This window comes from Yersinia rohdei ATCC 43380 (assembly GCF_000173775.1).
GTDB lineage: Bacteria > Pseudomonadota > Gammaproteobacteria > Enterobacterales > Enterobacteriaceae > Yersinia > Yersinia rohdei.
In genome coordinates this window covers 1-57,671 of sequence record NZ_ACCD01000015.1, presented here as the reverse complement: position 1 = coordinate 57,671, position 57,671 = coordinate 1, and the positions used below count along the sequence as shown (strand labels likewise).

The following is a 57,671-nucleotide window of genomic DNA, read 5'->3' as shown; positions in this document are numbered from 1 at the left end:
TGCCTTCATCAGGGTGATATATCCCAATCAAGCACTTCATTAGTGTTGATTTCCCTGCTCCATTCTCTCCCATTAATGCATGGACACTGCCGGGTTTTATTTTAATGCCCACTTTATTCAGTGCTTTGACACCTGGAAATTGCTTGCTGATGCCTTCCGCCTCGAGAATGTAAGGATACATATTATTATCTCCATCTTCTCAACACCTTCACTTTGGGAATGCCGAATTTATTAAATTAATAATAAACTCGGCACTTTACATAAATTAAAATAGAGCTAAATATATTTTATTGCGTGTGATTTTTTGAAAGACATTACTCTAATCCAAACAATCCATTAGCTAATTGCTCATAAGGAATGGTTTCGACCTTATTTTTTGTTTTTATTCGCGAAGTCTTGATAATTGTCTTTTGTGATTAGCTGATAAGGGATCATTACGCTACTTTCTACTTTCTGACCTGAGGCTAGCTTAATGGCAGTATCTACTGCGCCTTCTCCTTGTCCCTTAGCATCTTGGAAAATACTGGCGTTAAGATCCCCTTTCTTAATAAATTCAAGCGCATCCGGTGTCCCATCAATACCCCCTATCACCACACCTTTTTTCTTCGCTTGCTTTAAAGCCAGAATAGCACCAATGGCCATTTCATCATTATTTGAAGCAATCGCGTCTATTTGCTGGCCAGACAGTATCCAATCGGTAGTAACATCAACAGCCTCTTTGCGGAAAAATTTTGCCGTTTGTTTATCAATAATATGAATATCTGGGTACTGAGCCGCAACTTTCTCTACCCCTCTGGTTCTATCCCGGGTTGCCTCACTGGAGAGTTCCCCCATAAGAATCATAACATTGCCTTTGCCTCCCATCAGTTTTGCCAGTTCTTCCATTTGTAGCCGCCCTGCAAGTTCAGAGTCAGAACCTACATACGCCATACCCGCAGGTAAGGTAATTTCAGGCCGGCGATTCACAAAAACTAATGGGATTTTGGCCTGTTCCGCTAACTTAATCATTGGCTTCACGCCTTGCGTATCCACCGGGTTCAGAATAATGGCATCAACTCCCTGACTAACAAAATTTTCTACCTGCTGAATTTGTTGAGCAATATCTCCTTTCGCATCTTCGAATTGCCCTGAAACATTGCCTTCTTCTTTCATTTTATTTTGCATGGCCTGACGCAATATCGTCAGGAAATTATCATCGAAGTAAGCCATGGAAACGCCAATTTTAAGGTCTTTAGCATAAGCGCCCAATGGCAACATACAGATAGCGAGTGAGGTAATAATGATTTTTTTCAGCTTCATTGATCTATGCCCTTCAATAGTGGAATGCTTTAACATGTTGAGGCCTATGTAATGAAAGTAATTTTTTACAACTGCTTAACTCCGCGCATTGTAAATATCGCTATCTTAGGCTTCTCAATGCGCGTCCCGTGAATGCAATCGCCCCATCCTCGGTTTATGATTTACAAAATAATATTTAAAAACAATTAGTTAATCACAACTCCATTTTATCTAAAATTTCACACCCTCTTTTTAAATATTTATTTCATAATTAAGATTATTGAAATTTTTGATACCAAACAACCGAAATGTGTGTTTTGTATCGAGCAAATAACAAAACTATGACAGGGATCTAACAAATGAGTTAAATTTAAGCATGAGCAATTGAAGGAATGCAGATTTTACTAACAGAAATGTTGGCTGTAGAGGAGCTATGTCTGGGAGGAAAAGAATGAAACAGAATAATAGCCAGATTACTCAGACGGTTATTTCCATAATAATCATATCAAATAAGCTATATAAATTAATAGATTACGATAATTCTCTCAAGGTATAGGGCTGTTGGTTACTCACGCGAACCCAACTTCTCGCGTTATCACAGAGCTTTAATCAAATGAGCCTCATCCTTGAAACTCAGCTAATATCTAAGCAACAGATACATTTCAAATGGGTTGTCACCACGATTCGAAATATATTGGATATATTGCCAAACTCTGAGATGAAAATTCTCAAAGTGATGCGTATTTATCTCTCAGGAAACAAATCAACCCACAACAAACAACTATCGCTAGCCAGTGGTTGTAATTGCCCGACCTTGATTGCAGGTAGCCACCAACATCCTTGTGAAGCGGTTATTTCATGTGTTTCTGTGTGATTAATTAGCCATTTTCCCTTCACTACATAAACCAACCCACCATGAGAAACAGGCAGTTCTTGCGCAGCACTAATCGGCGTAACTGAAGCCTGCCAACAACCTCTTCGGGTCATAATATTAAAATCTTGGCTGCTCCCCCCCAGTAATTGCGCATGAATAGGAATATCACCAGGGAAAGCAAAGGGTTGTAGTGGCTGCGAAAGTGTATGTGCTTCCCAATTGGGGCTAGTGAGTACCACTCCATCGCCGGAAAGCAAGGTAATGGAGCGGTCAATATCAGGGAATACTGAGAACCGGCCATCTTGTTCAATCGTCGCTATACTGGCACGCCAGGCAAAATCATCGCCCCCTACTGGCCAACATGCGATTTCGCGTGTTTCACCACCGCCATTTCGCCAGCGGCTAACGGGTAAGCTGGCAAAATCGAAAAGAGTAAAGCTCATCAGACCTCCTGTTGACAGGCTTTCAGTACAGCCAGAAAATCCTGTGCGGATTGCTGTTGCATGGGGTGATATCTATCCACTATTACCGCTTTTCCCGCCACATAAACATCCCGAATTTGCGATTTATCCCCCGCAAATAGCCACCGATTCAGTAAAGATGACGATTCTGTGCCAGCAATATAAGGATCCTCGCCATCCAAGACTAACCAATCCGCACGATAACCTTCAGCCAAGTGACCAATTTTGCTGGCACAGGCTTGCCGCCCCCCTGCTAAAGCTTGGCTATAAAGCAAATCTGCCACTGCAGAATGTTTCTCATTGGTCAGTCGATTACGACGCTGGTCACGCAGGCGTTGCCCATATTCCAACCAACGTAACTCTTCAACTACATCTAAAGAAACATGGCTATCAGACCCTATTCCCCATCTTCCGTGGTGTTGTAAATAATCTACAGCAGGGAAAATACCATCGCCTAAATTAGCTTCTGTTGTGGGGCATAATCCAGCCACAGCCTGACTCTTAGCCAAACGTATAAGTTCCGATTCATCCAAGTGCGTGGCATGAATAAGACACCAGCGGCTATCAACGGGCAAATTTTCATATAGCCAAGTAACCGGCCGCTGACCGCACCAGGCCAGGCAGTCATTCACTTCTTTTTGCTGTTCCGCAATATGGATATGCACCGGTAACTGTTTATCTGAAGCATGCAAAATCGTTTGCATCTGGTCGAGCTCTACGGCACGCAACGAATGGAAGCATAACCCTTGATTTTGCAAAGGTTTATTTGCTAATTGCTGACGGATAACTTGCTGCTGTTTGAGATAACTTTCGGTATCTTGTATAAAACGACGCTGCCCCTGCTGAGCAGGTTGTCCACCAAATCCCGCATAACTGTATAAGACAGGTAATAAGGTCAACCCTATTCCAGCCTCTTGCGCCGCCTGACTTAGTTGTGACGTCATCTCACCGGGGTCACTATAAGGGATGCCGTCAGGGCCATGATGCAAGTAATGAAACTCTGCGACTTGGGTATAGCCACCTTTTAGCATTTCGATATACAACTGGCGGGCAATTACCCCGACCTGGTCAGGAGTTAACTGCTGTACTAACCGATACATTAGGTCTCGCCAAGTCCAAAAACTGTCTTGTGGATTGCCTGCCACCTCCGCTAACCCTGACATCATGCGCTGGAAAGCATGAGAGTGAAGATTCGGCATTCCTGGCACTATTGGCCCAGGTAAAATCTGACAACCAACATCACTGCCGCCGATAACAATGCGCTGAATACTCCCCTGTTCATCGACAGTAATCTGTACGTCAGCTGCCCATCCATCGGGTAAAAAAGCACGTTTGGTAAAATAGACTGGCATAGCGATATCCCAATATTTTGTTCAGAGTCAAACGCGCTGAACCGCAGCAGCGTCAATTAATTAAACTACTTACTTGTATATACATATACACTGGCTAACTTCAACCGTAGAATTAGCATCATAACTTTCCTATTTGATGAGGCTAACGCCGTGGCGGAACAACCAACGGTTTTACAATTGAGTGCCGCAATGGACGATACTCCAGCACCCATTTACCAACGGGTAAAATTGGCCATCATCCGCCAAATCAAGACCGGAGTCTGGCAACCCCATCAGCGAGTTCCTTCAGAAAGTGAGCTGGTTGCGGAATTGGGGGTCAGTCGCATGACCATCAACCGAGCGCTACGCGAGCTTACTAATGAAGGTTTCCTCATTCGCATGCAAGGTGTCGGTACTTTTGTTGCTGAAGCCAAAGCACACAGTGCCTTACTTGAAGTCCATAATATTGCTGACGAAATCACCGCCCGCGGTCATCGGCACAGCAGTAAAATACTGCAACTAGAAGCACGGTCAGCCAGCCCTGAAGAAGCCATTGCTTTAGGTATTCAGCCCGGTCAACAACTGTTCTTCTCCCAAATTGTTCATTATGAAAATGACGTTCCTATTCAAGTCGAGAACCGTTGTGTCAATCCAAGTACCGCTCCTGACTATATGAAACAGGATTTCAACCAGATTACGCCTTACAGCTATCTCACCCAGGCAGCCCCACTTACTGAAGGTGAACATATTGTTGAAGCCGTGATCCCAAATCCAATCGAGCGCCAATTGTTGCAACTCAGTGAACATGAACCTTGCTTATTGATTCGCCGCAGAACTTGGTATGGAAAAGTGATTGTGACGGCTGCGCAACTGCTCTATCCAAGTTCTCGCTATCAACTCTATGGTCGTTTTACCGCACAAGGCACTGTGACGTCCTGATCAATTTTATTTCTCTGCAAGAACTGCGAAGTGTTACGCAATTGTTTAAATCCCTATCTTGCCGACAGTGAATTTATGCGCTAGGTTGTCCATGATTGTATATACAACTTAAATTTTGGCATTCTTAGGAGTCAGATGGTGTCAACAATTCACTGCGACAGTTTGTGGTACGGTGCCGATATCGTAACCATGCGTGGAGGGAAATATCACCTGATACCTCAAGGCGCAATGGCGGTTACTGACGGTAAAATAGTCTGGATTGGGCCATATAATGAACTGCCCTCAATTAATGCTGCAAGAGAAGTTGTCTATCAAGGTGGCCTGATAACCCCTGGATTAATTGATTGCCATACCCATCTGGTTTTTGGCGGTGATCGCAGTGCTGAATTTGAGCAGCGCCTCAATGGCATTAGTTATGCTGAAATTGCCGCCAATGGTGGCGGGATTGCCTCAACGGTAAGAGCAACACGAGATACCAGTGAGCAGCAATTGCTAGAACAAGCGTTATTTCGCCTAAAGCCTCTACTTGCTGAAGGAGTAACCTGCATTGAAATTAAATCCGGTTATGGCCTTAGCCTTGAAAGTGAAATGAAAATGCTGCGCGTTGCCCGCAAACTGGGTGAATTATTGCCTGTTACCGTTAAAACAACCTGTTTGGCTGCGCATGCGTTGCCCCCTGAATATGCAGGGCGGGCGGATGAATATATTGATTTTGTTTGTGATACTCTCATTCCGCAAGTCGCTACTGAAGGTTTAGCCGACGCCGTTGACGCATTTTGTGAGCATTTGGCTTTTTCCCCCGCACAAGTTGAACGTGTATTTTTAGCCGCGCAACGCATGGGCTTGCCCGTCAAACTGCATGCTGAACAACTTTCCGCACTTCACGGCAGTACACTGGCGGCGAAATTTAATGCAATGTCAGCGGATCATCTTGAATATGCAATGGAATCAGATGTTCAGGCTATGAGCCACGCGGGCACTGTCGCGGTATTACTCCCCGGAGCCTATTACTTGTTACGGGAAACACAATGCCCTCCGATTGCGCTTTTTCGTGATTATAATGTGCCGATGGCATTAGCCAGTGATGCCAATCCGGGAACATCTCCAGCACTTTCCCTGCGTTTGATGCTCAACATGGCATGCACATTATTCAAGATGACACCGGAAGAAGCTCTGGCCGGAGTCACTTGCCATGCAGCTCAAGCTCTGGGGCTACAAGATTCTCAGGGCACACTTGAAACTGGAAAACTGGCTAACTGGGTTCATTGGCCATTATCACGCCCAGCCGAACTGGCCTACTGGCTCGGCGGTCAACTGCCTGTTTCTGTTGTTTTCCAAGGAGATGTTCGTCAATGATGAATCTAACTGACCCGTTGAGTTTCCATGCTGGAGAACTGCCTTTATTAATTAGTATTCCACATGCAGGAACCAGATTAACGCCCGTCGTTGAAGCTGGGCTGACAGAGGCGGCTCGTCCTCAATCTGATACTGATTGGCATATTCCTCGCCTCTATGATTTTGCCCGCCAAATGGGGGCCAGCATAGTTATCGGCAATTACTCCCGTTTGGTGGTGGATCTGAATCGTCCAGAGGATGATCAACCGCTCTATACCTCGGCCACTACCGGTTTATTCCCCGAAACATTATTTGATGGGCGACCTTGCTTCGTGGCAGGTAAAACACCCTCACCGCAAGAGCGCCAATCTTATCTGTTGCATATTTGGCATCCTTACCACCAGCAGCTTCAATCAGAACTGGCGCGCCTTAAAACCAAATTTGGCTATGCATTACTGTTAGATGCACACTCGATTGCATCGGTGATTCCACGATTATTTGATGGGAAGTTGCCGGATCTTAATTTTGGTACTAACAGTGATGCCAGCTGTTATCCATTATTAAGCAAAAAATTGATTGAATGCTGCGAGCAGCAGTCCACATTCAGTCATGTATTGAATGGGCGCTTTAAGGGTGGGTATATAACGCGGGCATATGGACAGCCACAGAATCATCAACATGCAGTACAACTTGAGTTAGCGCAGTTGAATTATATGTCTGAAACTGAGCCTTATTCCTATCAGCCAGAGCGGGCAGCGCAATTACAACCATTATTACAACAATTGGTCCACACTATGCTGCAATGGGGTGAAGAACACTACCCGCGCTGATGTGTCGCAATCTTCTGCTTGCTCATGATGTTAATGTTTGAAATGCAAAAAAGGCGGGTTATCCCCGCCTTTTAAATTCACCTAATTCCGACACAGAAAAGGGCAATATTACTGCTTAAATTAACTTAGAAACGGTAAGTTAAGTTAACTGCAACAGTGTCATCGGTACCCAGACCCAGTGGATTGTTGTCTGAATCCAGCAAGTTAATCTGGTAATCAACATAGGTATACATGTTTTTGTTGAAATAGTAAGTCACAGCGATGTCGGCATATTTCAGCAAGTCTGCATCACCCACAACGGCCAGGTCTTTACCTTTAGACTGAATATAAGCGATTGATGGACGAATACCATTTTCGAATTGATACTGAGCAACCAATTCTACGTTCTGGGTTTTGTTGGCAATCAGTGCTTTATATGGAGTCATGTTCAGCGTTTCACCATACATTGCAGCCAGGTAAACCTGGTTTGCATCATATTTCAGTGAAGTTGCCCATGCTTGAGCTTTATCACCGGTAGCGCTGTCAGCCAGTGTTTTCTGACCCAGAGTACGGTTGGAAGATGAGTATGCAGCTACGAAACCAACACCACTGCCTTCGATGTCTTGATAATCAACAGACAAACCGAAACCGTCGCCATTAGCTTTCTGAAGCGAACGTCCATTTTGGCTGGTATTGCCTTCATCGTTACGGCCCTGATACTGAGCTGCAACGTTCAAGCCTTTTACCATACCGAAGAAATCGGTGTTACGGTAAGTTGCCAGACCAGTTGAACGACCGGTCATGTAGTTATCGGTGTAAGCGATTGAATCACCGCCGAACTCTGGCAGCATATCGGTGTAAGACAGCGCATCATACACAACGCCGTAGTTACGGCCGTAATCGAAAGAACCAAATTCAGCAAATTTCAGACCAGCAAAGCCCAAGCGGGTTTTATTGCCTTTATCGCCTTGAGCTTCAGCATTGTTGGCTGCCGCTTGGTATTCCCACTGGCCGAAACCGGTCAGTTGGCTATTAATTTGTGTTTCGCCTTTAAAACCGAAACGAACATAAGTCGCATCTGAATTATCATGTTTTGTGAAGAGGTATTTAGCGGCTACGCGACCATAAAGATCCAGCTTATTGCCGTCTTTATTATAAATTTCTGCTGCATTTGAAAGTGCCGGAACCATACTTACGGTGACCGCTAAGGCCAGTAAACTGCGCTTCATCATTATTTTTCCTTTAAATTTTAATAAAACTAACCCTCGGGCCAAATTAATTTTTCGGCCTCGTAAAAGTTAACTTTTAATTTTTTTATAGTTACCTGTCTTGTAAAGCGAATAGACATTATCATTAAGAGCGAAAAGTTAAAACGTTAAAATTGAAGTTATATAGGTATGGTTAGGCAATTAATTGTAACAAAATATTATTATTGGAACTTTTCATAACCACTTGATTATCATTGTTTTTACGTAATTACATATAACCAAAATAGTGCATAAGCACCAAAATAGTGCACATTAGTTTCAATTTGTTTCTTTTTTGTTCTATTCTTCCCTACTGTTTGTAACATGCAGATGATTTCACACTCTTAATGCGATTTTTATATATTCAAAGCAATGGATTGGCTATTTAAAATGCAAATGGTAAAGATATGAATGTCACTTTTGGTGCAATTGATAAAAAAACAAAACATCAATAACACTAATTGATTTATGAGGGAATTTGCCTTTGGTTGTTTAGTCATTAGAGTGGTTTTAATAAATGGCCTTTTCTTATTGAAGAATATAATGCATCACCCCTCAATAAAGCGCAGAAAAAATGAGCTACTATTGCTAGTCGCCCATTTTCCACAGACTAAAAGCCATATAAATCTTAAAATTTAACTTAAGGGGAAGTCACCGTGGTGATGTTAACGTGGGTTATTATCTATTACGGTATTAGTAATGTAGCCTTATTTATATTCTGGGGAGCTCATGCTCTGCCATTTGTACCAACATGATCCCAGCGCGTAATCCCAACGCAACTTGTGGATTAGGAAATAAAATCCACTCGTACTTATGTTCAACCCGATAATCCTCATTAGGTTGTTCTGCCATTAATGTGCCTTGCGTAAATCGAGTGAAATTCAAGGTGTCATCCGCTACCCACAATCTAAAATCCTGGTGTTGTTTTAGCAGCGATTTCACCACACGATAAAATATCGTGGTGCCCGCAGAGCGCTTAGGTAGCTGTCCACCACTGACTAATGCACGTAACCCAGCAATAATCATACTAAATTGTTCAAACTGGTTTTCGCCAAAGGGCAATGCTTTACCCAGCTCCAGTGTGCAACTCGCGGCCTGACAGTGCTCACTACTAAAGTGCGCAAAAGTTCCCCCCGCTGAGGTATGCATCACTAATGCATCTAATTCAATATCCTGTAACCAACCTAGCATGGCTGATGAGTAAGGGGTTGGCTGATAAGGAAGTAAACCAAAACGGGTATGGTGAGAGGCTCGAATTGCGGTATGTAAATCATAATGCAGCCGTATTGATTGAGGGTCAGCATCAAAAAACTCAATCACATGTTGCTCCAGAGTTTCAGCCCGCCGAGTTTCGTCACAAGGTGAGTAATGCCGATGACGCCCGCCAAACATGCGGTTGATATCCGCCGTGAGATAGCGCGCAGCAGAACGAATTGCCGGCGGATTACCGTAAATCACTAACAGCCGTATTACCAATGGCAGTTTGCCCGCTAATAAATCTGATACTAATTGATTAAGAATCTCAATTGGCGCGGTTTCATTGCCGTGGATACCGGCCGATAACACCACTGACTGAGTGTAGCCGCCATGAGGTGTTAGCATCAGCAGCCCTTCCCCCAGCCATTGCCACTTAAGGTTTGCCGTTTCGCCACCGGGGGTTGGTGGTGGATTGCCCATGAGTGTCATTGACAGGAAATCTTGCATTGTTACCCTTCCATTCACAGTAGGTATTGGCTTGCTATTGCGCATTCCGTCGGGTGGTCAATTACGTTGGAATGGATATATTGAGCCGAGGTTGAGGATTCGCGTCAGCTCATCCAATGCTTGTCGCCCTTCTTGTAATAGCTGCGGATCTGCCAAATCCTTAAACTGCAAATGATCGCGATAATGTTGGTCAATCCAGTTATTCAGCGCAATAAATAATGCCGGTGTTAGCAGCACTCGGCTATTGACTGCCTGCAACTCGGTGTCATTTAACGCGACACGTAACCGCAAGCAGGCCGGCCCACCACCATTGCGCATGCTTTCGCGCAGATCAAAAACCCGGACTTCATCAATCGGCCCACCACTCTTGATTAACTCAGACAGATAGCGCCACACGTCCGGATTTTCTTGTGATTCTTGAGGAATAACCAACAGCATTTTGCCATCGGGTTTGCTCAATAATTGGCTGTTAAACAGATAGGTCGATACTGCTTGTGCCACCGATACTTGGGCGGCGGGCACTTCAATGCTGATAAATTGTTGCTCAATTTGCCCCATCTTGCGGCGAATATCCACCATAACTTGGCTATCTGATACGAATGCATGCTGATGGTGGAATAACACATTCTTATTGCTGACCGCGATGACATCATTATGAAACACCCCTTGGTCAATAACCGCCGGATTCTGCTGTAGGAAAACTGTCCGCTCGGGGTCTAACAAATGTAACCGTGCAACAGCTTCACTGGCCTCCAGTGTTTGGCGGGCAGGATATCGGCTAGGTGCATCGCCGCTTGCCAGACCTTTACGACCATAAACAAAGACCTGAATCCCCGGCTGGTGATATTCGCCCCCCAGACGATTATGATTCGCCGCCCCTTCATCACCGAATAACTCTACCGAGGGCAAAGCATCATGATGAACAAAGTGGCGGTGGTTATTGAAAACACTTTTCAAGATGGCTGAGGTTGTATCCGCCTCTATCGCCCGATGAAATTTATTATTCAAATTGGCCACAGTAAAATGAACACGGCCATCCGCACTGTCGGCGGAGGGTGAGACAGTTGCAGCATTCGCCGTCCACATTGATGAGGCTGAACTTACCGCAGACAACAAGCGCGGGGACTGGCGCGCGACCTCACTCAAGACTTGCTCATCTGAACCGCTAAAACCTAACTGGCGCAAAACAGCTATCGCCGGGCGCTCTTGCGGCGGCAGCACACCTTGCTGGTAACCTAAATCTGCCAAGGCTTTCATTTTCAGCAAGCCCTGTTTTGCCGCCAGCCGAGGGTTGGAGATGTTGTTTTGATGCTTAGCAGAGGCTTCATTGCCAAATGACAATCCAGCATAGTGATGTGTCAGCCCCACCAATCCATCAAAATTAACTTCATAACCTGCCATCGTCGTCTCCATTGTTGGCCTATTGGCTATCAGGTAAATCGAAAGAAATACCCGGCGACAGGGTTGCTGGCAGTATCAGACTTTCACTTTCAAGTGAGGCCATTGGCCAGGCACAGTAATCGGCGGCATAAAATGCACTTGGCCGATGATTACCCGATGCCCCAACTCCGCCAAAGGGGGCCGCACTGGAAGCGCCGGTTAAGGGCTTGTTCCAGTTAACAATTCCCGCACGGGCTTCTAGTAGCAGTCGTTCAAATTGTTGGCGATCTTCTGAAACCAAACCGATGGCTAAACCAAATCGGGTCTGATTGGCTATTTGTAGCGCCTGACTAAAATCGGTATAGCGGATCACACTCACCATTGGCCCGAAATATTCTTCATCAGGCGCGTTGGGAATGCCGGTGATATCAATGATACCGGGTGTCAGCACGGCACTTTGGCTATCAGGGCGGGTCATGGTTAATAATGGCTGGCCGCCTAACTCAATTAAATGTTGCTGTGCCGCCAGCATTTTTTCTGCTGCTTGCGATGAAATTACCGCCCCCATAAAGGGTGCCGGTTGCATATCCCAGCGGCCAATACGCAGTGCTTTAGCCACCGCGACAAATCGTTGTAAAAAAGCATCGCCCGCGGCGCCAGTTTTCACTAATAGACGACGCGAGCAAGTACAGCGCTGACCGGCAGAGATAAAAGCCGACTGGATAGCCAGATTTACCGCAGCATCACAGTCAGTTACCGGCTCGACAATCAAGGCATTATTGCCGCCCATTTCCAGCGCCAGAATTTTTTCCGGCTGACCGGCCAGTTGGCGATGCAAGTGATAACCGGTATTCGCACTGCCGGTGAACAACAAACCATCAAGATCAGCTTGCGCAGCCAGTGCTTCGCCGGTTTCTCGCCCACCTTGCACCAAATTAATGACGCCATCCGGAATACCCGCCGACTGCCATAATTTGAGGGTTTCTTCTGCCGTCAATGGTGTGAGTTCACTGGGTTTGAACACCACCGTGTTGCCCGCCAACAGTGCTGGAACAATATGGCCATTAGGTAAATGCCCAGGGAAATTGTAGGGGCCAAAAACTGCCAATACCCCATGAGGCCGGTGGCGTAACACCGCAAGGCCATCTGCCATTGGCGTTTGGCTGCTTCCGGTGCGGATTTGATAGGCTTGCAGTGAAATAGCAACTTTGCCAATCATGGCCTGCACTTCCGTCAAGGTTTCCCAGTGCGGCTTGCTGGTTTCTAAGCTGATGGTGCGCGCCAGCTGTTGTTTATGCTGCTCAAGTAAGGCAGCAAAACGTTGAACGACGGCCACCCGCTGTTCCAACGGCGCTTGCGCCCAAGCAGGAAAAGCCTCACGGGCGGCACGGCAAGCCAAGGCAACATCAGTGTTGTCTGCCGCCCGTGCTTGCCATAATAATGTCCCATCCATAGGGTCATGTTTGTCGAAATGTGCACCTTTGCCGGTGTGCCACTTTCCCTGAATAAACAGTGCAGGATGGGTCATTTTTTAATCTCCGGAGCAAAAAGGCTCACAATCCGAACCGAATCACCGGCAACCACACCCAGAGCTGCGGCATTTTGCGTGGTTAAATGCAGTAATTCGTCTGATAGATGGGTGTTAATCAATATTGAGCGGAAATATTGATAACGGTCATTAGCCACTAAATAGGGCGCACCACTGGGGTCGATATCAACATCATCAATAACAACTTTTCGCTTGCTACTGTCGCGTATTGCCCGGACTTCATCAGTATTGGCTTCCAACGTCGGCCCGCCATCAAAGATATCGACATAACCTTGATATTGCAGCCCTTCGGTTTCCAACACGGCCCGCGCCGGGGCGGTATGTGGATGAACCTGACCTATCACTGCACGGGCTTCCTCCGCCAAAAAATCGACATATAGCGGATGTTTGGGCATCAGTTCAGCAATAAACGCTTTTTGCCCTGTTCCACTCAGGTAATCTGCTTTAGCAAATTCAATCGAGAAAAAGTGGCGGCCCACATTTTCCCAAAATGGTGAGCGGCCTTGTTCATCAGTGTAGCCCCGCATCTCCGCAATCACTTTGCGTGAGAAATGCTGCCGAAATGCCGCTATAAACAAAAACCGTACTTTCGATAAGAAAGGGCCGTTTTTATCTTTACGATAATCGGGATCAAGAAACAGTGTGCACAGCTCACTATAGCCGGTGTGATCATTGCTCAGAAATAGGGTCGGTACTGATTTATACACATTGAGCGTTTTAGAGGCGTGCACCAGTGTGCCAACGCGAAAGTTATACCAAGGGTCATTCATGCCCACTGCCACTTCAATGGCACTAACACCCACGACTTTCCCCCGCTCACTGTCTTCCAACACAAACAGATAACCTTGTTCACCCGCAGTCAAAGAACCTTGCCAGGTATTTAATGCGCGCTCAATTCGAGCGGCCAAATATTGCTCATTATGTGGCAGTGAAGTCATGCCAACGCCTGTTTTCCCAGCCAACTCCAGAATATCAGCTAAATCACGGCGCTCTACCGGGCGGATGATCATCATATTAAGATCCTTGATGACTGCATAAATGTTATTACTTAGCCTTACAGCAGACTTGCTCAATACCCTTAGCAAGTCGGGCCAAGCCCTCTTTAATATCGTGCGCAGAGATAATCAGTGATGGTGCAAATCGCACCACATCTGGCCCTGCAATCAATGCAATCAGTCCATGCTCAGCTGCGGCCTGAATGATTTCTTTTGATTTACCGGCATAATCACTGTTAAGCACACAGCCAATAAGCAGCCCGCGCCCACGAATTTCGGTAAATACCTTATAACGGGCATTAATTTCCACCAGACCATCAAGGAACCACTGGTGTCTTTCTTTAACACCGGCCAGGACTTCAGGGGTATTAATCAGGGATAAAACCGTTCCCGCCACGGCGCAAGCCAGTGGATTACCGCCATAAGTCGTGCCATGACTGCCAATATTCAGTGCGCTGGCATATTGGGTGGTCGTCAGCATCGCCGCGATGGGGAATCCGCCGCCCAAGGCTTTGGCACTGGTCAGAACATCAGGTGTGACGCCATAATGCATGTAGGCATACAGATCTCCGGTACGCCCCACCCCAGTTTGCACTTCATCAAAAATCAGTAAGGCATTATGTCGGTCGCACAGCGCCCGCAGGCCATGCAAAAATTCTTTATCCGCAGGCAATACACCGCCCTCGCCCTGAATTGGCTCCACTATCACCGCACAAGTTTGGTCATTAATCAGAGCTTGCGCAGAAGCTAAATCGTTAAAAATACCGTGGCGAATTCCCTCTGGTAGCGGAGCAAAGTCCTGTGAATATTTTGGTTGCCCGCCAGCCGATACGGTGAACAGCGTGCGGCCATGAAACGCATTTTTGAAGGCCACAATCTGGTTTTTTTCGCCCACTTGCCCCGGCTGATTGGCAAAGTTATCCCGGGCATATTTGCGCGCCAGTTTCAGTGCCGCTTCATTGGCTTCGGCCCCTGAATTACAGAAAAACACTTTTTCGGCGAAGGTGGCGTCGATCAACTGCTTCGCCAGACGCAAAACCGGTTCATTGGTATAGCCATTGCCCAAATGCCACACTTTATCGGCTTGCTCAATCAGTGCCGCCTTAACTGCCGGATGCCCATGCCCCAAAGCATTTACGGCGATGCCACCGGCAAAATCGATATAAGATTTGCCCGCTTGATCCCATAACGTCGCCCCTTCACCGCGTACCACAATAAAATCTGCTGGCGCATATGTTGGGACGATCCATTCATCAAAAGACTGTCGGGTAACCGGGATTGACTGTTCCATATTGGCCTCTTTAATCAGCGTAAATATTGGGTTGAGAGACTCGCGTTAGGGCTTCAAGATCCAGCCAACAAAAATCTCTTATTCTGTTAACAATAATGAATGAAATATATTCACCTGATATAAAGTGTACAGCAGCTTTCATGCCATACCGAATGCAATGTGAATAAAATGTAGAAATTGCATAAAAACAATAATTTAAATTGCATAATTATGCAATTTACTCGCATTCCCACTGCATTTCAGCTCTATTTTTGCCCAATAAACTGGGCTTATCTCGAAATTATATGCATTTACAACCAATTTTGTTTTTTGCTCTACTCGATCACATTTTTGCAACACAAAAATAACATCAATACAGGCTATCGCCCTATAAATGGGCAGTATGCGCATCAATTAAGTGCATTTCTGCCACATGAAAAGCAAGATTGAAGTGATGAATAAAGCCGTTTATGCAACAAATAGCCGAGCAGAATGGGGGAGTATCATGCTGGTATTGCGCCATTTTCTGGCGCAATCAGCTGGGTATAAATAGGGGAGATGAGAGATAGATGATTAACGAGAACCGCTACTTGTGCCGTGGGTCAATTGCGTAATAAGTTGTGCCAGAATTTGGATGGCTTTTTCGCTTTGTTCTGACCAGGCAAAGGAAGCATTGAGGCGAAAACAGTGGTCAAATTGGTTGCCGGTAGTAAACATCCGCCCCGGTGCAATACTGACCCCTTGCTCCAGTGCTCGCCGGTATAATTCACTGGCATTGAAGGGCCGCTCCAGCTCCAACCATAAGAAATATCCCCCTGCCGGGTGGCTGATTTTGACATTGGAAGGAAAATGTTCAACCACCGCTTGCCGTAGCGCATTTAATCGCTGCTCCATTACGCGGCGCAAACGGCGCAGATGAGTGTCATAACCGCCCTGACTGAGATAATCAGCAATAGCCAACTGGGTCGGAACACTGGCGGACACCGTGCTCATAAGTTGCAGATGCTGGATTCGCTGTGCATGTTCCCCAGCCGCCACCCATCCCACACGAAACCCCGGAGCCAGGCATTTAGAAAAAGAAGAGCAATGCAGAATTTGCCGGTGTTGATCGAGCGCTTTTGCTGGCAATGGCCGCTCAGCACCAAAGTACAACTCGCCATACACATCATCTTCAATTAGCGAAATATTATGCTGTTGCAGCAGTGCCACCAGCCGTTTCTTCTGCGGCCAAGACATAACACAACCCAACGGATTCTGAAAATGGGTCATCAACCAACAAGCTTTAATCGGATACTGGCTAATGACCTGCTCAAGGGCATCAAGATCCATTCCATGCTGCGGGTGAGTGGTAATAGCGATAGCTTTTAAGCGCAAACGCTCTATCGCCTGTAATGCACCGTAAAAGGCCGGTGATTCAATAACCACCCAATCTCCGGGCTGAGTAACCGCCTGTAAACTCAGACTCAGTGATTCCATCGCCCCCGCAGTAATCACAATTTCTTCAGGTGAAACATTCATTCCACTCGCAGCATAACGCTGGGCAATATTGCGCCGTAAAGACTCATTCCCCGGAGGCAAATTAGTCACGGAACTCTGTGGGGATATCTTGCGCGCGACCCCCGCCAGTGACCTTGACAAACGAGGTTGTAGCAATAGACTTGGATCAGGGAATGCCGAGCCAAAGGGCATTATCGCCGGATCCTTCCCCGCTTGTAACACATCAAAAATAAAGGTGTTTATGTCGACTTGCTCATCCAAATGCAGTTTTTTGCCCCGCTGCGGTTGGGGCAATTGGGTCGGGCGCGACGCGACATAATACCCAGATTGCGGGCGTGCCACTATCCAGCCCTGACTCTCTAGCAACTGATAAGACTGCACCACGGTCATTAAACTTAAACCTGATTGCTTACAACTTTCCCGCAATGAGGGCAGTTTATCGCCGGCTTGCCAAACCTTAGATTGAATTTGTTCCCGGATTTGTTGTGCTAACTGTTCATATCGCGTCATAAGCCAACTGTTATAGGTGAGATTAGATTAATTGTCACTATTATAGCCACTTTAACTTATGGTTAACTAACTGCCAAGTTTAGTCCCTGAAATAATTGCCCATTGCTGCTCCAACAAATAGCCAATGTGGGAATGATTCATTTTATAGATTGATGAGGCAGTACCATGCTTGTAGCGAGGTCACCATGCTCGGCTTAACCGCTCTCGAGTTGGCCAGAATCCAATTCGCTTTCACTATTTCATTCCATATCATTTTCCCTGCAATCACGATCGGCCTCGCCAGTTTTTTGGCGGTTCTTGAGGGGTTATGGTTAAAAACCAAAAATGAGGATTACCGCGATCTTTACCATTTCTGGTCAAAAATATTTGCCGTCAACTTTGGTATGGGGGTTGTTTCTGGCTTGGTTATGGCCTACCAGTTTGGCACTAACTGGAGCTTTTTCTCTGAATTTGCCGGCAGTATCACCGGCCCATTATTAACCTATGAAGTGTTAACTGCATTCTTCCTCGAGGCGGGTTTCCTTGGGGTCATGCTATTTGGCTGGAATCGTGTTGGCCCCGGCTTGCATTTCTTTGCCACTTGCATGGTTGCATTGGGCACCTTAATGTCAACCTTCTGGATATTGGCCTCCAATAGCTGGATGCAAACCCCTCAAGGCTTTGAAATCATTAATGGACAGGTCGTCCCCGTTGACTGGCTAAAAGTTATTTTCAACCCATCATTCCCCTACCGCTTGCTGCACATGTCAACGGCTGCTTTCTTGGCATCCGCATTCTTTGTAGGCGCATCCGCCGCATGGCATTTACTGCGCAAACGCGATACGCCAGCAATGCGAAAAATGTTATCAATGGCAATGTGGATGGCCTTGATTGTCGCCCCGATACAGGCGGTTATTGGTGATGCTCACGGACTAAATACTCTGGAATATCAACCCGCAAAAATTGCCGCTATTGAGGGCCATTGGGAAAATAAACCCGGTGAACCGACACCGCTTATCCTGTTCGGCTGGCCAGATATGAAACAAGAAAAAACCCGTTTCGCACTGGAAATCCCCTATTTGGGGAGCTTGATCCTGACACATAGTCTGGATAAGCAAATCCCGGCACTGAAATCTTTCCCACCAGAAGACCGCCCGAACTCCACCATTGTGTTCTGGTCTTTTCGCATCATGGTCGGGCTAGGCATGTTGATGATTCTGGCTGGTTTTTGGAGTTTATGGCTCCGCTGGCGCGGCAAATTGTATCAATCTCGGCCCTTCCTCCATTTCGTTTTGTGGATGGGGCCATCAGGATTAATCGCCATTCTGGCGGGGTGGTTTACAACCGAAGTGGGCCGCCAGCCGTGGATTGTCTATGGCATACAGCGCACCAAAGATGCCGTGTCATCGCACGGTGAGCTGCACATGAGCATCAGTTTGCTGGTCTTCATTTTGGTCTATGGTTCAGTATTTGGTGTGGGTTATGCCTATATGATGCGCCTGATCCGCAAAGGACCAAAAGCGCATGAAGGTAGCCAACAAGATAAAGGTGGCCCGGGCCAACACGCCACGCCTGCCCGCCCGCTCTCTGCGGTGAGTGAGCCATTCAATGCAGATCCCGGCGAATTAAAAACCGACGACAACCAGAACAGGAGCTAATAATGGGTATCGATCTTCCGCTGATTTGGTTTGTCATTATTGTCTTCAGCACCATGATGTATGTGGTGATGGATGGCTTTGATTTGGGCATCGGGATCCTGTTTCCGTTGGTCAAAAACAGCCGTGACCGGGATTTAATGATGAACAGTGTCGCCCCAGTATGGGATGGCAATGAAACCTGGTTGGTATTGGGCGGGGCTGCCTTGTTAGGCGCATTTCCCTTAGCCTATGCTGTTATTCTTGATGCACTGGCAATCCCGCTTACCTTGATGTTATTGGGCCTTATTTTCCGTGGTGTGGCATTTGAATTCCGCTTTAAAGCGAGCCCAGAAAAACAGCATATCTGGGATAAAGCTTTTATTGGTGGGTCGTTGGTCGCGACATTCACACAGGGAATAGTGGTCGGTGCCTTTATTCACGGTTTCTCGGTCACCGGGCGCAGCTACAGTGGCGGGGCGTTTGATTGGTTTACTCCCTTTGCCCTGTTTTGTGGCTTGGGGCTGGTCACTGCGTATGCACTCCTGGGCTGTACCTGGCTCATCATGAAAACTGAAGGCCATGTACAGCAAGTGATGCATAAATTGGCAAAACCGCTCACTCTGATGATGTTGTTAATTATTGCGGTCATCAGTCTATGGACGCCCCTGACGCATCCACAAATTGCAGCACGCTGGTTTACATTACCCAATCTGTACTGGTTTCTACCGGTGCCCTTGTTAGTGTTATTGGCAAGTTGGGCTTTGCTCCGCGCCGTCAATCGTGGGGGTCATTACGCCCCCTTCCTGTTAACACTCTTATTGGTGTTCTTGGGCTATAGCGGTTTAGGTATCAGTATTTGGCCTTATCTTATTCCGCCATCAATCACCTTATGGCAAGCCGCAGCCCCCCCACAAAGTTTAGGGTTTATGCTAGTCGGTGCTCTCTTTATTATCCCACTCATACTGGTTTACACCTTCTGGAGCTACTACGTATTCCGAGGAAAAATCAATCACGAACAGGGTTATCATTAAATGATGAAATCACAATCACCTTCCCAACCTATTGAGCCGCAAAAATCACCTTGGTGGAAGAAAATGGGGTGGATGCTGATTATCTGGTGCGCCAGTGTGTTGGCTTTATTGGCAGTCTCGATGCTGTTCCGTATGATGATGACTGCCGCCGGTATGAAATCTCATTGAATTTCAGTATTAAAAGCGGCAAGGTTGCCACGTCTATTGGTTAAAGGAATTCCACTTTATGAAGCGTTATCTCATCCCATTAGTGAATCAGATAGCTCTACTGATGATACTGCTGGGTATGTTAGGGCTGGCTGGCATGACTATCTCGTCATGGATGGCTCAAAGCATTCAGGGTAACGCGCACGCCATCAATAAAGCGGGTTCATTACGTATGCAAAGCTACCGGCTGCTTTCTATGGTGCCGCTAGATAAAGAGGAACTGCCTTATCTGGCGGCATTAGAGCAAGATAAAACCAGTAGTGATTTACAGCGTGCGCTGCAACGAGAAGGGTTAACCAGCCAGTATCAGAAAATTGAACGTTACTGGCAAAACACATTAAAACCACAACTGCTACAAGCTAAACATCCTGAAGACGTTGCCAACAGTGTGGCTGATTTTGTTCATCAACTGGATACACTAGTATTGGCCATTGATCATAAAACCGAACAGCGCCTGCTGTTAGTCACCATGATCCAGTTGGTCTTTATTGTGCTGACACTGGGCTTGCTGCTGGCCACTATTTATTATCTGCGCCGCCGTTTATTGCGCCCGTGGCTGCAATTAATCTCAATGGCTAATGCCATTGGTCGTGGTGATTTTAGCAAGCGTTATACCCTGTCCAATCAACGCGATGAAATGGGGATGTTGGGCACCGCACTGAATAGAATGTCACAAGAACTTTCTTTGATTTACAGTGATTTGGAGCAACGAGTTGCCCAGAAAACAGCCGATCTACAGCAAAAGAACCAAGTGCTGGCATTTCTCTATCACAGCAGCCGTCAACTGCATACCCACCAGCCCCTGAGCGAGCGGTTAGTGCCGGTCATTGAGCAATTACAGACACTGACGCCACTGGAAAACGTGCAAATCTGCTTGTATGAAAACCATCTGTATAATGCCCACCTCACAGACAATACCGATGGGGAATATTTACCACCGCAAAATCGGCCAGCGCAATTAACAATCAGTGGGTCATCAACTGCCGTAAGTCGGGCAACTTTGCGTGAGTCCCTAAGCTGGAGTCTGAGTGATAAACTTGGCCAATATGGCTTACTACTGGCAAAACTGCCTTCAGCCTCCCCCCTTAACTCTGATCAACAGCAGTTGGTTAATATGCTGGTCGAGCAACTGACCAGTACTCTGGCTTTGGAAACTCAGTCTCGGCATCAGCAACAATTGTTACTTATGGAAGAGCGTTCGGCCATCGCGCGCGAACTGCACGACTCTATCGCCCAGTCCCTTTCTTGTCTGAAAATACAAATCAGCTGTTTGCAAATGCAAGCCCCAGATTTACCCGAGCCAAGTAAAATATTAGTCCAACAAATGCGCGATGAACTTAATATTGCTTATCGTGAGCTACGAGAATTACTGACAACTTTCCGCTTGAAACTAAATGAAGCAACACTGCGGGCCGCACTGCAAACTCTGGTCAATGAATTCAGCGAACGGGCCAGCTTGCCCATTAGCTTTGATTTCAATTTACCGTCAAATGCCGTTCCTGATCATCAAGCAATTCATATGGTAAACATTGCCCGTGAAGCACTGAATAATATTTATAAACATGCTCAGGCCAGCGAAGCTGGGGTAAAAGTGACTGTCGAAGAAGGCGATATCATCATGTCTATCGTCGACAATGGCTGCGGAATTGGCCAAGCCAATGAGCGGCCAAATCATTACGGCCTGATAATTATGCAAGATAGGGCCACCAGTCTGAACGGACATTGTGATATTCGTCAGCGCGAAGAAGGTGGCACAGAGGTACGGGTGCGATTTACCCCCGATAACAATGATATTGACTGATGTTTTTTCTCAACGTATCCATCAGACCACTAAATTTGGTAATCGATCACCATTTCATCGGTTGCCACGGCCAGCACTTTCTCTTTAATGTCATGCAGGGAAAGTGTTGGGTTACAGAGCTGGATAAAAAACCAAATAAAGTTACGTTGTAACTGTCCTCGTTTTAATCCCAGCCAAACCGTATTGGCTTCAAACAGATGCTCGGCGTTCAGCCGAACTAACCCCTGATCGCGATGCGCTTCATAAGACATATCCGCCAGAATACCCACCCCCATCCCCAATTCAACATAGGTTTTAATCACATCAGCATCTTGTGCACTGAGGGCAATATCGGGAACCAGGCCCGCGTTTTTAAAGGCATCATCCAAACGGGATCGCCCAGTAATACCTTGCCGATAGGTAATTAATGGCAAGCGACTCAAGATTTCTAGCGTGATATTGTTCTCTTGTGTTAAAGGATGATTTTCCGGCACGACAATCGCGTGATGCCAGCGATAATAAGGAAATGCAGCAACAGATTCATCACTCATCAATAACTCAGTGGCAATGCCAATATCTGCCTCGCCAGATTGCAGCATCGCCGAAATTTCTTGAGGACTGCCCTGGCTTATCACCAACTTTACTTGTGGATATAACAGCCGAAACTCTTTAATCACGCGGGGCAAGCTATAGCGCGCTTGGGTATGTGTGGTGGCTATATTTAACTGCCCGCTTTCATTATTGCTAAATACATCCGCCAGGCGACGGATTTGATTAGCATCATTCAACATCCGCTCCGCCAGTATTAGCAGTTCTTTACCCGGCTCAGTCATGCCTAACAAGCGCTTGCCACGCCGAATATAAATCTCGATCCCTAATTCTTCTTCTAATTCCCGAATATGCCTGCTTACGCCGGATTGTGATGTAAATAAAGTATTTGCCACTTCAGTCAGATTGTAATTACAACGGGCTGATTCCCGAATGATTTTAAGTTGCTGGAAATTCACCTCAGGCTCCTTTCATCCAGATTTATCATTAGATCTACGGAGGATGAAGCCAGCAAACAAAGACAAAAAAAATGTTGCTTATGTTTTTTGGTACTAAGAACAGTGAATAAGACGGGAAAATATCGAACTTTAATAAGGACAATTAAAAATACTTCTATTTTTCAAAGTAATAGCTATTTATTTTCTGTTTTTTGTTTGGCTGGCAGTAAGGCAATAAAGTGAAATTCGCTATATTACATTCCTTTTTAATATAGCGATTAGCCGTGCAAGGCCATCTTATAGCGATACCATCTCATGACATGCCAGAACTCGGGTCGATGCTATCCCGGCTCAAGGGAAAGATTTCTTTTCGTTTTCCTGATACTCTTTTATGCAAATAATTATCATTAAGATTTCTTAGTGATATAGTTAATTACTTAAAAAGCCACCGTCATGCTGGCTGATGAAAAGAATGAAACACCATAAGATAAGAAGGATAAACTGTGACCACCGAATCAACCGCAGCAAAACCCAAATATCGGCCAACGCCACCCCGTTTGGTACAGGTAAAAAAGGTTGTCGATATCTCCCCCCATTTGCGCCGCATTACTTTTCATAGCCCAACATTAGAGAACTACCCATCAGATTGTGCTGGTGCGCACCTGAAAATTTTCCTGCCACTGGCACATCAAACACAGCCAGAATTACCCGTACTGAGCGAAAAAGGGCCAATATGGCCGGCAGCAGACTTACGCCCTATTGTTCGAACCTATTCCGTCCGCGCTATTCGCGCTGCACAAGCTGAGATTGATATTGAATTTGCCCTTCATGACCACCACGGCCCAGCGGTAAGTTTCGCCCGTAATGCAAAAATCGGTGACTGGCTGGGGATAACTAACCCCGGCGGGCCAGAAACTATGTTACCCGCGGCGACATTCAGTTATTTGGTTGGCGACCCCTCTTCACTCCCTGCCCTTGCCGCATTATTGGCAACACTGCCCGCAGATGCTAAAGGGCGTGCCATTATTCGCGTGGATACCTCATCGGATATACTTGATTTGGTTAAACCTAGCGCAGTTGAGCTTAGCTGGGTAATCGGGGGCACCGAGCAAACGGATGAGGTTATCGCCCAATTTTGTGCTCTGAATTTGCCAATGGCGGAAGCCACTTTTTGGCTCGCCGGTGAAGACCGAATGGTGGTGGCACTGCGCCGTTATCTGCGCCGTGAAAAAGGTTGTGAGCGCCAACAACTTTATGCCGTCCCCTACTGGCGTGAAGGGCTGAATGAAGAAGATTATCATCACAAACGCCATGCAGTGATGGATAATATTGATAGCTAAAACAGATTAATCTCCATAAAATCAATGGGCATTACTCAGTCATGTCCATTTTCATGTTTTTTTTTATTCTTCCCAGTTAAAACCCTGTAAATTTCCTGCGACAATTCCCTGTTATTTGTTAGTCTTAAAGCTACTTAGCCTGCAATATGGCGCTTAATTATCGTTAAATGGCTCTAATGCCCGTTTAATACAGTAAAGTTATTAGGAGCGTGCTCGAAATGAAGTCGCAAAACGATCCTGGCAGATCTAAATCCCGCCATCACGAATACTCACTCATCCTGCCAATTATTGCACTGGTCATTCTTAATATTTGGGGTGATACCAGCAATTTTGCCACAATCATTGTTATCAACCTAATTGCTCTGGTGGGTATTCTGAGCAGTGCTTTCAGTGTGGTGCGTCATGCCGACGTACTGGCACACCGTTTGGGCGAACCCTACGGCTCATTGATTCTCAGCCTGTCGGTGGTGGTACTTGAGGTCAGTTTGATCTCCGCGATGATGGCAACCGGCGATGCCGCACCAGCATTGATGCGCGACACCCTCTATTCAATCATCATGATTGTTATCGGTGGATTGGTCGGGGTGTCCTTGCTACTTGGGGGGCGTAAATTTGCTACCCAGCACGTCAATCTGGTCGGTATCAAACAATACCTGATGGCTATCTTCCCGCTGGCAATCATTGTGCTGGTATTACCAAGCACGCTACCTGATGGCAGTTTTAGTGTGGCACAGTCATTGGTTGTCGCTGCAATTTCGGCGGCGATGTACGGTGTTTTCCTGCTGATTCAAACCAAAACGCATCAAAACCTGTTTGTCTACGAACATGAAGACGAAGGTGATGACCCAAGCGATCCTCACCACGGGAAACCTTCTTCTCACAGCAGTCTGTGGCATACCTTTTGGTTGTTGATTCATCTGGTTGCGGTAATTGCGGTGACTAAATTTGATGCCAACCCATTGGAAGCATTACTGAGCGAGCTCAATGCACCGGCTAAATTTACCGGCTTCCTGATAGCCTTACTGATTCTGTCACCAGAAGGTTTAGGGGCGTTAAAAGCCGTATTGGCTAACCAAGTACAGCGGGCCATGAATTTGTTCTTCGGTTCCGTGCTGGCAACTATTTCTCTGACTGTCCCCGCGGTAACCTTGATTGCCGTATTAACCGGGCAGGAGCTGAACTTTGGTCTGGAAGCACCCCATATCGTGGTAATGGTCAGTGTCTTGATCCTGTCGCAAATTTCATTCTCTACCGGCAGAACCAATGTGCTCAATGGCACGGCCCATCTGGCATTATTTGCGGCCTATATGTTGACGATTATGCTGTAACAGTAGTTCACTGCTTTCCTTATCAATAAGCAAAAAAGCAAATTGCGGACATAGTTAACTGGAGGGGAGATGTGCCGAATGGGCCATGGCTGCAAAAGTGGCAAAAGCGCCCACAGGTGCAGTCGCCCCGACGGATACTGAACTGAAAATAGCAGCTTATCATCAAACAAAAAGGGGCAAGTTTAATTAACTTGCCCCTTTTCATTGAATCAACCACTCATAACCTTTAGCTATGAATAGGCATTTAACGTGTGCTGACACAGAGCTGAACGGACACAATCTTGTTTATCAAAACGGATGATGCCAATCATGTCATCTTCAGCAAAGCGCTCCAGCGCATCACTGAGACCTGATTTTACCCCACGCGGAAGGTCACATTGGGTAATATCACCATTAACGATGACCGTGACATTTTCCCCCAAACGGGTCAGAAACATCTTCATTTGGCTGGCGGTCACATTTTGTGCCTCATCGAGAATAACCACCGCATTCTCAAAGGTACGCCCACGCATATAGGCGAAAGGCGCAATTTCTACTTTACCAATTTCTGGACGCAGACAATATTGCATAAAAGAAGAGCCGAGTCGGCGCAGTAGAATGTCATATACCGGGCGGAAATAAGGCGCGAATTTCTCAGAAATATCACCAGGCAGGAATCCCAGATCCTCATCTGCCTGTAGCACAGGCCGCGTCACAATTATCCGTTCAACTTCTTTGTGAATTAATGCTTCCGCAGCCTTGGCTGCGCTGATAAAGGTTTTACCACACCCGGCTTCACCCGTAGCGAAGATGAGTAGTTTACTGTCTATGGCTGATAAGTAATGACCTTGAGCTTCCGTACGCGCCTGAATAACGGAGGTATCGCGGCTGTCCCGTGCCATACCTATTGATTCAACACCGCCCATTTGCACTAACGATGTCACGTTTTCTTCCTCACGCTGACGATGACTACGTGAATCACGTCTAATTACGCGTTTCGCTTCACGACGAGCTTTGATCACTGCTTTCTGTCTTCCCATAGTGGCACCTTTCAGTTTGATTCACCTACCGCAGCAGAAATTGCCTGCGCGATTATGATTCACATACGGATGAGGTTTCGGCTTCCTTTGCAGCCAATAATAGCCAATGAAAATGCAGATAATGTAAGCACCTAAATAAATTGAATAACAAAAAGAGTCGGGTGAATACAGTATTGCAAGGGGAGTTATTAGGTAAGATTAATACCAAGGACAACGACGTGGATAACAATGATATGACTGATATTGTAGAGACAGATAATGGTAGTGTAGAGGGAATTTTAGCGTCGGAGAGAAGGCCCTCGTAGCAACGAGTTGTGAGAATGAAACTTTGGTCTTGTCTTAACAGCCCAATCATGGACTCTACCATTAGCGATCCCCGCAGTGATAAACACTAAGCTAAACACTTTGTGAAAAATACCGCCAGATGATTACAGTATAATGACAGTCTTACGTTTCGCGATATCAAAATGTAAAAAAATATATATTCTCAATTTGCTTATTTTTTAATCTTATTATTTTTTGTACCCGGTTAGCCTATTAGGTTCTTTAATGCTCGCCACGATAAACCGGCAGGGTAATTTTACCTTTACTCTCTTGTTGGTGTTTTAAGCAAAGGCAATATTAATAATAAATATAAAATACAATCAGATAACATCCGCCATGATGAGTATGGCTATCACTAGCGGCTAATTCTTAAATCCTGTAATCGTGCTTTCTGTTGACCTTGGCTATCAAAGTTATCCATAGCCAGCCAATCATTAAATGCCTGTTTAATTAATGGCCACTCACGGTCAGTTATAGCATACCAATTGGTATCTCTATTACGCCCTTTAGTCACGACAGCCTGGCGAAATTGCCCCTCATACTGGAAACCAAATCGTGCGGCAGCGGTATTTGATGGCTCATTAAGTGAATCACATTTCCACTCACAACGCCGGTAACCTAACTTGTCGAAGACATAATGTAATAATAAATATATCCCTTCAGTACCCGCCGAATTACGTTTTAAGCGCGGCGACCAATTAACAGAGCCTATCTCGATAACACCATTATCCTCATCAATTCGCTGTAGCCCCACAGTGCCTAATGCAAGACCAGATTGCGCATCAACAACCGTGTAGTGAACAGCATCTTTCGCATTGATTAACCTTTGTAGATATTGATGAAAACTGTCTTCATTCTCTGGTCGGTCGCAATAAAAATAAGTCCAATCACGGGCATCTTTAGTATTGTGATAGGCGTCAAATAAGCATGATTCGTGCTTATCAATATTTATAGGTGTCAAATAGCAAAAATGTCCCGGTAAAATCTCGCGCTGAGGACGTTGTGCAGATTGCCAATGTGCTATCTCTGCTCCAATAACCTGTCCGAATTCGTTTTGTTTCATTATGTGCTCCCGTTGTAATGCAACTGCCAAAGGAATACTAATTATAACCACTAAAAATAAATCCTTTTAAATCATGGCAATATGCTAAGTTGACGTAATGCAGGAAATCAAAAATCGTTGATATTTACTTGGCAGAACTGACTTTAGGAAGAAAAGCATAAGACAGCACTGACTACCCGATAATAAGCGCCTATTACTTACTATCAAGTAGTCAGAGATAATTTAATTCTTACCTTTGGCGTAAATTGATTACCGGTGCGACAGTGGGAAGTTGTAAACCTTCTTTAATTTCCCGCAGTTGACCCTCATCATCATTATAGAGCGTGAGACAAGAACCGGCTTGTAATTGGGCAATCATCTCGCCGCTCATGTCCAAACTGTCCGCCAGCTCATCGTCATCCAGATGAGGCCGGTGGCCACGGCGTTCAACCTGAAACCGAATCTGATTATATTTCGCCCAAGCAATCAACACGATAGCATTAAAAATCGCGATCACCACATAAAGTGCCAGCGTCGTCAGGCCAGCTAAAATGTAAATTCTGAACGGAATTGGCCCCATATTCGGTGCTCTGTCGAGCATCGCCACAAAACCTTTCACGAATAAGAAGATAAAACCAAACCATGCTAATGCCGTGATAATAATATCAATCCAACGAGGAATAGCCCGCTGCTCGGTATGAATTAGAGGTTCGCTCATGGTTTAACCCTCCCTATCCCGCGATCCGGGCTCACCCAGCGCGCACGTTTACGTTTAGCTTTGAGCATGACTTTGGGGAAGGCAACCACCGTGGTTAACAAACTCAACATCCAGTAAACCATCGGGTACCAAATGACCCAGAATAGCGACCGCCCCAACTTTGGCTCATAGCGCCGTTCAATGACCAAACTGACAGCAAACTGCAACAGGCAGGTCAATGCCAATACCATCCCGGTAAAGGCGGGCGGGAAGATAGTCTGCACATGGATTCCCGGCGGCAAAGTAATGACCAGCCCCAACAGGAACAAACTGACACTGAGCAGATAAGTAAAGGCCCACGTGATCGACAGCGAATACTCAAAGAACAGCATCCACATCCGACGGTTGCGCCAACGCCACAATTTGAACATATTCTTCTGGAAAACCTCACCCCCGCCTTGCGCCCAACGCAGACGTTGTTTCCATAAGCCCGCCAAGGTTTCTGGCATTAAAATCCAGCATAATCCCCGCGGTTCAAAGAATACCGACCAATGTCTTATCTGTAATTTCCAGCTGATATCAATGTCTTCGGTTATCATATCTGGGCTCCAATAGCCCACATCAGCAAGTGCCCTACGACGGAAAGCGGCCACCACCCCCGAGACTGTGAAGACTTGCCCATAGACGCGCTGCGTCCGTTTAATCAACCCGATAATTGATGAGAACTCCCCCACCTGAACCCGGCCAATTAAGGTTGACCGCGTGCGGATTCGTGGATTACCCGTCACCGCGCCGACCCGAGGGTTGGCAATCAGCGGCGCGACCAGATAAGGCACCGCCTTTTTATCCAGTAAGGCATCACCATCGATACACACCAAATATTCACTGCGCGCCGCGGCAGCCCCCATGCGCAAAGCGATAGCTTTACCCTGATTATGGGCGAGATGAATAACACGCAGGCGCGGGTCTTCAACTAACATGGCATCCAGCACCTGTGCAGTATCGTCACTGGAACCATCATTGATGGCTATAACTTCAATATTGGTATAAGTCTGTGCCAGTGCCGCGTGAATGGTTTCCCGTGCATTTAATCCTTCATTAAAACAAGGGATCAAAATAGACACTAATGGATTGCCCTTCAGCTCAGGGGCGGGGACATCCTCACCCCACGGCCAATGTCTTTCACGCCGCAGCCAGAAATAGATACCGCCTGTAATCCAGATACCGGACATAAACAGCGGATAGAAGAAAACAAAATTCAACAGGACATCGCCGGTAAAGAGTAAAACCATCCCCACAGGAATGCTCAATACCAGGCACAGGATAAGTACCGCAGTTATTCTATCGATCATATAAAGGATACCAGGCAGAAGATAGCACAGGGCGGACATCTTTTAGCGGTGGTTCGCCAGTGATAAAGTTATCCGGATAGTAACCAAAATTTTGCGCGCCATTTAACTGCAACTGGCGCATCCATCCCGCCAATATAGGGCCACTGATGGCATTGCTGCCTTCCGGTTTGGTCCAATCTTTCGCTTGCAGTTCAAATACGGTCTTATTCAGTGCACCTGGGCGCTGTGCAACTTTATTAACCAACTGTGATAACCACTCGTTAGAATCTGAAAGCGGCACCTTTTCCATTAGCGGCATAGCCATTGGCGCCACCCAATCATAATTTGCCAGGAAATCATCAAAATTCTGTGCAAACCAAGCTTCACTTTCCGGTTCTAAAATCGGCATCGCAAATATATTACGAGCTGATTTGACTTGCGGGCCACGAATGGCGCGCACTTCCCGGGTCAGTTCATTGGTGAAATCAATCAAATATTGACTCTTATAGCGCGTCCAGCGGGCCATGGTTTCCGGATTGTTACGTATCTCGGTAATTGAACCTGGGAAGCCCGCTTTTTCATAGGCACGAATAGCATCCGGCGACGCATCTTCGAAATCGGACATTACCGCATCGTCGTGATACAAAATCCCATCAATAGGGGCGCTATAGGCCAAATCGCGATAAATATCGATTACGCGCTGCCTCACTTCCGGGTTGAATGGCGATAGACGACGGTATTGATCCGGATCGATGCTGGTTTTGCCCGTTTTGGGGTCAATACGCTGCACTCGAGGTAAGGAAGAGTCCATATCAAACGCCAATACCGGCATCCAGGCATAGACGTTAACATCCGGGCGCGATGCCAATTGCCAGGCCACACGGTTAAACAAGTCTTGGCGCATCGGTACCCAGCGATTTGGGAAATAAACCTGCTTAATATTGCCATCGCCTTTGGGGTCTGAGAATGCTTGCAAAAACACCGTGTTAACACGTAAATCTGAAATCCGCTGTATCAACTTATCGAGATTTTCCTTTTCCTGAACAGGGTCTGGATCGTAGAGATAATCCAAATCAACATGCGCTACCCGCATGATGTCTTTTTCCTGTACGGAGGTGATTAACTGAGCAAAATCTTTCAACGACGGATTATTACTGATCAAAATACGCGGGATATTCATCAGGTCATTGACGTTACCAATACCCGGATCCAGTGTCATCGCCATTTGATAACCCTGTTGGCGCAAGATACTGAGAACGGTGCCATTCGGTGCACCATAAGGCCACACCCACACTCTTGGGTGCTTACCTGTCGCCTTAATAATGCGCTCGGTTATCAATGAAATATCTTTTTCCATCCGCTGTTTAAATGCGGCTTCAGTTTCATATTTTTTCGTCTTAGGGTCATAGCTCAGATTGGCCGCCGCCGGCTCAGTATTTCCCTGCGGATTGGCGAGCACACCATAATGTGATGCATAGGTATGTGCGCCAATTTCAATCAGTTTTGATTTAGACATTTCGCTGATCTGTTTCCAGGTCAGGAAACGGTTTCGGTCAGTACTTAAACCGCCAAAATCCACCTTTTTATTCGCCGGGGTATCAAGCCATATGCCGACGGGGGCCAATACCGCACTTAAGTTATTGGCTTCTAATAAGGGGTAAACGCGGTTGTAAAAACTGCTGTAACCATCATCAAACGTCAGCAAAACGGCCTTGTTGGGCAACGGCGTCCCGCCATTGTGGGCGGTCAGAATTTGATCTACAGACACCACGTTGTAACGATTGTCTTTCAACCAGGCTAACTGTTCACTTAGCGCGCTGCTGCGAACCGATAAATAGCGTTGGTCGGCTGAGTCATCTTCAACATCATGATAAGCAATAACCACAAAAGTATTCTTCTGCCACGGTCTTTCACTGAGCGGTAACTCGCGCTCAGCCGGGGGAACAAAAACCGGTTTTTCTGCATAGCAGACAGAGGCCAGCAGAGTTATCACTCCAACTGTAAGTATTCGTATGAAAAATAGTATCTTCGCCATGAAGCTTCCCTTAGAAACGGTAATTCAAATCGAACGCGAGTGAGAGATCATGCTCACGAGCACCATCATAGGGGCGCTTATCATAGGTAATGGCCACGCCGGTATCGACTACATCATTCCACAAAACCCGTTGCCCATAACTTGCCGTGGTGACCAGACCATTTCCGTAGTTTTTCTCCCAATAGCCACCCACACCAAGCTGCACTTGCTGGCTCCAGACCGTTTTATAGCGACGATACATAATATGATTAAGAGTAACTGCAGGAAGGTAAGTGAAATCTCTTTTCGGATTGTAATAAATGACATCTTCTTTGGTGTTAGTGCTTGCCGCCAGCCCCAAATTGAAATCTGCGGTCAGATAAGGCCCAGTCCAGATGCGCTGACGCCCATTGAGTTCATATTCCCAACGTTTGTTACCATCAGAGTAATCTGATGGCGTGACACTAAACTCGGCATCACGGCGGTCATCGGCTTTCCAGAAAACAAACGCAGAAGCACTATTGGCAGTGATATTATTTTTCATGGCGCGCAATGGCGTGTCTTTCGCCAATCTTTCAACCTGCCCCCCCACTCGCCAATGGTCATTAAAATCATACCAAGTCGACAACCGCGCACCGGTTTTATTACCAAAACCATAATTCTGGTTATTTATTTCGGCCTCAACCCAATGGTCACGGGAAGTCCATTCGCCCCCTAAACGCATCACACGGTTAATGCCGGTTCCTTCCTCGAATTGAGCATTGTTATAACTGCCGCCACCAAATACGCGCCAATTATCAGCAATTGGCCGGCTATACAGCAGCGTTTCAATGCCATAATCCTTATTGCCACTGACTGGACTATTAGAGGAGATGGTGCGGTTACCCGTCATGCGCAATTCATACATATTATGAATTTTGCGCTGCCGATCTAATTCTTGGGATGGGACATCTTCTGGTGAGCGGGTAATCACGTCATCAGTTAACAATTCCATCTGACGCCATTCCTGCAAATCCATCGCGGTTTCAGCTTGAGCGCGTTCCAGAATAAGGCTACGTGGAGCCAATGATTCTACCGCTTTTAATTCTTGTTCAGCTTTACGCGGTAAATCTCTGGCCAGATAAATACTGGCTAAGGCAATACGTAAATTCTGGTTAGCCGGTGCAGTGCTGGATAACGTTTCCAGTTTTTTCTGTGCTGCCGGCAGATCATTAAGTGCCACCAGAGATTGAACCAGCAAGGTCTGGCCTTCCATCCAATCATCATTGGGTTCTTTACCTGGCAAACCGTAGACGGCAACCTGATAAGGCGTTTGCTCGCTATAGTTCTTAGCAAATTGATAAGCTTTATCTAATTGCTCACTTTCATTCAGCGAGTAATAGAGATCATCCGCATCCAGCAAATCATCACTGTTACGGAAAGTTTTACCATCGGCATAATACAAACTGGTGAGGATAGGAGCTGCTTTTTCCGGCATCCGGCGGTCAATATAAGCTGAAGCCGCCCAACGACGGGCATAGTCAGGCATTTTGTAGCCTTCGGCTTCCATAGTTTCATATTCTTGAATCAGTTCAGCAGTATTGCGGCGAACTAATAATGCGCCAAGCCTATCAATCCGTGCGCGTTGATAATCAGCTTGCGCCTCAGGATCTTTACTCCAGCGCGTTAACAAATCCTGATAATCCGCCAGAGCCTGATCGGCAATATAAAAACGTTCAGTTTCACTGCGCGTTGGCAATACCGCCATACGTACTTGCTCAGCCGCCGCATCTCTTTCAAGTTGCCGAAACTGTTCCGCCGTTACTAATTTCGGGTTTTCTCTGGCCAGCTGTAACGCCGGATCAGCAATCCGATTTCTTTGCAAAATCTCGAGGTGGTTTTTTAACACCTCCTCAGACTCAGGAGCCAACCGCACCGCCTCACTAGACGCCTGCAAGGCATCATAATTATGATTGGTTGCACGGTTCAGATAAGACAAAGTCATGTAATTTTTTGCCGAAGGGTCACGCTCGGTCAATTCTGTGGCTTGTTTAAGCCCCTCACTACCGCGACCGGAATCGGCCTGCGTCATAATCATGCCGGTAATAAGGTCAGGATTAGTTGGGTCTTTCTTTAAACTGCTTTGCCACAATGCCAGCGCTTGATCCCAGCGTTTTTCATTGCGATATGCACGTGCCGCAGACGCCAAACCACGCGACGAAAGATTCATGGAGGAATGGTATCTTTCGTAAACGTCAATCACCTCCTGATCACGCCCGGCCCAACCGGCTATTTGCAGCCAATCATCAACCTGACTGCTATTAAGCGGCCTATTTTTTGATTCTGTTTTTAAATAATCAAGTGCCGGCGCGGTATCTCCCGTTCTGGCTTGGATAATTAACGCATCATACTGCGTATCCGCCAAAACTGGATTAACTGAAAGCCCGGAAATTAACAACGCTAATAAAGTAATTCTGTGCCGATGCAGCGGGCGCAGCAGTGTCGTAAATGTGTGATACATTATATAACCCTTAAGCCAGCAACTTGTGTTATTTTCAAAAAGCGACCTCATAAACATCCATTTTCATTATGGAATGATGATGAAATGAAGTTCATAGAATGTATTACAACATGTTACTTATGATAGTTGAAAGAAAATACTATTGTAGCCTTATTACAAAATAGAGTTATTCCAGTGATTAATAGAGGTGGTAATGTGTTATTAACGTGAGTTCAGATGCAACTAAGATTAATCTTAGTGGAAAATTCTTAAAAAATTCAAAAAACAAAGAATAAATATTTTTACTAAGTAAATACAGCGATACAGTATTCTGTAAAAAGAAAGCCCATGATGGTTTTCGTGCAATGACGTGATGATATTGGCCATTTAGTGTTCCTGGCATCTCAAAAGTAATTTATATTTAAAATAATAAAACGATGCTATTAATGTAAACTTAACTATCACTGTCGTGACAATATGCAGGAGAATGGTACAACTGGCCGTTACTAAAATGCTACAAAATCAATAGATAAACAATTTCATTCCATTAACACCTATTCCTATAGCAGCAATGGAATAGACTCAATTATAAAATTTAAGAGTCTATCCCATCAATTAATGTAAACCACATATAGAAAGAAATAGTATACGACTTAATTACAACGCAGCAGATTGCGGTCAAGTTTACTTAAAAATTCAAAACCGCTATCCGTAATGAGAATCATATCCTCTAGCATTATCGAGCCAACGCCAATCCCGTAATAAGGTGTTTCAAGGCTGAGTACCATCCCTGGACAAAATGTTTCGGTTGCCGATGTACTGACAAAAGGCGCTTCCTCCAAGCCCAGAAATACGCCATCCCCGTGCCCAAGATGCCCACGATTATAATGCGGCAAGCCCGATTTTTTAATGACCTCCATGGTGGAGTCAAAGACATCTTTTAATTTCACACCAGGGGCAACCATCGATAACATATGCTCATGCCCAACTCTGATAGTGTCGTATATCTGCTGCGTTAGCTTATCTGGCTCTCCCAGAACAAAGGTTCGGGCCAGGTCGGCACCATAACCTGCGACATCCACACCGCAATCAAACTTAATTAAATCTCCGGATTTGGCCGGTGTTTTATCCGCTATCATTTTAGGTGAGAAATTTTCGCCGACAGAAATAAGATTAAAACGACTAAAATTTGTTGCGGGGTCAGACATCACTGCGGCTTTAAATGCAGCGGTCAACTCCGCTGCGGTACAACCCACCCGGATATGTTTCGCGGCACTGGCAATACCGTATTCAGTAATTTCAGCGCTCTTACGCAGATACTGAATTTCCCACGGGCTTTTTATCATTCTTATTTCATTAAACAGCGGTGTCGAATCAACCAACCTTAACCCTGGTGCCACTTTATCTAACACACCTTTACCGCCATGGGACATAGCATGTAATTCAATAGCAATGGTCTTATCTAGCACTCCCGCATTATCAAGCGCTGACTTTACTAAATTAAAGACAGCCTCAATAGGTGGGCCAATTGGCCGCTCACTCTTTTTCTGATGATTAAGTGGATTACGTGGGTCATCAACATCAACCCATACAGGGAAGGTTTTCAGCACCATATTGGGCATATCGAAATGCGTGCTGGCGGCTTCAAATTCATTCATGATGATTTGTGACGGAATGTTAGCATCGCGAAACATTATTGCGACTGCCGCGCCGGTATGCCGGAAGGTATACATAAAGAAACTGGCAAACCCAGTAAGATAATAGAAATTATCACATAAAGTCACTACTAAGGCCTCAAGCCCTTCTCGCTCCATAACCGCGCGCGCTTTTCTACCTACCGCGTCTAAATGGGCAATTTTTTCTTTATTTAGATTTAGCGACTCTTTATTCACCGAGAATGTCCTTTAAGGCATATTTAATCTGTGAGCCGAATCATATACCGCTTATGGACGAGATTCTAACGGACAATCGAGACAACTGCCGACACCGGGCAATTTATTACGTTGGCAACAAGTACGGCGCTCCATGCCGCCATTACGTTGAATAACAGTGCGATACAATGGATTATCCCGGCCATCAGGTAAATTGGGGGCAAAAAATAGATTCTCAATTACAGCGTCATAACCATCAAAAGCCTCCAACTTATGGGCAAACTCGCGCAGATACCAAAACATCAAATAGCCGATGTTATTCCAAATTAAGCGGATGTTGATTTTTGGCTGGCACCCTATTCTCTGCATAACAGGAATAATATGATGATCGAGTAATAAATAGAGCCGTTCCAATAATGATGATGGTGATTTATCCAACCACCGGTGTTGATAGTAAATAGCTTCAGGACGCCCAGAGGCATGAAATTTGATGCGGACAAGCTCTGGATTGGTATCTATCGCGGCGGGTAATGTTAATAACATCAATATCATCGGTGGAATAACCAAACCGAAATACCACTGCCCCCATAATGAATGCAAAGCTTTATAATTCGGATTAAGCTCGCCAAGACTATAGTAATGATTTTCATAGGCTTGCATCAAAATAGGCAGCTTAGTTTCTGTCGCCCACTGGCTTAATGACATAGCCTCATAGGGTATTTCAGCTGCATCGACATAAAATGATTCTGAAAAGTGCACGAATGTGCGGGCAAACAAACCGGCAACTTCATCAGAAATTGCCGTTGTTGAAGGGTAAAGCACTTCAGCTACATTCGACACAATCCATACTCCTTCGAGCTAATATGGATTACATTATTACATTCAATGATAATGATTATCAATGAACTTAACTAATAGTTCTCAATAGCATCATGATGAAGATTATGCGGCCGATGATAAACTGATATTTTCAGTTCTGAGTCAATCAGGCCGACGGCACTTATGGCCGCTTAGGCCGCTATAACCTATTAGATACATTCCCTTTCAGCCCGCCTTATTAGCCGTCTGGATTATGACGTTTTTTTCGCCAATAACGTCGCAAAACGTAATTTTATCCGATTACCTTGTTCATCCGTTTTATGTAATTGCCCAACATCTTCGTTGTATTTAATGATGTGCCAGTCTTTATAGTACTGGCTCAACTCGCCTGATTTTAATGTGAAGGAAAACGGCACAGTACATGGGAAATCATCGGTCGACATAGCAGAGATGATAAGATTATAACCACCGGGCAAAGTGCACTCCTGCATATTTTTGATAATATGCGGGATTCTTTCCGGCTGTAGGAACATCAACACCACCGTCGACAGAATAAAGTCGTAGCGATTATCCAGGCTGGCTTGATTAATATCATAAGTATTGGCGGTAATATTTTGCAGTTCTTCCTGTGCGATTACTTGCTGCAAATTGCTGATGCTGTCGCCATTTTTATCAACAGCGGTCACATCAAAACCTAATAAATTCAAATACAACGAGTTACGCCCAGAACCACAGCCTAAATCCAGTGCTTTGCCTGGTTTGATGGTTTTCACCGCTTCAATAACTTCAGAATGCGTCGGCGTTAAATTGTATTTCTTATGATAAAAATCTTCCGGAGTACAGTAAAAACTAAGTTGGCATTGCAGATCATCTGAACATGCGGCAATACGGTGCCAGACTTGTGGCTCAATAAACGGCGGTTGATGCTCATTAGAAAAAGTGTGTCTTTCTAATGTGTTGCCTGTTTCATCAAGAATAAGAAAATCCATCTCCCCACTCAGAATGGTCAGTTTGGCCCAAGTTCCTGCTTTAGTATTGTGCTTTTCACGAAACATCGCTGGCACGCCAGCACTGTTCCAGACCGGCAGTTGTTTATAACAAAGCAGTGCTGATGTATTTACCATGCTGATATTCCTTAAATAATCTAAAGATGCATTTTATATGCAACATATACTACAGCATTTATATGGCGAAATGAAGTAGCCAAATCATACAAGATGGCGATATTTCATTGCATTTGATAAAATCAAAATCGATTAAATTAACCAAAGAAATCAATCTATTATTGTGATTTTATTGAGCGTTTTTAGGCTTGGTTATTTTTAGGTTCTCAATATAATCTGCCAACTGCTGTATATCAGTATCAGTCAGGTGAGCTTTGGCTTTATTCCCCCTACCGACAATTCCCCCATCGCGCCGCGCAGTCAGCCCGTTGACGATTTCTTCGCGGGATAGTGAGATTAATGGTGGTGCTTTATCCAAGCCCTTGCGATCAGCCAAACGCCCATGACAACTGGAACAGGTTTGCTTATAAATATGCTCACCCTCAGTTGCGGCCTGAGTCATTGCACTGAAGATCGCAACACTCATCGCCACCAGCAATACTTTCATTACGCCCCCGCAGCCCATTGTTGGAACAACGTAGCAAGATCTTTCTCATTACGCGCGCCCTGATGTAATTGTATTACTTTGCCATTGCGGTCAATCATAAAAGAGGTTGGCGTCCCAATCACTTGATAGCGCTCTTGGGTGATACCCAATTGATCGCGAATAACTGGGTAACTGATATTACGCTGTGCTAATACCGGATTGATATCCACCTGTTCAGGATCAGTATTGATAGCTATCACCACGATATCCTGTTGATATTCTTGGCTTAGCTTATCTAAGGCAGCCATCTCGGCCAGACAACCACCACAACTTGCTGACCAAAAATTGAGATACACCTGTTTGCCTTTCCACTTATCGAGCCCGACCGGTTTTCCTTGCAGATCATAGGCTGCCAATTGGGGAGCAACCTCGCCCACAGTAACCTCTTCTTGCTTGCAGGCACTTAGTAGCAAAAGTAAACCGCAGATACCGACCGCTTTTAATCCATTACGCCACATGATGACGGCTCTCTTCATTAAGATATTTACCATGTTGGAGCCGGATTATCCGATCAGCGACACAGCCTAAATCCGGATTGTGAGTCACCATAACAATGGTTCTGCCTTGCTGATGAATATCATTTAGCAGACTCAGCACCCGCTGTTCATTCTCTTCGTCAAGATTACCGGTGGGTTCATCAGCAAAGATGATAGGTGGTTGATTAACTAAAGCGCGCGCAATACACACGCGCTGCTGTTCGCCACCTGACAATTGGCTAGGTAAGTGCCCCATCCGTGGCGTCATCCCGACCTGTTCTAATACCTGACGTGCCGCCTCTTCATCCACCACACTGTGATAATGCTGCGCCAGCATAATATTTTCTAGCGCTGTCAGATAAGGAATAAGGTGAAATTGCTGGAAAACCAACCCTATTTTGTCTGCCCGAAACTTCCTACGCCCCTCCTCATCCAACCCTGCGGCATCAATACCATCGAGTAATACCTGACCTTCACTTACGGTATCCAAGCAAGTGAGGATATTCATCAAAGTGGTTTTACCTGAGCCAGACGCCCCCATAATCGCCACAAATTCACCACGATTAATACGGATATTAATGTCTTCCAGCGCCGTCACCTGCCCAAAACGCTTATATAAATGCCGAGTTTCAATGACGGCATCTGTGCTGTATTCAGCTTTCACCTGTGTTGCTGGCGATGTCATTTACTACTCTCCTTTCAGGACTTTAGCGGGTTCAATATGTATCGCCCGGCGAGTGGGAACAATGGCCGCCGCCGCTGCAACCAGCAATGATAATACCAATGTCAACGGCAATACCGGCGCGCGTAAAGCTATAGATGCACTGAATACCGTCTGCCCTAATACTTGCGCCAACACATAGCCCAACAAAGCACCACAGACTGCCGCCGCCAGAGAGATAATCAGTGTTTCGGTCAGCATCTGGCGAATAATGTCCGCATCACTGGCCCCAAGCGCTTTTTGCAATGCAAATTCTTTCGACCGCTCACCGACTATCGCCATTAACGTGGTATTGACGCACAAAGATGACAGGATGAGGATAACCACCGAGACCAACCCCATCAGACCTTTTATCTTATCAAGAACCTGCCCTTCAGAGGCCGAGACCTTGCGAATAGGCCGGATTTCAAGACTTGGATATTGCTCACGAAGATGGCTGGCAAAAGTTTCGACCTGACCTACATCATTGCTGACACTAAGTAGTGCATTGCTGATTCGCCCCGGTTGATTGAGCCATTTCTGCGCCAGTTCCAGATTGACGATCAACATATTGTCTGTGGCATCACCGGCCTCCACAATACCTTTGACCTGCAAGCGCTGGCGCTCACTGCCACTGACCAACGTGAGGGTATCGCCCACTTTTACATGCAAGCGCTCGGCAAGTTTGACACCAATCATGGCATTGCGATCATCAAAACTGACGCCAATCCAGTTACCGGTAACTTGCCAATAAGGCACCAGCTGTTGCAGGGATTCAAACCACACCCCCATCAGCACCACTTTTTCCAACTCGGTACGCGCCATCCCATAAATATAAGGGCTTGAAGCCGTGATTAGCCCTTTGGGTGCCGCATCAATAATTGGCTGGAACTGCGCCTGCTCGAACCAATTACCCTGCCCAGGCCCAATATAAAAATTCGCACCAAAAGTGCGTAACTCATGGCTCATTTTGGCATTAATATCAAAATAAACCGCCGACATCGCCGTGACAATCGCCGCCCCGACGGTTAATGCCGCAAAGACCACACTGACCCTCTGCATACGCAAGCGCAGTGCACGAAACACCAACCGCCAGAACATACCATCGCCGCCTTTATGTGCAGCGGTCTGCTGATTAACGGCCATAAAGCACCTCCACCGGGTAAAGACGGGCAATGCGCCTGGCCGGGAACCACGTTCCAATCACTGCAATCAAAACTGAGATAACTAATACACAAGGCACGACCATCCAGGCAAAACTCAGCGGCGAGCCAAACAGCATCAAACCGATAGTTTTTGCCAATCCCCAGCCCGCCAGACAACCGGCTAAACCACCAACCAAACCGCTGATTGCCGCCTCAAGATAGAACAGCATCAAAATTTGCCACTGCCTGGCGCCCAAGGCCTTCATTAAACCAATCTCTTTTGCCCGCTCCATAATTGTGCTGGTCATCAATGAGGCTATCCCCATAGCAGCCGCAATCAATGCCGCCAAAGTGACAACTGCCAGCAAGAGTTGTATTTTCTCAATCACCACCCCTTCAGAAGCCGCCACTTGCCAAATGGGGCGAACCACTGAGCCGGAAATCGCCTCTTCAAGTTGATGAGCGATTGACGATACATAGGCGGTGCAATACCACAGGTCATATTCTTCGGCGTTCAGTGCTTCAAGATTATCGCGCGCTCTGCGTGATAACTCATTTTCTGGTACTGTCAGTGCCGAGACCCTGACCGCCTGAATTTTCCCCGGCAGCCCTAGCAGGGTTTGCACAGCCGCCAGCGGCAACACTAAGCGGCCCTCTTCTTCACCACCACTGCTTAGCACACCACTTATTTTCACTGTCCATGGGCCAGCAACACCATTGAGCCGTAACTCATCGCCGACTTTCCAGCCAGTTTGTTGCGCTAACTGCTTACCTAATAACCCCTGAACGTCAGTCGCCCCCTCTTTGACCGGTTCTTGTGGCCAGCGACCATCCACTTGCCAATAAGGGCTGATAATTTGCTGACCCGTGTGATAATCCTCTTCATCGGGTACATCCACTGGCTGATTAAAATAGGTGCCCAATAGCGGAATACTATGGCCATTGATGTCAGTTTCACCGCTGAGCAGTGGAGCAAAACCCACAATATTGTTACGCCAAAAAATATCTTTAATATTCGGTAATTCGGCCTGATCAAGAAAATCCTGCCCGCTTAACGGGTTACTTTTCTCACCAAACAGCGATGGCAGCGCCACCTGCCCCGCGGGTTCAATCAGAATATTGGCCCCATAGGATTTAAGTTCGCGGGACATTTTATCGCCAATATCTATCGATACGGCCAACAGTGAGGAAATCAGCCCGGCGGCCAGGAACACAGTGAATACCGCCAACGATTTACGCCGAACATTCCGAAACCAAGATTGCTTTAGCATGAGCCACAGCATAATTATCGGTTCTCCTGCGAATCACTGTCTTCAGCATCACTAACTGGGGTGACAAAGTGTGCCGGATTTTCGCGAAAACGGTTGTAATTCGCCTCAGATGAGAAGAAATACGTTTTGTCGCCATAACTGAATTTGTATTCGGCTTTTTGGTTGGTCAAGTGAGTGTTATCAACCGGATCAACTACATCTAAAGTAACGATTGTGGTGAAATAATTCACACCCGCCTCAAGAGAAGCTTTGGGAATAACTAACTCTTTATCATCACTTTTCCAGTCTTCTAATGGGATGGGATTACACCCACCTGCTTTGCCAATCGACGGGATGAAAATGTGCACCGCACAAGCAACACAAATAACCTGATTCCCTTGCATCACATACCCTTGGTCACCGCATAATAAGCAAGCATCAAAGACAGCACTCAGACGCAACCGATCCGGATAACGGTTGATGATAAAGAAACGTACCGCTTTGCCATCATCCGCCACCCACACAAAACGGTGTAGTTTGCCATCGCGGACTTGCTCAACCGGAATATGGACTAAACCGTCAGCGGCTATGGTGACGGGCAACGCTTCAGATAATTGCGGGGGTTGAGAAGCGATTTTATCCCAGTACAGCTGAGCGCCCACCACCACCACCCAAGCCAGTAAGGAGAAAAACCAAATTCGGCGGACATTGCGGTAAATCGCGAGTGCTTTGCGCTGGGGAATGGGATCGTTATTGTCGCGGACAGTTTTGTTCGCATAACGCAGCCGCCACAAATAGCACAGAGTGGTCAATGCCAATAGCAGCGCACAAATGTAGTTTAGCCAAGCATGCCCATTGGTCACTAACGCCACATAACTGAGGAGTGACTTGGTTAACGGCATGACCTGTAACTTCATCAACAATAAAATCGCATCGCCACTGAGCGGCAAAATTAACAATGCCGTAAGCAGTATCAGCAGTGGCCAGCGACAACGCGGTAATTGCCTAACCATCATTAACAGCAGTACCGCGCAGAAAACGACCCAAGTGAAGGCGATGACGATGGCCGCCAGATTGAGTAGCAAATCGGTATTGATAACATGTGTATTGCTAAAGGCACCCAGATTCGGGTTATTGCCCCAATGGAAAGCGGCACCCAATACCAATAACGCCTGCCAGAGATAACCTAGTGGCCGACGGAAAGTTAACTGACTAATGAGAAATAACACCAGTGCGAGAAGTTGGACAACCGCCAGCACTAGCTGCAATTGCTGAGATTTAGGGTAATGGGTTCCAGCCCAAATCCCCACGACGGCCATGATTATTGTTATCCATACCACCCGATTTAGTGCAGGAGCGGGTCGAACAACCCAACTTAGCCCCAGCAGCAACGCCACAGGTAAAAAGGCTTGTAGTACGGAAACAAAAAAATAACTCATTAGCACACCTTGGTAAAAAAATCAGGATACCTCTAGCTTGAAATTGCAATGCTATTCACCTCGTCGCGCGCCTCCCAATCAACTGACTCTTTATTCGACTGGCGGGGCTTGCTCGCGTGTGACTTAATTGCCACTCAACCTATTGGCCATACTGTTTTACTCACAATTTTCTACTGACAGCCGCAATATTTTTGCCGGAATTGATAACAACAATTCTCTGACCGTTCAGCATAAAGAAGAACCGCGATAACTGTTTGTGCCATCGCGGTTATCGTTATCAGTTCAAGCCGGTATATTTAAAATCGTAACTCACGTCAAAAGGTTTCCACCAGCGGCCAACACCTGTTTCGCTGTCGGTATGGCGATGCAAACCCGCTTTGGATGGCTCGCTAATATGATAAGTAACTTTATAATTACCCACGCCCATCATTTTAATGTTGGCGCCGTAGTGTGGGCCGTCGCTGGCCACCATAGGCATGAATGTGCCTTCTTGTTTAGCGCCAGTATCGGTATTCACCAAGGTATAGGCGATAGTCAGGTATGGCATCCATTCACCGGCACCGAAACCATTTTTATTGCCTTCAGTAGCATGAATATCAGCTTCCAAATGGATGTCAGCTTTTGCCGCTGGCAAACCCATTCCGCGGGGTTCCATATCAATCGGCTGTAAGTAAACTGCTGCAATTTCCATATCATTAATTTTGATAGGCTCGCCGGCTGGATACTCTTTAAAGGCAAAAGCAGCTGGTGCTGCAAAAATACTGGCAATAATGCTGCTGGCAATAATCGTTTTATTCATGGTCATGTAGCACACCCTCTGGTATCAAATGATAAGTATATTGTCGTTATTTACGCCGGCACCAGGCCGGCCCCTTAGGCTGGGATAGCACGACCGCGCCGTTGCATTACCCAAAGGGCAACCAGCGCAGCAAGCAGTAATATACCTTGAGGAATCAGGGTTTCCAAATATGGATAGATTCCCAACCAACTAATTTCTGGCACCCCCGGTAACAGGGTCGGCTCAAATAGTTTCCCTTCAATCAATTCAAGAACACTTTTACCGGCAAACACGAAGGCCATCAGGTACATGAAACCACCGGTAAACATAAAGAAGGGTTTCAATGGCAATTTGACCACGGTAAAGCGCATCACCAGATAAGCCACCAGCAAGATGACACAGCCAACACCAAAACCGGCCAAAATCGACAAATGACCGCTAGTCGTGCTGGCATCGCCCATCAGCGCCAGATAGAACAGGACAGTTTCTGCCCCTTCGCGGTATACCGCTAAGAAGCTGGTCAGCCACAGCCCTACCATTGAACCACTACTGAGTGATTTGGAGAATTTACCCTCAAGATAGGCTTTCCATTGACGGGCTTCGGTTTTAGAGAGCAACCAATAGCTCATGGAAAACAGCATCACCACCGCGATCATCATGGTAAAACCTTCCAGTAATTCGCGGCTTTGGCCGGAATTAGCAAATAACCATTGGAAGACAAAGGCGGTCAATACACTGGCAATTAGTGCCACCACGACGGATTGGCGAATTAGCGGTAATTTGTCTTGATGATTATTTTTCACCAGATAGGCGACGATAGCCGCTACAATCAGTAAGGCTTCCAGCCCTTCACGGACAATGATAAGCAAGCTGTAAATAAATAAGCTCCAATCAGTTTCATCCCCGCCACCGAGCATTTCCACCGCACTGGATAAGTCCTTTTGCAAGGCCAGCGCTTCTGCCTGTAGCTGCTCAACGGGTTGTCCGGCCTTTATTAAACTGACCAAGCGGGTGAAATGGCCTTCTAACGTTGATTTAAACGCCGCATCACGTGAGCCGACTTTATTCTCCATACCACTGGCTTCAAACAAATCGAAATAGGCATCCTGTATTGCCAGCATTGCGGGTGTGGATTGCCCGGTCTGGTACTGACTAATGGCCTGGTTAATGGCCTGATTTATCTTCCCGGATACTGCGCCCCAATCAGCATTGGCTTGCCCATCGGAGTTGGCAATGGGTGCGGTTGTCGGTTGATTGGCGGTGACTTGCTGCTGCTCGCGAGTTGTTGGTAAACCCGGCAATGTATCTTCAATGGTTTGGAGCAACCCAGTGACACGATAGGCGACTTCGGTCATTTGGTCTGGCTGGCTGGCTAAAGCAATTAATGCTGTAAATTGCTGATTAATTGCCGCAGCCTGCTGGGAGGAGCGATTTCCCCGCACTGACATTTCCATTTCAGAGTTTTTAAAACCCTGATAGTGCGCCTGCTGCACACTTTGACTGGCAGCAGCATATTTTCCATCCTGATACTCACTGATAGCCTGCGCCAGTAAATCATCAATAATCTTGAAACTCTGTTGCCAATACACAGCAATATCGCTGTTTTCATACGTGCTATGCTGCTGTTCGGCGGTCAGTTTGTGTCCACCCACCAACACCGGCAGCACTGCTGCAAGCTCATTTTTTAGCCAGTTAATTTTGTCGTCAACTTCAGCCTGGGGTTTTCCTTCACCCATCATTCGACGAATCTCACCAAAAGCGGCTTCCATCTGATAACTTTTTTGCGCCGAAATATTGATGCGAATCGGCCCTTCGAGGTTCTCAAAAATTTCAAAATAGGCCATCTGCACCATAGTGCGGGCCTCATCATTATTCTTCTGCTGGTACAGCTGAGACGTTTTATCAAGACGGGATTGGATATCATTAACCCACTGTTGGTATTCTGGATTAGCCCACGCGAGCGAGCTGGATAACCACCAACAGCAGCAAAACAGGATAAGTTTGTGCCAAATTTGCATAATGGGTAACGCACATGAAGTTGATAATGAGATTGATTTACATTAACACTAAATAAAGGAAATGTGTCTTGATCAGTATCAAAAAATATTTAGTCTTTTGAATTTTTGTTTAAAAATGCGCGGCATCCCGCAGTTCTTTACCCAACAAACACCGGTTAAACATAAAATAGGTAATTTTACCGGAGCTATCAGACGCGCCCTTGGGGCTTGGATGAATAACGATAATTTTTGAGGAGATAATTTGATGAATGATATGCAGGAAGAATATAAAAATATTCGCGCCACACTCAGTGAAAGCAGATTAATAACGCTGTTATATATTAGTAATGAATCTACGACGATAGTCACTGACGGCCCAGACATGGCTTTCACTGCACAGCATCTGACTGTTGGCTTTGATAATATCGCCCTGCGCTATTTTAAACACACCCCGCCAACAGCCGATGAAATGGAAACCGCCATTATGGTGGTCGAAGATGAAGTGATCCGAATTAGCCCCGCGGTGAATAGAACCTCGCAACTGATAACTTCTGATAGCCATATCCGCACTTTGGCCCAACTTGCCGGTTTGCCAGATAAGGCCGAAATTATGTTGTCACTCGAATCCGTAGAACGCATGTTTGACCGTTTAGCCGCAGTGATGATGGGGAGGCCAGCAGCATCAGAAGGGCTCCCCCCAGAGAATGAATTTGCCGCGCGATTACTTATTTTGCGTGAATTTATGCATCATTTGCAGTTTTCTTCCATCCGCGTGCTTGCGCCCATCCAATAACGTTGGGCGAGATAGCGCAGGAAAATAGTGGGCTAGAATGCAAAACGGACAGCGCTATGCACCGTCCGCCTCTTTTAATACCGGCTATTGATAAATAGTGGTTTATTTCCGGGCTTTTCTGTTCAGATTATCTGCGGGTAATTCACCAGGAAGATAGTCTGGTAAACGCCCTGCCGGGAATATAGCCAACAGTGATAATAATGCCATAATCAGCAAGCCAAATTTCAATGAACGAAGACGCGCTTCCTCATTGACTCGCACTGCCTCGGCAACCTGTTCTGGCGTTGCTGTGGTTTGTGCCAAGAGACTTTGCAGGCGATCATTGCTCACGAAATTAATGCTATCCATATTGACTTGCGCTTGAATTTCAGATGTCAGGATGGGGGTTTCAGCCACACCGCGTATGACGTTGGCACTTAACAATCCCACCAGCAAAGCACCGGCAACCGCAGTACCAATCGCATTTGCCAGGTTGTTAGTGGTGCCACGTAGCGAACCAACATCACCGGCCAGTTCTTTTGGTGACGCACTCACCAATACGTTAAACAGCAATGTAACCAACGCGCCCTGTGCAAGACCAAACACCACCAAGCCAAACATTACCGCAAACTCACTCCAGTTATTACGCACCACGAATGCCAGCCACAACAGAGCAATGGTACAGGTGATAAAACCATAACGGCCAATTTTACGCGGTGTCAGTTGCTTATAGAAACGCACAATCAGCATGGCGGAGAAGAACACCGACAAGTTAAACGGCATCATGGCAATTGCGGTCGCCATTGGCGTGCTGCCCTGCACTATCTGGATATACAATGGCACCGAAAAGTTCAGCATTGCTTCCAGCGCAACCACGGCAAACATTGCAAATACGGCTGCTTTTTCAGTGGGGGACGTCATGACTTCCAGCGCCAGCAACGGGGTTTTCCCTTGCTCCTGGCGACGACGTGTCCATACCACAAACGCCTGCCCCAACACGATACCCAGTACAATCATAAAGGGCGCGGGAGAGAAGCCCAACAGATCAAAAGGGGCACCATCGCGCGCCAGACCAAAGCCCCAGCGGTTCAAGTTATTAAACCCAAATGAGAGTAAAATTATTGCCGACGCGGCCAGAATCACCCCCATCACATCAATGCTGACTTCTGGACGACCCTGGTCAGATTTCAACCTAAAGCTCAACACAAAGATAATGACAGATAATACAATCAAGATACCGAATGCCGGACGCCAACCGATATAGGTACCCAAGGCGCCACCAATCAGGAACGCCGCCACACCCGCACCGGCGCGGGCAGAACCCAAAGCACCAAGCGCCGTGGCCTGCTGTGTTCCACGATAGTTTTCAGCAATCAATGCAACCAAGGCGGGCACCAAGGCCGCCCCTGCCAAACCACTTAGCGCCTGAGCACTTATCATCACGGTGACATTTGGGCTGAACGTCATCATGACCTGCGCGATACCAAACAGCAAAACAGTACTGCGAAAGACCACCAGCGGCCCAAAACGTTGGTTAAGTTTGGCACCCAACATCACAAAGCCAGCAACAGACAGTGAATACATCACAATGGCGGTGGCAATCGTGGTCGGTGGAACATTAAAACTCTTTACCATCCCGCCCAAGGCCACAGGCAGTGAGGCGACGTTAAATGACATTAGAATCTGGGCCAATGCGATGGTTATCATCGGCACCCAAGATTCTTTAACTTCCGCAGCGGTGCGGTGAGTTGATTGCTTCGCCATAAATATTTCTATCCTTTTGAAAAACAGTGTCTAATGAAAAACAGTTTGGTGTTAAATTCGGTTCAATTTCATCGCGCTATCTTGTGAAAACAGCCGAACCCCTCGCTAAACTTGCTTCTCTCGGCTCAACCTTTTTCGGTATAGGGCTCCGAAACAAACATGTCCATCCCCAGGCTACGTGATAAGAACTTGGCGGCCAGTTGGCCTTTAACACTGTTACCCGCACTATCCAGCCGTGGTGCAAATGTCCCTAATCCGCCTTTACCTGGTGACACTGTCACTATCCCACCACCAATACCACTTTTCCCCGGAAGACCGATGTCATAAAGCCAGTCACCGGATGTTTCATACAATCCTGCGGTGACCATTACCGCTAAGGCGTAATGGCATACATCATTAGCCACCACTCGCTCGCGAGTCAGTGGATTCACCCCACCGTCAGCCAATGTCGCCCCCATCACGGCCAAATCTCGGGCACTCACATTCAGCGAACATTGGCGAGTATATAAGTCGGTGGCAATCAGGGGGTCACATCCCAGGCGACCATAGCCTTCCAGCACATTGGCAATGCCACGGTTACGGAAATTGGTTTCACAAGCGGATTGATATACTTCGTCATTTAACGTTAATTCACGACCGGCAAAGCGGCACAAGCCGTCATATATGAATTTCCATTGCTCATCACTGGTCGCTCCCGGCACCAGACTGGTGGTGGCAATGGCACCGGAGTTAACCATCGGATTGGTGCGCCCGTCAGGTGCCCGCTCAATGGCGGTGACCGAGTTAAACGCCATCCCGGTACTGTTAACACCCAGCTTTTCTCGGGCAACTTTTGCCCCAATGGCCTGACAAACTAAAGCGAAAACGAAGGGTTTAGAGACACTCATGATGGTAAATTCATAGTCCACATCGCCGGCTGAATGCACTTTGCCGTTGGTGCCGACCATACACACACCAAAGAGATTAGGGGGAATACGTTCTAATGCAGGATAAACCGTAGAAACTACACCTTCAGTATCAGTACTAAAACGTTTGTGGGCCTCTTGCACCAATTTAGCCACGGTATCTGATTCCGGTAGATGCCCCGTTGATACGTAGTCGATAAATCCATTTTTGCTATCATCTTTAGGCATATAATTTTCTCTCGTTTACCTTCTGTTTATTTTCCTGTCTTTTTTATCTCTAAAGCTTATTTAACTCGATATAAATAATTTTTACGTTTTAATTTAAATGAAATAATAATGGTGTGAGATTTTTATGAATCTGGCCTTTAGCAAATAATCATAAAGTTCTTAGAGTAAGATATCTCAGGTTAAGAAAGCTGTATATCAGTTGTTTTCAATACACTGCTATAGCTTTTAATTTGTAGGAAAGAGTGAAAACTGTTGCCGTTTCATGATATTAGCAAGGTAAGGAAAGGGAGTTAATCCGCAGTAACTAATTAACCACAGCAGATTAACATGTGGTTGGGTATTAATCTGGCATAATAGCAATACATTAATGGTAAAGTGTTAGCTAATAATCGTCACAACAATTCTGCTGCAATAGGAATTCTAACTCTGAATACTTATTATGAGTTGCTGATGATCTTTATCTCCCTATCCATAACACAGAAACCCGCTCGGCAAGTCCCTTAGCAGCAACAATATCGCCCAGATGTTTAATCCCATCAGCGGAGCCTTGCGCGCCAAAAACGAGTCAAACTTGTGTTACCCCCTTTTGACAAGGTTATAAAAAATATGATTTTTATGTTAAAAATGCCCAAAGTCGCTTTTTGCTAACTATATAAATCGTTATTTAGCTAAATTAATTCTCAGTCTTAGCGCCCAGATCAATAAACAGCGTAAACTAGAGGGCAATTTTACTGGCACACAGGTTAGGATTATAGCCAGTCATAAACCTTCATTTTATCAATCTAGATGTTTGATAATCGCGCAGGCCGGTGTCTCTGGAGCAAGGCATGAATAACGTAACAACGGCAGGAAAGCAAAAAGTGCCGTTACGGCTTAGCACTGCAATTACTTTGATGGTTTCTGCGGTGATAATCTCAGTGCTATTGGTGGTTCACACGCTATTTTTCGTGCAACTCAGCCGAATGGCACAAGAAGGTCTGCAAGATAAAGCCGTTGCGGTGGCGCGCGCGTTGTCTTTTTCACCCACAATAATTGAAGGATTAAGCAACCCGGCTGCTGGGGAGAAAATTCAGGCGTATACCCACCAAGTGCAGCAAGCTAATAACCTGTTATTTATTGTAGTGACAGATATGAAAGGTATCCGCTATTCACATCCCAACCCCGAGATGATTGGCCAGCATTTTATTGGTAATGACCTGCAACCGGCATTACAAGGCAAAGAAAACCACGCGATAAACCGGGGAGTATTGGAGCGCGCATTACGTATTTTTATTCCAGTGTATCAACCTCAGGGTAAACAAATCGGCGTAGTCGCCATTGGTATCTCACTCACCAGCATTGACTCAGTGGTCAGTGAAACCCGCTGGACTATTCCCTGGACGATATTATTTGGCGCATTAATTGGTTCTCTGGGCACCTGGTTTTTAGTCAAAGCACTGAAAAGAATTATGCTGGGATTTGAGCCCTACGAAATCTCTAATTTGTTTGAGCAACGCAACGCCATGCTGCAATCCATTAAAGAAGGCGTTATTGCGGTGGATGCTAACTCGCGCATTACCGTGGTTAATCATGAAGCCAAACGTTTATTTAAGCAAAGTGGGCCAATGGAGAATTTATTGCTCAGCAATGCCAGCAAATATTGGCCTGTACGTTTGTATTTACAGCAGGTACTCGAAACTGGCATTGCACGCCGTGACGAAGAGATAAATTTTAATGGCAGCATATTACTGACCAATACTGTCCCGGTAATGGTAAAAGGCGATATTATCGGTGCCATTGCTACCTTCCGCGATAAAACAGAAGTCAGCCAACTGATGCAGCGCCTAACTGGGATGGTGCATTATGCCGATGCATTACGGGCTCAATCACACGAATTTATGAATAAACTTCATGTGATTCTGGGTTTATTGCATATGAAGTATTACCAGCAACTCGAAGACTATATTGTTAAAACATCAAATAATTATCAGGCCGAAATTGGCTCTCTGTTGCGTAAGGTAAAATCCCCAGTTATTGCTGGTTTTCTGTTAGGGAAAATCAATCGGGCTCGTGATTTGGGCATCACATTATCTATTAGTGACGATAGTCTGTTACCAGATACCGATAATGAGCAAGTCACCACCACATTAATCACGGTCTTGGGTAATCTAATTGAGAACTCCCTGGAAGCTATTGGTGACCAAACTCAACAGGAAATTAATGTCAGCTTTCATTACGAACACGGCCGGATACATTGTGTCGTCAGTGATGATGGGCCGGGTATTGCAACCGAGTTGCAAAGCAGTATTTTTGACAATGGTTTTTCGACCAAAGGAAATGAGCATGGCATTGGTCTGAGTCTGGTTCGACAAAGTTTAGAAAGCATCGGTGGCAATATTGAGTTTGATTCTGAAGAGGGGGTATTTACCCAGTTCTTTGTCAGCCTCCCTTATGACATTACCTCTAATAATGTTGCCTCGAATAACATGACCTCGAGTGACAACTTTTCAAACAACATCAGCGCGGTAAATCATGATTAATGTATTAATAGTGGATGATGATGCAATGGTGGCAGAGCTGAACAAGTGTTATCTGAGCCAGGTGGCAGGTTTCAACTGCTGTGGTTCCGTTTCCAGTTTACAGCAAGCCCGAGAGCATTTGATGGCAGCGGAACAGCCCATTGATCTGGTTTTGTTAGATGTTTTTATGCGCCAAGATAACGGACTGGACTTACTGCCAGTGCTACGTGAATTTAGCCAACATACTGATGTTATTGTTATTTCATCTGCAACTGATGTGAATACCATTAAAAAAGCGCTGCAATATGGCGTCGTTGATTACTTAATTAAGCCATTTCAGTTCTCACGTTTTGAAGAAGCGCTTTCGACTTATCGCGGAAAACAAAGCTTGCTGGATCAACGTGAATATTGTGCCCAAGAAGATGTCGATACTTTGCTGCGGCGCAGCACCAGTCACCCTGCAGAACGCAAAAAGTTACCCAAAGGGCTGACAACACAAACATTGCGTACCGTATGTGAATGGATTCAGGAGATGCAAGATGGAGAATTCTCCACTGAACAAATGGCGAATGCTATTGGTATTTCACGAGTTTCTTGTCGCAAATATCTGATTTATCTTTCAGATACTGAAGTGCTGAGTACCAAAGTTCTTTACGGTGCCACCGGACGGCCGGTTTATCTCTACAAACTTTTACCCAGCCAACAGGATGTATTAAAACAATATTGCCAGTAACCATTGACCAAAGTGATTCATCCCAAAGTATCAATTAGCGTCACACCGGACTCAGCCCTCCATTGCCGGCGGCATCCAATAAGGAACGCCGCCGGTGACATCTTCATTAATACGAATGAGTTTAGATAATCCAGCCTAATAATAACGTCGCGCCAATCACCGTGGATGCGCCGCCAATGCGGGTGGCTATCTGGGCAAATGGCATCAATGACATCCGGTTAGACGCGGACAAAATGGCGACGTCCCCTGTCCCGCCTAACCCGCTGTGGCAACTGGTAACAATAGAGGCCTCCACGGGATACATGTTTAAGTAAGGGGCAATAATAAAACTGACCGCAGCCATTGAAAGCACAACAGCGCCACACACCACGACATAACCTACCGAGAAGACCGCCACCACACTTTCCAGTGGGACATAAAGCATCCCTAAGCCAATCATCAGTGGCCATACCAAAGTAGTGGACACAAACTTGTACCAACTGTGCGCGCCCTGCTCCATTTTTGCCGGAATAACCCGCGCATATTTACACAACACCGCAATCAAAATCATTAGCACCGGGCCTGGAATATGCACCAGATGTTCAAACAAACCGCCGACGATAAAGAAAGTGCATGTCATCAATAATCCGCCGCCCATCAACTGGAAATCGGCTTGCTTTGGCCCCTCTTGTGAAGTGAATACCGCATTATCTTGAGCCGAGCGAATTAGCATCCCCTCGCCATTCAAATCCTTGCGCCACATTCCAATTCTGGCCAATACCCCAGCACAAATGATGGCGAAAATATTGCCGACTACCGCGGCAGGAGCCAATTGCGCAACATAAACATCGGGTGCTTGCCCAAGAATGGCTGAATAAGCCAATGATAAGGGCAAAATACCCTCACCAATACCGCCACCGATAATGGGTACGATAATAAAGAAGAAAGTGTGATAAAGAGTGAAACCGAATAATTTCCCTACCAACAAACCGGTGCCCACCGCGGTAAATGTTCCCACCACCAGCGGGACAAACATACGCGTCATCCCCTGAATGAGTACTACGCGGTTCATACCCAGAATGCTGCCAACAACCAGACTGGCTATCACGAAATAGAGTAAGTTCGCCTCTTTCATCAACAAATGAACTGTATCCAACGTATTGGTTTGAAAAATACCGAAATAGACCAACACGGAGGGCACCATTAGGCACAAAATAGCTGGGCCGCCGATATCTTTCAACACCGGGATATGTCGGCCAATATGAGATAAAACAAAACCCATAGTCATAATCACGGCCAACCCGCCAATCATATTTTTTGGCAAATAACTGGCATAGGCCGAAATAAACACAATGGCCGCAATGGTCATAAATAACGCCATTGGAATCGTGTTTATATTCATCTGATTTATATTCGCCATCAACCTCTTGATTGAATATTTACCCCCAAACTCAATTTCGTCGGCGGGAGTAAGAACGACATTTTGATTTATTTCTTTCATTGTAGACCTACTGTTGGGTAGCCCCTGAGGAACGGGGGTGCCGTGAAATAAACATTAGGGAACGCTAACAAGACTCACTATTCTATTTAGACAGTCATCTAAAACAGCAAGACGGCTCTGCCGCTGAGAATCAATTGTTAACATTAAATATATTTCGCTTAGAATATAGGTTTTCAAAATAAAAATACCATCTTATTTGAAGTAAAAGAACTGTTAACCATTAGCTAATTACTTTCTTTGCGAGCACATCGACAAGTTTATTTTAATTAACTTAACTTGGTGTTTTGTAATTAAATAATTTAAGGGCAATTCAATTTATCTGTTATGCTTTTTAGTTGTTGGCTAGTCATTTCTTGCGGATGAAATCATGTTAATCCGACTAGCCCTGGTTAACATAAATTGGACGACCACACGCGCCTCTTCCCCGCCCCCTTGGGCTTTACCATCACTGCTCCTGATAATCATCCCTTCATAGAGTATGAATAACTCTATGCAATCAACCAGCAGCATGGTTTATTGCACATTACGCCATCACTTAGTAAATATCATAGCGAATATTTACTTTGTCACTCACAAATAAACAAAAAGTTTTCGGGGATACTTACCAAAAAAAATTTTAGCAATTAACTTAATTATATTAATGATGATTTAATTACAACCTATAATTAAAACAGATAAATTAACCACAAGGACAACATTGAACTAAATCGTAAATAAATGTTTTGTAACTAAAGTAAGTTATATAATTATTTTAACCCATATAGTAATAGCTTAAATATCATCCAAGATAACTCAGTCAGATCAGGTAAATACCTTACGCAATAATATATAACTTTGTTATAAATTAACCTTAGTGACTCAATTAATAACTTCGGTAATAACACAAAAAAAATAGTTTATAAGTGAATATTTTTTTGCCTCATCACGATAGAAACGATAGCATGCCCTCCCGTCATTCAATAGTAACGATATATACCATAACAACTGATAGCGCTAAGACGCTATTTATGCATTAACCTTTAGCAATCGGTTTCAGTAATACATTCACGATGATTGCACAACAGACAAAAAAATAGGGAATGTCTATGATGTCAGGAAAGCACTCTACAGAAACCCATCATGCCGCGAGAAAAAGATGGTTAGATTCTCATGATACCGGCTATCACAAAAGTATGGGCCGACGTCATATACAGATGATAGCGATCGGCGGCTCAATAGGTACCGGCTTGTTTTTAGGCACAGGTGCGCGTTTGCAAATGGCAGGCCCAGCATTAGCCTTGGTCTATCTGGTCTGTGGCGTATTCTCGTTTTTTATTCTTCGGGCCCTCGGTGAATTGATTTTACACCGCCCCAGCAGTGGCAGTTTTGTTTCTTATGCGCGTGAATTTCTCGGTGAGAAAGCATCCTATGTTGCCGGATGGATGTATTTTCTTAACTGGGCGATGACCGGGATTGTGGATATCACCGCCGTTGCCCTTTATATGCATTACTGGGGCGCATTTTCTGATATTCCCCAATGGCTATTTGCACTGGGCGCACTTTCTATTGTTGCGACCATGAATATGATTGGCGTGAAATGGTTCGCCGAAATGGAGTTCTGGTTCGCACTGATTAAAGTCGCCGCCATTTCACTATTTTTGGTCGTCGGAGTGGTATTCCTTGGCACAGGTCAAAGTGTTGCAGGGCACCCTTCCGGCATGAATCTAATAACAGATAATGGCGGATTCTTCCCTCACGGATTATTACCGGCATTAATATTGGTGCAAGGCGTTATCTTCGCCTTCGCAGGTATTGAGCTTATTGGTACTGCCGCCGGAGAATGTAAAGATCCAGAAAAAATGCTGCCCAAGGCCATCAATAGTGTGATTTGGCGTATCGGTTTATTCTATGTCGGCTCAGTCGTCTTACTGGTGTGTTTACTGCCCTGGAATGCCTATCAGGCCGGTCAAAGCCCCTTTGTTACATTTTTCAGTAGCTTAGGTGTTCCCTATATCGGAACAGTCATGAATATTGTGGTGTTATCCGCCGCACTTTCTAGTTTAAATTCAGGTCTTTACTCGACAGGCCGTATCCTACGTTCCTTATCGATGGGCGGTTCTGCGCCAAAATTCATGGCAAAAATGAGCCCACAATCTGTGCCTTATGCCGGGATATTGGTCACCGTGGGGGTTTATGTCTTAGGTGTGGTACTTAATTACCTGGTTCCATCACAAGTATTTGAAATTGTGTTAAATATCGCCTCATTAGGCATTATCAGCTCCTGGGCCTTTATCATTATCTGCCAGATGAAATTACGTCAGGCAATAAAAAACGGCACCGCAAAACCCGTCTCTTTCAAGATGCCGGGGGCACCGGTAACCTCTTGGTTAACCTTATTTTTCCTGGCCGGAGTGTTAGTGATGATGGCTTTTGATTACCCGAACGGCACCTGGACTATTGCGACTCTGCCAGTGATTGCACTGCTACTGGTGGTGGGTTGGTTCAGCTTACGTAAACGCGCCCGTGAAGTGGCGGCGGAGCCGATGGATATGTCAGTTAAGGAACATGAGATTATCTCTGTACAACCCACCGAGTTATATGAATCAAAATCGGTCAGTTAATCCCGTGTTATCAGTCCGTAGGCGTCTCATCAGCCTACGGACTGGGCTTACTGCGGTTAATGCCGGTTACGCACCAACTGATATCGACGAGTAAGATACTCGATAGGCACACTCCAGATATGTACCAGCCGTGAGAAGGGGAACAACACAAATAGAGTCAGCCCTAACACAATATGTAATTTGAAAATTAAGG

46 protein-coding genes (1 of these 46 running past the window's edge) are annotated in these 57,671 nt (G+C 45.9%); 13 read left to right on the top strand and 33 right to left on the bottom strand.

The window, feature by feature from the left end:
- The 4 genes from YROHD0001_RS07075 to YROHD0001_RS07085 form a co-directional block, all read right to left on the bottom strand.
- Positions 1–181: the beginning of a sugar ABC transporter ATP-binding protein gene (locus tag YROHD0001_RS07075; protein WP_004715174.1), read on the bottom strand. Its footprint begins 1,304 nt before the window's first position; only the first 181 of its 1,485 coding nucleotides appear in the window; it begins with the start codon at positions 179–181; its stop codon lies beyond the left edge, outside the window.
- Positions 182–369: 188 nt separating this feature from the next.
- Positions 370–1,299: a sugar ABC transporter substrate-binding protein gene (locus YROHD0001_RS07080; RefSeq protein WP_004715173.1), complete on the bottom strand. Its 930-nt coding sequence runs from the start codon at positions 1,297–1,299 to the stop codon at positions 370–372.
- 723 nt (positions 1,300–2,022) lie between these two features.
- Positions 2,023–2,595 carry a HutD/Ves family protein gene (locus YROHD0001_RS0118055; RefSeq protein WP_032817106.1) on the bottom strand — a complete coding sequence of 191 codons (573 nt, stop codon included), beginning with the start codon at positions 2,593–2,595 and terminating at the stop codon, positions 2,023–2,025.
- On the bottom strand, positions 2,595–3,965 hold the full coding sequence (locus tag YROHD0001_RS07085) for a formimidoylglutamate deiminase (protein WP_004715172.1): 1,371 nt from the start codon (positions 3,963–3,965) through the stop codon (positions 2,595–2,597). The genes YROHD0001_RS0118055 and YROHD0001_RS07085 overlap by 1 nt, the downstream gene beginning before the upstream one ends.
- 150 nt (positions 3,966–4,115) lie before the next feature.
- Between YROHD0001_RS07085 and hutC the strand changes: the two genes are divergently transcribed.
- The 3 genes from hutC (at position 4,116) to hutG (ending at position 7,048) form a co-directional block, all read left to right on the top strand.
- A complete protein-coding gene (hutC, locus tag YROHD0001_RS07090) occupies positions 4,116–4,883 on the top strand; it encodes a histidine utilization transcriptional repressor HutC (protein ID WP_004715171.1) in 768 nt (255 codons plus the stop codon).
- Positions 4,884–5,018: 135 nt separating this feature from the next.
- On the top strand, positions 5,019–6,239 hold the full coding sequence (gene hutI, locus YROHD0001_RS07095) for an imidazolonepropionase (protein ID WP_032817105.1): 1,221 nt from the start codon (positions 5,019–5,021) through the stop codon (positions 6,237–6,239).
- Positions 6,239–7,048: an N-formylglutamate deformylase gene (gene hutG, locus YROHD0001_RS0118050; protein WP_032817113.1), complete on the top strand. Its 810-nt coding sequence runs from the start codon at positions 6,239–6,241 to the stop codon at positions 7,046–7,048. The genes hutI and hutG overlap by 1 nt, the downstream gene beginning before the upstream one ends.
- A gap of 125 nt (positions 7,049–7,173) precedes the next feature.
- On the opposite strand, the gene YROHD0001_RS07100 is transcribed toward hutG, so the two are convergent.
- From YROHD0001_RS07100 to YROHD0001_RS07135, 7 genes are all read right to left on the bottom strand, one after another.
- Positions 7,174–8,259: a porin gene (locus tag YROHD0001_RS07100; RefSeq protein ID WP_032817103.1), complete on the bottom strand. Its 1,086-nt coding sequence runs from the start codon at positions 8,257–8,259 to the stop codon at positions 7,174–7,176.
- A gap of 726 nt (positions 8,260–8,985) precedes the next feature.
- A complete protein-coding gene (astE, locus tag YROHD0001_RS07105; protein ID WP_004715168.1) occupies positions 8,986–9,978 on the bottom strand; it encodes a succinylglutamate desuccinylase in 993 nt (330 codons plus the stop codon).
- Between the two features lie 57 nt (positions 9,979–10,035).
- Positions 10,036–11,379 (bottom strand): N-succinylarginine dihydrolase, encoded by a 1,344-nt coding sequence (astB, locus tag YROHD0001_RS07110; RefSeq protein WP_004715167.1) that lies wholly within the window; start codon positions 11,377–11,379, stop codon positions 10,036–10,038.
- 19 nt (positions 11,380–11,398) lie between these two features.
- Positions 11,399–12,886: a succinylglutamate-semialdehyde dehydrogenase gene (astD, locus tag YROHD0001_RS07115; RefSeq protein WP_032817101.1), complete on the bottom strand. Its 1,488-nt coding sequence runs from the start codon at positions 12,884–12,886 to the stop codon at positions 11,399–11,401.
- Complete coding sequence (astA, locus tag YROHD0001_RS07120) at positions 12,883–13,920, bottom strand: arginine N-succinyltransferase (RefSeq protein WP_032817100.1); 1,038 nt, start codon at positions 13,918–13,920, stop codon at positions 12,883–12,885. Before astA ends, astD begins: the two co-directional genes overlap by 4 nt.
- 31 nt (positions 13,921–13,951) lie before the next feature.
- The gene (locus YROHD0001_RS07125) at positions 13,952–15,193 is read right to left on the bottom strand and encodes an aspartate aminotransferase family protein (RefSeq protein WP_004715164.1); all 1,242 of its coding nucleotides are present in this window, start codon (positions 15,191–15,193) and stop codon (positions 13,952–13,954) included.
- A 552-nt stretch (positions 15,194–15,745) separates the two neighbouring features.
- Positions 15,746–17,179 carry an aminotransferase-like domain-containing protein gene (locus YROHD0001_RS07135; protein WP_004715159.1) on the bottom strand — a complete coding sequence of 478 codons (1,434 nt, stop codon included), beginning with the start codon at positions 17,177–17,179 and terminating at the stop codon, positions 15,746–15,748.
- 185 nt (positions 17,180–17,364) lie between these two features.
- On the opposite strand from YROHD0001_RS07135, the gene YROHD0001_RS07140 reads away from it, so the two are divergent.
- From YROHD0001_RS07140 to narX, 4 genes are read left to right on the top strand one after another with little or no spacing between them, the layout of a single operon-like run.
- Entirely contained in the window at positions 17,365–18,816 is a 1,452-nt protein-coding gene (locus tag YROHD0001_RS07140; RefSeq protein ID WP_004715158.1) for a cytochrome ubiquinol oxidase subunit I, read from the top strand.
- A 2-nt stretch (positions 18,817–18,818) separates the two neighbouring features.
- Complete coding sequence (cydB, locus tag YROHD0001_RS07145; protein ID WP_004715157.1) at positions 18,819–19,826, top strand: cytochrome d ubiquinol oxidase subunit II; 1,008 nt, start codon at positions 18,819–18,821, stop codon at positions 19,824–19,826.
- Positions 19,827–19,994, top strand: a complete 168-nt coding sequence (locus YROHD0001_RS19720; RefSeq protein ID WP_004715156.1) for a DUF2474 domain-containing protein — start codon at positions 19,827–19,829, stop codon at positions 19,992–19,994. It begins immediately after the preceding gene.
- 58 nt (positions 19,995–20,052) lie between these two features.
- Positions 20,053–21,834, top strand: a complete 1,782-nt coding sequence (gene narX, locus YROHD0001_RS07150) for a nitrate/nitrite two-component system sensor histidine kinase NarX (RefSeq protein WP_004715155.1) — start codon at positions 20,053–20,055, stop codon at positions 21,832–21,834.
- A 29-nt stretch (positions 21,835–21,863) separates the two neighbouring features.
- Here narX and cbl read toward each other — a convergent pair whose 3' ends face one another.
- Positions 21,864–22,820, bottom strand: coding sequence for an HTH-type transcriptional regulator Cbl (gene cbl, locus YROHD0001_RS07155; protein WP_004715154.1), 957 nt, complete (start codon positions 22,818–22,820; stop codon positions 21,864–21,866).
- A 482-nt stretch (positions 22,821–23,302) separates the two neighbouring features.
- Between cbl and YROHD0001_RS07160 the strand changes: the two genes are divergently transcribed.
- Both YROHD0001_RS07160 and chaA read left to right on the top strand, forming a co-directional pair.
- Positions 23,303–24,139, top strand: a complete 837-nt coding sequence (locus YROHD0001_RS07160) for a siderophore-interacting protein (RefSeq protein ID WP_004715153.1) — start codon at positions 23,303–23,305, stop codon at positions 24,137–24,139.
- Positions 24,140–24,357: 218 nt separating this feature from the next.
- Positions 24,358–25,467 carry a sodium-potassium/proton antiporter ChaA gene (gene chaA, locus YROHD0001_RS07165; protein WP_004715152.1) on the top strand — a complete coding sequence of 370 codons (1,110 nt, stop codon included), beginning with the start codon at positions 24,358–24,360 and terminating at the stop codon, positions 25,465–25,467.
- A gap of 230 nt (positions 25,468–25,697) precedes the next feature.
- On the opposite strand, the gene phoH is transcribed toward chaA, so the two are convergent.
- The 17 genes from phoH to YROHD0001_RS07240 all read right to left on the bottom strand — a co-directional run bounded on the left by phoH (position 25,698) and on the right by YROHD0001_RS07240 (position 46,519).
- Positions 25,698–26,486 (bottom strand): phosphate starvation-inducible protein PhoH, encoded by a 789-nt coding sequence (gene phoH, locus YROHD0001_RS07170; protein WP_032817099.1) that lies wholly within the window; start codon positions 26,484–26,486, stop codon positions 25,698–25,700.
- Between the two features lie 679 nt (positions 26,487–27,165).
- A complete protein-coding gene (locus YROHD0001_RS07175; RefSeq protein WP_032817097.1) occupies positions 27,166–27,873 on the bottom strand; it encodes a GNAT family N-acetyltransferase in 708 nt (235 codons plus the stop codon).
- A gap of 229 nt (positions 27,874–28,102) precedes the next feature.
- Positions 28,103–28,570, bottom strand: coding sequence for a poly-beta-1,6-N-acetyl-D-glucosamine biosynthesis protein PgaD (gene pgaD, locus YROHD0001_RS0118045; RefSeq protein WP_032817095.1), 468 nt, complete (start codon positions 28,568–28,570; stop codon positions 28,103–28,105).
- Positions 28,567–29,901 (bottom strand): poly-beta-1,6-N-acetyl-D-glucosamine synthase, encoded by a 1,335-nt coding sequence (gene pgaC / locus YROHD0001_RS07180; protein ID WP_032817093.1) that lies wholly within the window; start codon positions 29,899–29,901, stop codon positions 28,567–28,569. Before pgaC ends, pgaD begins: the two co-directional genes overlap by 4 nt.
- Positions 29,891–31,915: a poly-beta-1,6-N-acetyl-D-glucosamine N-deacetylase PgaB gene (gene pgaB / locus YROHD0001_RS07185; protein ID WP_032817092.1), complete on the bottom strand. Its 2,025-nt coding sequence runs from the start codon at positions 31,913–31,915 to the stop codon at positions 29,891–29,893. Before pgaB ends, pgaC begins: the two co-directional genes overlap by 11 nt.
- 10 nt (positions 31,916–31,925) lie before the next feature.
- A complete protein-coding gene (gene pgaA / locus YROHD0001_RS07190; protein ID WP_004715146.1) occupies positions 31,926–34,394 on the bottom strand; it encodes a poly-beta-1,6 N-acetyl-D-glucosamine export porin PgaA in 2,469 nt (822 codons plus the stop codon).
- A 632-nt stretch (positions 34,395–35,026) separates the two neighbouring features.
- Positions 35,027–36,187 (bottom strand): M24 family metallopeptidase, encoded by a 1,161-nt coding sequence (locus YROHD0001_RS07195; RefSeq protein WP_042542347.1) that lies wholly within the window; start codon positions 36,185–36,187, stop codon positions 35,027–35,029.
- A 129-nt stretch (positions 36,188–36,316) separates the two neighbouring features.
- Positions 36,317–37,084: a siderophore-iron reductase FhuF gene (gene fhuF / locus YROHD0001_RS07200; RefSeq protein ID WP_004715144.1), complete on the bottom strand. Its 768-nt coding sequence runs from the start codon at positions 37,082–37,084 to the stop codon at positions 36,317–36,319.
- Between the two features lie 230 nt (positions 37,085–37,314).
- Positions 37,315–38,187 (bottom strand): SAM-dependent methyltransferase TehB, encoded by an 873-nt coding sequence (tehB, locus tag YROHD0001_RS07205; protein WP_004715143.1) that lies wholly within the window; start codon positions 38,185–38,187, stop codon positions 37,315–37,317.
- A 169-nt stretch (positions 38,188–38,356) separates the two neighbouring features.
- The gene (locus YROHD0001_RS0118040) at positions 38,357–38,674 is read right to left on the bottom strand and encodes a c-type cytochrome (RefSeq protein ID WP_032817091.1); all 318 of its coding nucleotides are present in this window, start codon (positions 38,672–38,674) and stop codon (positions 38,357–38,359) included.
- The gene (locus YROHD0001_RS07210; protein WP_032817090.1) at positions 38,674–39,171 is read right to left on the bottom strand and encodes a TlpA family protein disulfide reductase; all 498 of its coding nucleotides are present in this window, start codon (positions 39,169–39,171) and stop codon (positions 38,674–38,676) included. The genes YROHD0001_RS0118040 and YROHD0001_RS07210 overlap by 1 nt, the downstream gene beginning before the upstream one ends.
- The gene (locus YROHD0001_RS07215; protein ID WP_004715141.1) at positions 39,161–39,874 is read right to left on the bottom strand and encodes an ABC transporter ATP-binding protein; all 714 of its coding nucleotides are present in this window, start codon (positions 39,872–39,874) and stop codon (positions 39,161–39,163) included. The genes YROHD0001_RS07210 and YROHD0001_RS07215 overlap by 11 nt, the downstream gene beginning before the upstream one ends.
- Positions 39,875–39,877: 3 nt before the next feature.
- Entirely contained in the window at positions 39,878–40,990 is a 1,113-nt protein-coding gene (locus YROHD0001_RS07220; RefSeq protein ID WP_004715140.1) for an ABC transporter permease, read from the bottom strand.
- Between the two features lie 34 nt (positions 40,991–41,024).
- Positions 41,025–42,317, bottom strand: a complete 1,293-nt coding sequence (locus YROHD0001_RS07225) for an ABC transporter permease (RefSeq protein WP_032817087.1) — start codon at positions 42,315–42,317, stop codon at positions 41,025–41,027.
- Positions 42,318–42,319: 2 nt separating this feature from the next.
- A complete protein-coding gene (locus YROHD0001_RS07230; protein ID WP_004715138.1) occupies positions 42,320–43,723 on the bottom strand; it encodes a Fe-S-containing protein in 1,404 nt (467 codons plus the stop codon).
- Positions 43,724–44,000: 277 nt separating this feature from the next.
- Positions 44,001–44,528 carry an iron transporter gene (locus YROHD0001_RS07235; RefSeq protein WP_004715136.1) on the bottom strand — a complete coding sequence of 176 codons (528 nt, stop codon included), beginning with the start codon at positions 44,526–44,528 and terminating at the stop codon, positions 44,001–44,003.
- Positions 44,529–44,596: 68 nt separating this feature from the next.
- Complete coding sequence (locus YROHD0001_RS07240; RefSeq protein WP_004715135.1) at positions 44,597–46,519, bottom strand: FTR1 family iron permease; 1,923 nt, start codon at positions 46,517–46,519, stop codon at positions 44,597–44,599.
- 244 nt (positions 46,520–46,763) lie between these two features.
- On the opposite strand from YROHD0001_RS07240, the gene YROHD0001_RS07245 reads away from it, so the two are divergent.
- The gene (locus tag YROHD0001_RS07245; RefSeq protein ID WP_004715133.1) at positions 46,764–47,291 is read left to right on the top strand and encodes a hypothetical protein; all 528 of its coding nucleotides are present in this window, start codon (positions 46,764–46,766) and stop codon (positions 47,289–47,291) included.
- Positions 47,292–47,393: 102 nt separating this feature from the next.
- Here YROHD0001_RS07245 and YROHD0001_RS07250 read toward each other — a convergent pair whose 3' ends face one another.
- Both YROHD0001_RS07250 and glsA read right to left on the bottom strand, forming a co-directional pair.
- Complete coding sequence (locus tag YROHD0001_RS07250) at positions 47,394–49,034, bottom strand: MFS transporter (RefSeq protein ID WP_004715132.1); 1,641 nt, start codon at positions 49,032–49,034, stop codon at positions 47,394–47,396.
- A 125-nt stretch (positions 49,035–49,159) separates the two neighbouring features.
- On the bottom strand, positions 49,160–50,167 hold the full coding sequence (gene glsA / locus YROHD0001_RS07255; RefSeq protein WP_004715131.1) for a glutaminase A: 1,008 nt from the start codon (positions 50,165–50,167) through the stop codon (positions 49,160–49,162).
- A gap of 827 nt (positions 50,168–50,994) precedes the next feature.
- On the opposite strand from glsA, the gene YROHD0001_RS07260 reads away from it, so the two are divergent.
- Positions 50,995–52,686: a sensor histidine kinase gene (locus YROHD0001_RS07260; RefSeq protein ID WP_032817086.1), complete on the top strand. Its 1,692-nt coding sequence runs from the start codon at positions 50,995–50,997 to the stop codon at positions 52,684–52,686.
- Complete coding sequence (gene dcuR, locus YROHD0001_RS07265) at positions 52,679–53,398, top strand: two-component system response regulator DcuR (protein WP_032817085.1); 720 nt, start codon at positions 52,679–52,681, stop codon at positions 53,396–53,398. The genes YROHD0001_RS07260 and dcuR overlap by 8 nt, the downstream gene beginning before the upstream one ends.
- 121 nt (positions 53,399–53,519) lie before the next feature.
- Here the strand turns inward: dcuR and YROHD0001_RS07270 are convergent, their stop codons facing one another.
- Positions 53,520–54,878, bottom strand: a complete 1,359-nt coding sequence (locus YROHD0001_RS07270) for a 2-hydroxycarboxylate transporter family protein (protein ID WP_004715128.1) — start codon at positions 54,876–54,878, stop codon at positions 53,520–53,522.
- A gap of 1,085 nt (positions 54,879–55,963) precedes the next feature.
- Here YROHD0001_RS07270 and ansP point away from each other — a divergent pair.
- Positions 55,964–57,478, top strand: coding sequence for an L-asparagine permease (gene ansP / locus YROHD0001_RS07275; RefSeq protein ID WP_004715127.1), 1,515 nt, complete (start codon positions 55,964–55,966; stop codon positions 57,476–57,478).
- Positions 57,479–57,534: 56 nt separating this feature from the next.
- Here ansP and YROHD0001_RS0118035 read toward each other — a convergent pair.
- The coding region (locus tag YROHD0001_RS0118035; protein WP_032817084.1) for a respiratory nitrate reductase subunit gamma at positions 57,535–57,671 on the bottom strand (137 nt) is incomplete at its 5' end.

Excerpts from the sequence above, each read along its gene's own strand:
- YROHD0001_RS07080 (WP_004715173.1), bottom strand. The coding sequence starts at position 1,299 with ATGAAGCTGAAAAAAATCATTATTACCTCACTCGCTATCTGTATGTTG.
- YROHD0001_RS0118055 (WP_032817106.1), bottom strand. The coding sequence starts at position 2,595 with ATGAGCTTTACTCTTTTCGATTTTGCCAGCTTACCCGTTAGCCGCTGG.
- YROHD0001_RS07085 (WP_004715172.1), bottom strand. The coding sequence starts at position 3,965 with ATGCCAGTCTATTTTACCAAACGTGCTTTTTTACCCGATGGATGGGCA.
- hutI (WP_032817105.1), top strand. The coding sequence starts at position 5,019 with ATGGTGTCAACAATTCACTGCGACAGTTTGTGGTACGGTGCCGATATC.
- hutG (WP_032817113.1), top strand. The coding sequence starts at position 6,239 with ATGAATCTAACTGACCCGTTGAGTTTCCATGCTGGAGAACTGCCTTTA.
- YROHD0001_RS07100 (WP_032817103.1), bottom strand. The coding sequence starts at position 8,259 with ATGATGAAGCGCAGTTTACTGGCCTTAGCGGTCACCGTAAGTATGGTT.
- astE (WP_004715168.1), bottom strand. The coding sequence starts at position 9,978 with ATGCAAGATTTCCTGTCAATGACACTCATGGGCAATCCACCACCAACC.
- astB (WP_004715167.1), bottom strand. The coding sequence starts at position 11,379 with ATGGCAGGTTATGAAGTTAATTTTGATGGATTGGTGGGGCTGACACAT.
- astD (WP_032817101.1), bottom strand. The coding sequence starts at position 12,886 with ATGACCCATCCTGCACTGTTTATTCAGGGAAAGTGGCACACCGGCAAA.
- astA (WP_032817100.1), bottom strand. The coding sequence starts at position 13,920 with ATGATGATCATCCGCCCGGTAGAGCGCCGTGATTTAGCTGATATTCTG.
- YROHD0001_RS07125 (WP_004715164.1), bottom strand. The coding sequence starts at position 15,193 with ATGGAACAGTCAATCCCGGTTACCCGACAGTCTTTTGATGAATGGATC.
- YROHD0001_RS07135 (WP_004715159.1), bottom strand. The coding sequence starts at position 17,179 with ATGACGCGATATGAACAGTTAGCACAACAAATCCGGGAACAAATTCAA.
- YROHD0001_RS07140 (WP_004715158.1), top strand. The coding sequence starts at position 17,365 with ATGCTCGGCTTAACCGCTCTCGAGTTGGCCAGAATCCAATTCGCTTTC.
- cydB (WP_004715157.1), top strand. The coding sequence starts at position 18,819 with ATGGGTATCGATCTTCCGCTGATTTGGTTTGTCATTATTGTCTTCAGC.
- YROHD0001_RS19720 (WP_004715156.1), top strand. The coding sequence starts at position 19,827 with ATGATGAAATCACAATCACCTTCCCAACCTATTGAGCCGCAAAAATCA.
- narX (WP_004715155.1), top strand. The coding sequence starts at position 20,053 with ATGAAGCGTTATCTCATCCCATTAGTGAATCAGATAGCTCTACTGATG.
- chaA (WP_004715152.1), top strand. The coding sequence starts at position 24,358 with ATGAAGTCGCAAAACGATCCTGGCAGATCTAAATCCCGCCATCACGAA.
- phoH (WP_032817099.1), bottom strand. The coding sequence starts at position 26,486 with ATGGGAAGACAGAAAGCAGTGATCAAAGCTCGTCGTGAAGCGAAACGC.
- YROHD0001_RS07175 (WP_032817097.1), bottom strand. The coding sequence starts at position 27,873 with ATGAAACAAAACGAATTCGGACAGGTTATTGGAGCAGAGATAGCACAT.
- pgaD (WP_032817095.1), bottom strand. The coding sequence starts at position 28,570 with ATGAGCGAACCTCTAATTCATACCGAGCAGCGGGCTATTCCTCGTTGG.
- pgaC (WP_032817093.1), bottom strand. The coding sequence starts at position 29,901 with ATGATCGATAGAATAACTGCGGTACTTATCCTGTGCCTGGTATTGAGC.
- pgaB (WP_032817092.1), bottom strand. The coding sequence starts at position 31,915 with ATGGCGAAGATACTATTTTTCATACGAATACTTACAGTTGGAGTGATA.
- pgaA (WP_004715146.1), bottom strand. The coding sequence starts at position 34,394 with ATGTATCACACATTTACGACACTGCTGCGCCCGCTGCATCGGCACAGA.
- YROHD0001_RS07195 (WP_042542347.1), bottom strand. The coding sequence starts at position 36,187 with ATGGAGCGAGAAGGGCTTGAGGCCTTAGTAGTGACTTTATGTGATAAT.
- tehB (WP_004715143.1), bottom strand. The coding sequence starts at position 38,187 with ATGGTAAATACATCAGCACTGCTTTGTTATAAACAACTGCCGGTCTGG.
- YROHD0001_RS0118040 (WP_032817091.1), bottom strand. The coding sequence starts at position 38,674 with ATGAAAGTATTGCTGGTGGCGATGAGTGTTGCGATCTTCAGTGCAATG.
- YROHD0001_RS07210 (WP_032817090.1), bottom strand. The coding sequence starts at position 39,171 with ATGTGGCGTAATGGATTAAAAGCGGTCGGTATCTGCGGTTTACTTTTG.
- YROHD0001_RS07215 (WP_004715141.1), bottom strand. The coding sequence starts at position 39,874 with ATGACATCGCCAGCAACACAGGTGAAAGCTGAATACAGCACAGATGCC.
- YROHD0001_RS07220 (WP_004715140.1), bottom strand. The coding sequence starts at position 40,990 with ATGTTCTGGCGGTTGGTGTTTCGTGCACTGCGCTTGCGTATGCAGAGG.
- YROHD0001_RS07225 (WP_032817087.1), bottom strand. The coding sequence starts at position 42,317 with ATGCTGTGGCTCATGCTAAAGCAATCTTGGTTTCGGAATGTTCGGCGT.
- YROHD0001_RS07230 (WP_004715138.1), bottom strand. The coding sequence starts at position 43,723 with ATGAGTTATTTTTTTGTTTCCGTACTACAAGCCTTTTTACCTGTGGCG.
- YROHD0001_RS07235 (WP_004715136.1), bottom strand. The coding sequence starts at position 44,528 with ATGACCATGAATAAAACGATTATTGCCAGCAGCATTATTGCCAGTATT.
- YROHD0001_RS07240 (WP_004715135.1), bottom strand. The coding sequence starts at position 46,519 with ATGCAAATTTGGCACAAACTTATCCTGTTTTGCTGCTGTTGGTGGTTA.
- YROHD0001_RS07245 (WP_004715133.1), top strand. The coding sequence starts at position 46,764 with ATGAATGATATGCAGGAAGAATATAAAAATATTCGCGCCACACTCAGT.
- YROHD0001_RS07250 (WP_004715132.1), bottom strand. The coding sequence starts at position 49,034 with ATGGCGAAGCAATCAACTCACCGCACCGCTGCGGAAGTTAAAGAATCT.
- glsA (WP_004715131.1), bottom strand. The coding sequence starts at position 50,167 with ATGCCTAAAGATGATAGCAAAAATGGATTTATCGACTACGTATCAACG.
- YROHD0001_RS07260 (WP_032817086.1), top strand. The coding sequence starts at position 50,995 with ATGAATAACGTAACAACGGCAGGAAAGCAAAAAGTGCCGTTACGGCTT.
- dcuR (WP_032817085.1), top strand. The coding sequence starts at position 52,679 with ATGATTAATGTATTAATAGTGGATGATGATGCAATGGTGGCAGAGCTG.
- YROHD0001_RS07270 (WP_004715128.1), bottom strand. The coding sequence starts at position 54,878 with ATGAAAGAAATAAATCAAAATGTCGTTCTTACTCCCGCCGACGAAATT.
- ansP (WP_004715127.1), top strand. The coding sequence starts at position 55,964 with ATGATGTCAGGAAAGCACTCTACAGAAACCCATCATGCCGCGAGAAAA.